The following is a 57,039-nucleotide window of genomic DNA, read 5'->3' as shown; positions in this document are numbered from 1 at the left end:
AGCCCGGACCAGTGGGGCGAGGACTGCCCCGGCACGGACGCGAAGCGGAACCACGACCAGTTCCGGTCGGCGTTCACCGGCAGCCCCGACCCGTGCACCCAGCAGGGGCCGGGCACCGGCCAGGGCGGCGCGGCCCCGCTCCGCTTCGACCCGGCGCACCTCGCCAGCGGCCAGGCGATGCTCACGCACGACGCGACGGCCGCCGCGATCAGCGCGGTCCGGCGGGCGGGGGAGGGGGTCCGCAACCCGGGCCAGCTGACGGGCATCCTGCACCAGTTCTACTGCGCACAGATGCTGCCGGGCGCGAGCGGCTGGCTCTCCTTCGGCGACGACGGCAACCCGATCGGCAAGCCGCTGCCGATCGTGCAGATCAACGCGGACGGAACGACGAAGACCGCCACCCTGACGTGGCCCAGCTCCGCGCCGAACCTGAGCCTGCCGCAGCGCGGCGGTACAGGCGCCCCCGGCTGCTGACGGACCGGCGGGCGGCCCCGGGCCCGACCCGGCCCCGCCCGCCCCGGCCGGATCCCGCGCGTCCGCGCCCCCGCCCCGCCCCGGCCCGCCCTCCACCAGGTGGCGGGCCGGGGCGCCCACTTCCGGGTGACACCCGCCGTAGGGCGCCCCGACCGGCGCGCGCCCGTCACGGACGATCGGCGGCGGCCGGTTCCCCACCGGCCGCCCGCAGCCGGTCCGGACGCTTGGGAGATCCCGTGCACATCCTCCTCGCCGCCAGCGCGTTCAACAGCCTCACCCAGCGCGTCCACGCCGAACTGCGCGAACGCGGGCACAGCGTCGCGGTCGAACTCGTCCTGCCCGGCACCCGCCTCGCCGACGCCGTCGAGCGGCACCGTCCGGACCTGGTGCTGGCGCCCATGCTGAAGACGGCCATCCCGCCGGAGGTCTTCACCGCGCACACCTGCCTCGTGGTCCACCCCGGCCCGGTGGGCGACCGCGGGCCCTCCTCGCTCGACTGGGCCGTCGGCGACGGCGCGACGAGGTGGGCCGTCACCGTGCTGCAGGCCGAGGCCGAGATGGACGCCGGCGACGTCTGGGCGTCCGTGGAGTGCCCGCTCCCGCCCGTCGCCAAGAGCGACGCCTACCGCGGCGAGATCGCCGACGCCGCCCTGGCCGCGGTCTTCCTCGCCGTCGACCGCTTCGCCTCCGGCACGTACACGCCGCAGCCGCAGTACACCGGCCGCACCCGGCCGCCCATGCGCCAGGAGCACCGCCGCATCGACTGGCACCGCGACCCCACCGACAGCGTCGTGCGGACGCTCCGCGCCGCCGACTCCCGGCCCGGCGTCCTCGACGACCTGCTCGGCGGCCGGTGGTACCTGCACGGCGGCCACCCCGAGGACGGCCTGCGCGGCCGGCCGGGCGAACTCCTCGCCACCCGCGCCGGCGCGATCTGCCGGGCGACCGCCGACGGAGCCGTGTGGATCCCCGAGCTGCGGGCCGTACGCGCCCCCGGGCAGCCCGCCCCCGTCAAGCTCCCCGCCGCCCTCGCCCTCGGCGGCCTGCTGCCCGCCCTGCCCGAACTCCCCGCGCCCACCTGGGCGGACGCCGGTGCGGAGGCCGCCGGCCGGCGCACCTGGTCCGACATCTCCTACCGGGAGGAGGGCGCGGCGGGCTTCCTGTCGTTCTCCTTCCCCGGCGGCGCGATGGGCACCGACCACTGCCGCCGCCTGCTCGCCGCGTACCGCGAGGCCTGTACGCGCCCCACCTCCGTCCTGGTCCTCGGCGGGGGCCGCGACTTCTTCTCCAACGGGATCCACCTCGGCGTCATCGAGGCCGCCGCCGACCCGGCCGCCGAGTCCTGGGCCAACATCCACGCCATGAACGACCTGGTGGAGGCCGTCCTCACCACCACCGACCGGCTCGTCGTGGCCGCCCTCGGCGGGAACGCGGCCGCCGGAGGCGCCATGCTCGCGCTCGCCGCGGACGAGGTCTGGTGCCGCTCCGGGGCGGTCCTCAACCCGCACTACCGGCTGATGGGCCTCCACGGCTCCGAGTACCGGACGTACACCCTGCCCCGCCGCACCGGCAGCGCCGCCGCCAAGCGCCTGACGGCCGAGGCCCTGCCCGTCGGGGCGGAGGCCGCCCGCCGCCTCGGCCTGGTCGACCGCACCATCGAGTGCACCCCGCAGGCCTTCGCGGACGAAACGGCCCGTCTCGCCGTACGGCTGGCCGACTGGCCCGCCACCCACTCCCGCATCGCGGGCAAGAAGGCCCGCCGCGAGGTGGACGAGCAGCTCCGGCCCCTCGCCGCCTACCGGGAGGCGGAGCTGGCCCGGATGCGGGAGGCCTTCGACGACCCCGCCGCCCCCTACCACGCCCTGCGCCGCGCCTTCGTCCGCAAGGAGCCCCCGCAGGCCACCCCCGAGCACCTGGCGCGCCGCGTGCCCGGCCGGCGCGTCCCGGCCGCCGCCCGCCGGGCGGGCGTCACCGCACCGGCCGAACAGAACAGGGCGGCCGGGCCCGCCGGCTGTTAGCAAGAAGGGTGGGGCGGCCGCAGACCTTCCCCGGCGGCCGCCCCGCCCCGGCGCGCCCCGTCCCGGGCGGGCCCCTTCCGCCCCGGCGCGGCCCCCACGTCCCCGCATCCTAGGAGCGATCCGCATGGACGCTGCAACGCCGACCACGCCAGAGACCACGCCAGAGACGACGCCCGAGGACCCCACGATCCACATCCTCTGGATCAACGCCGGACTGAGCTGCGACGGCGACTCGGTGTCCCTGACGGCCGCGATGCAGCCCAGCATCGAGGAGATCGTCACCGGCACCCTCCCCGGCCTGCCCAAGATCGCCGTGCACTGGCCGCTGATCGACTTCGAGTGCGGGCCGGTCGACGGCGCCGACACCTTCATCGAGTGGTTCTTCAAGGGCGAGCGCGGCGAGATCGACCCCTTCGTCCTCGTCATCGAGGGCTCGATCCCCAACGAGAAGATCAAGCCCGAGGGCTACTGGTGCGGCTTCGGCGACGACCCGGAGACGGGGCAGCCGATCACCACCAGCGAGTGGATCGACCGGCTGGCGCCCAAGGCCCTCGCCGTCGTCGCCATCGGCACCTGCGCCACGTACGGCGGCATCCACGCCATGGAGGGCAACCCGACCGGCGCGATGGGCCTGCCCGACTACCTCGGGTGGGACTGGAAGTCGAAGGCCGGCATCCCGATCGTCTGCGTGCCCGGCTGCCCCATCCAGCCGGACAACTTCTCGGAGACGCTCACCTACCTGCTCTACCAGGCGGCCGGCTCCGCGCCCATGATCCCCCTGGACGAGAAGCTCCGGCCCACCTGGCTGTTCGGCCAGACCGTGCACGAGGGCTGCGACCGCGCCGGCTACTACGAGCAGGGCCAGTTCGCCGAGACCTACGACTCCCCGCAGTGCCTGGTCCGCCTCGGCTGCTGGGGTCCGGTCGTCAAGTGCAACGTCCCCAAGCGCGGCTGGATGAACGGCATCGGCGGCTGCCCCAACGTCGGAGGCATCTGCATCGCCTGCACCATGCCCGGCTTCCCCGACAAGTTCATGCCCTTCATGGACGAGCCGCCCGGCGCCCACGTCTCCGTCCGGGCCAGCGGCGTCTACGGAGCGGTCGTCCGCAGGCTCCGCTCGATGACCCTGCACACCGTCGACCAGGAGCCCAAGTGGCGCCACACCGGACGCGAGCTGACCACCGGCTACCGCAGGCCCTGGTGATTTCCCGCCCCGGCCGGCGGCCCCGCCCGCCGGCCGGGCACCCGCACACCCCCACCCCCCGCACCCGGCTTCCAGAAGGGCCACGGCCAAGACGATGACACCGAAGACGAACACCGCCGGCGACGGCAGCGGCCTCGTGGAGATGGCCTGGGATCCGATCACCCGGATCGTCGGCAGCCTCGGCATCCACACGAAGATCGACTTCAAGCAGAAGCGGGTCGCCGAGTGCTACAGCACCTCGTCCGTCTTCCGCGGCTACAGCGTCTTCATGCGCGGCAAGGACCCCCGCGACGCACACTTCATCACCAGCCGCATCTGCGGGATCTGCGGCGACAACCACGCCACCTGCTCCGTCTACACCCAGAACATGGCCTACGGGGTGAAGCCGCCCCACCTCGCCGAATGGATCATCAACCTCGGCGAGTCCGCGGAGTACATGTTCGACCACAACATCTTCCAGGAGAACCTGGTCGGGGTCGACTACTGCGAGAAGATGGTCCGCGAGACCAACCCCGGGGTCCTCGACCGCGCCGAGCGCACCGAGGCCCCGCACGCCGCCGAGCACGGCTACCGCACCATCGCGGACATCATGCGCTCCCTCAACCCCATCGAGGGCGAGTTCTACCGCGAGGCCCTCCAGGTCAGCCGGTACACCCGCGAGATGTTCTGCCTGATGGAGGGCCGCCACGTGCACCCCTCCACGCTCTACCCGGGCGGTGTCGGCACCATCGCCTCCGTGCAGCTCTTCACGGACTACATGTCGCGCCTCATGCGCTACGTCGAGTTCATGAAGCGCGTCGTCCCCCTCCACGACGACCTCTTCGACTTCTTCTACGAGGCCATGCCCGGCTACGAGGAGGTAGGCCGCCGCCGCGTCCTCCTCGGCTGCTGGGGCGCCCTCAACGACCCCGAGTACTGCGACTTCACCTACGCCAACATGACCGACTGGGGACGGCGGATGTTCGTCACCCCGGGCATCGTCGTCGACGGCAGACTGGTCACCAACGACCTCACGCAGATCAACCTCGGCATCCGCATCCTGCTGGGCAGCTCGTACTACGACGACTGGGAGGGCCAGGAGCCGTTCGTCCGCCAGGACCCCCTCGGCAACCCGGTCGACCCCCGCCACCCCTGGAACCAGCACACCATCCCCGCCCCGCAGAAGCGCGACTTCGGCGACAAGTACAGCTGGGTGATGTCCCCGCGCTGGTTCGACGGCAAGGACCACCTCGCCCTCGACACCGGCGGCGGCCCCATCGCCCGCCTGTGGTCCACCGCCCTGTCCGGGCTCGTCGACATCGGCTACGTCAAGGCCACCGGCCACAGCGTCGTCATCAACCTCCCCCGCACCATGACCAAGCCCGAGACCACCTTCGAGTGGAAGATCCCGCAGTGGAGCAACGCTCTGGAGCGCAACCGCGCCCGCACGTACTTCCAGGCGTACGCGGCCGCCGTCGCCCTGCACTGCGCCGAGAAGGGCCTGGAGGAGGTCCGCGCCGGACGCACCCAGACGTGGGAGAAGTTCGAGGTGCCGGACGAGTCGATCGGCGTCGGCTTCACCGAGGCCGTGCGCGGCGTCCTCTCCCACCACATGGTCATCCGCGACGGGAAGATCGCCAACTACCACCCGTACCCGCCGACCCCCTGGAACGCCAGCGTCCGCGACTCCTACGGCACGCCCGGCCCGTACGAGGACGCCGTCCAGAACACCCCGATCTTCGAGGAGAACACCCCGGAGAACTTCAAGGGCATCGACATCATGCGCGCCGTGCGCAGCTTCGACCCCTGCCTGCCCTGCGGCGTCCACATGTACGTCGGCGGCGGCCGGACCGTGAAGTCGATGCACGTCCCCACCGGCCTGAGCGGACTGGGCGGATGAGCGCCGCCATGGACGCCCGCGAGGCGGGCCGCCGTGTCGACGCCGTCCTCGACCGCCTCGCCGCCACCGGGGACCGGCAGGCCTGCGAGGCCGCCGAGGAACTCGTCCGCGTCCTCATGGACTTCTACGGCGCCGGCCTCGCCCGGATCACCGAGCGGCTCGGCGCGGGCCCCGTCTCCCGCATGCTCGGCGACGACCTGGTGGCGAGCCTGCTCGCCCTGCACGACCTGCACCCCGAGGACGTCGACGCCCGTATCGCCCGCGCCCTCGCGACCCTGCCCGAACCGGTCGAGCCCCTCGGATTCGACACCGCCACCGGCGTCCTCCGGCTCCGTGCGGCCGCCACCGGCGGCTGCGGCTGCGGCGGCACCGACGCCGTACGGCGCGCCGCCGAGGACGCCCTCGCCGGCATCGCCCCCGAGGTGACCGCCGTCGAACTGGAGCCGGCGCCCCCGCAGCCCGCACTCCTCCAGATCGGCCGCCGCCCGCACGCCCCGGCGCGCGTCCCGTGACCGCCGCCCGCACCCCCGCCCGGCCGGCCCCCGTCCCCGGGGCCGGCCGCCCGGCCGCCCGCGGCCTGCGCCGCTTCACCCGCTCCCGCGCACCGCGCCCCGAGGTCTGCGAACTGTGCGGCACCCCCGTCGCCGAGGACCGCCACCGCCACCTGGTCGAGACCGAGAAGCGGACCCTGGTGTGCGCCTGCACCCCCTGCGCCCTCCTCTTCGACCGGCCGGGCTCCGGCGCGGGCCGGTACCGCACCGTCCCCGACCGCTACCTCACCGACCCCGGCCACCGGCTGGACGACACCGCCTGGGAAGCCCTGCGGATCCCCGTCGGCGTCGCGTTCCTCTTCCGCAACGCCGCCCTCGACCGGCTCGTCGCCCTCTACCCGAGCCCCGCCGGCGCCACCGAGAGCGAACTCGACCCGGACACCTGGCAGGCCGTGCTCGGCGCGGGCCGCCTCGCCGCGCTGCTCGAACCCGACGTGGAGGCGCTCCTGCTGCGCCGCACCCCCGACCGCACCGACTGCCACCTCGTCCCCATCGACATCTGCTACGAACTCGTCGGCCGCATGCGCCTGCTCTGGCAGGGATTCGACGGCGGCCCCGACGCCCGAGCCGCCCTCGACGCCTTCTTCCGGCGCGTCGAACGGCGCGCCGTGCCGCTGCCCGACCCCGCCCACGGACGGGAGCGGCCGTGACCGAACTCGCCTTCACCTGCACCGGCGTCCGCAGCGACCCGTACGCCGCCGGCCCCACGCTCGTCTTCCGGCTGCGCATCACCGCCTCCGGCGGCGCCCCCGTGCACGCCCTCGCCCTCCGCTGCCAGCTGCGCATCGAGCCGGCCCGCCGCGCCTACGGCAGCGGCGAGGCCGAAGCGCTGCACGACCTGTTCGGCGACCGCTCCCGCTGGGGCAGCACCCTGCAACCCATCCAGTTCGCCCAGGTCGCCGTCATGGTGCCCGGCTTCACCGGCGAGACCGAGACCGACGTGCCCGTCCCCTGCACCTACGACACCGACGTCGCGGCCTCCCGCTACCTGGCCGCCCTCGACGACGGCGACGTGCCGCTGCTGATGCTGTTCTCCGGCACCGCGTTCACCGGCGCCGGCGGCTTCCGCGTCGAACCCGTGCCCTGGGACCGCGAGGCCCGCTGCCCGATGCCCGTCACCGTCTGGCGGGAGATGATCGAGCAGCACTTCCCCGGCTGCGGCTGGCTCCGCCTGCGCCGCGACACCCTCGCCGAACTCCGCGCCTTCCGCTCCCGCCGGGCCCTGCCCTCCTGGGAGGAGACCGTACGGGTCCTCCTCGACGCCGCCCGCGCCGCCGACCCGGAGCCGCCCGGGCCCGCCTGGGCGGGCGCCGTCCTGCCCCGCACCGGAGAGAGGACGGCCCCGTGACCGCGCCCGCCCCGACCGACTCCCGCTTCGGCCACGCCCGGCAGGTCGCCGACGCCGTCCTGTTCGAGGGCTACGTCCTCTACCCCTACCGGGCCTCCGCCGCGAAGAACCGCATGCGCTGGCAGTTCGGCGTCCTCGTCCCGCCCGCCTGGTGCCCCGCCGGCGGCGAACCCTCCCGGCAGCGCACCGAACTCGTCATGGAGCCCCGCGGCGACGCCGAACTCGCCGTCGAGCTGCGCTTCCTGCACGCCCGGCGCCGCACCGTCGAGGAGGCCCGCGCCAACGGCTCGTTCGCCCCCGTACCGGAACTGCGCCTGCCCGACCGGGTCCTGGTCCCCTGGGACGAGGGAACCGAGGAGACGGTCCGTATGACCGTCCCCGTCGCCGACCTGGAGGCCGGCGAGGTCGAGCTGCCGTTCGCCCGGCCCGCCGCCGAGGAGGCCGAACCCGTCACGGACGCCGACGGCCGGCAGGCCGGGCGGCTCGTCCGGCGCGCCGAGCGCCTCGACGGCGTCGTGCGGCTGCGCGCCGAACAGCTCGACCTGCCCTACCGGGCGCTGAGACTGACCGCCACCGTCGACAACACCAGCGGCTGGGAGCCGTCCCCGGGCGCCGACCGCGAGGCCGCCCTGGCCCGCTCCCTCGTCGCCGCCCACCTGCTGCTCGGCCTGAGCGCCGGATCGTTCCTGTCCATGACCGACCCGCCCGAGTGGGCCCGGGCGGTCGTCGCCGCCTGCACGAACCGGCACACCTGGCCGGTCCTCGCCGGGGACGGCGGCCGCGCCGACACCGTCCTGTCCTCCCCGATCATCCTGGAGGACCACCCGCGCATCGCCCCCGAGAGCGCCGGGGCCATGTACGACGCCACCGAGATCGACGAGATCCTCGCCCTGCGCACCGCGGCCCTGACCGACGAGGAGAAGCGCGAGGCGCGCGGCACCGACCCGCGGGCGGCCGCCGTGATCGACCTCGCCGACACCATGCCCCCCGAGGTGCTCGACCGGCTCCACGGCGCCGTCCGCGCCTTCCGCGAGGCCACCGCGCCCGCCGGCGCCCCGCCCCCCGGCGGGCCGGAGCCGCGGCCGCCCGGCGCGGCCGCCCCTCCCGCCACCCCCTGGTGGGACCCCGCCGGGGACACCGCCGAGGCGGTGCCCGAGCGGGTCCTGGTCGGCGGCGTCCCCGTCGGCCCCGGCAGCCGCGTCGTCCTCCGGCCGGGCCTGCGCCGCACCGACGCCCAGGACCTCTTCCTCCTGGGCAGCACCGCCCGGGTGGAGGCCGTCCTGCACGACGTCGACGGCGCCGTCCACCTCGCCGTCACCGTCGACGGCGACCCCGGGGCGGACATCCGCCGCGCCCAGGGCCGCTTCCTGTACTTCCAGCCCGACGAAGTCTCCCCCCTGGAGGACGCGTGAGCGGCCGCACCCTGGTCGCCGGCATCGGCAACGTCTTCCTCGGCGACGACGGCTTCGGCGTCGAGGCCGTCCGGCGGCTCGCCGAGCACGCCGCGGACCTCCCCGAGGGCGTCGAGACCGCCGACGTCGGCGTCCGCGGCGTCCACCTCGCCTACCGGCTCCTCGACGGGTACGACACGCTCGTCCTGGTCGACGCCACCGCCCGCGGCGGCGAACCCGGCACCGTCTACCTGATCGACGCCGGCGCCGCCGGGGACGCGGCCCCGCCCGGAGCCGTCCTGGACGCGCACCGGATGACCCCCGACACCGTCCTCGCCCTGCTGGGCACCCTCTGCGCCGGCACCGGCGCCGCCCCGCCCCGCCGCACCTGGGTCGTCGGCTGCGAACCCGCCTGCCTGGACGAGGGCATCGGCCTGAGCCCGCAGGCGGCCGCCGCCGTCCCGGAGGCCGTGCGGACCGTGCTCGACCTCGTCCACCGCACCCACGAGCAGACCCCCGACGGCGACCTGGTGCCGTGACCGGCACCGGGCTTCGCCGCGAACCGAGGAGGACCCCGTGAAGAAGGCCATCATCTGCGGTGCGGCCGCAGTCGGCACCACCATCGCCGCCGCCCTGCTGAAGTCGTTCCTGCCCGACGTCCGGCGCTACCTCCACATCCGCAGGATGTGACCGGCGGGCCGCACGGGCCTCAGGTGCGCCGTCCCGGCGGCCGAACGGAGTACGCCGGGCACGGCGCACCGGCGCGCCCGGCCCCCGCGCCGGTGCGCCCGCCGTCTAATGGGGCCCGGCAGGACGGAGTCCCATGCACGAGATGTCGATCGCCATGGCCGTGGTGGCGCAAGTGGAGGAGGCCGCCGCCTCCGCGGGGGCGACCGCCGTCACCGAAGTCCGCCTGCGCGTCGGGGAGCTGGCCGGCGTGGTGCCCGACGCCCTCGCCTTCTGCTTCGAACTCGCCTGCGCCGACACCGTGCTGGCGGGCGCCGCCCTGGCCGCCGAGCCCGTCCCCGGACGCGCCCGCTGCGGCGCCTGCACCGCCGAGTGGCCGACGGGCATGCCGCCGCTGCTCGTCTGCCCCGACTGCGACCGGGCCGGCGACGTCGCCCTGCTCGCCGGGCGGGAGCTGGAGATCGCCGGCGCCCGCTGGGAGGACCGGCCCGCGCAGGACCCCGCCCCCACCCGCGAACCGATCGTCGAGGAGCACTGAAGCATGTGCCGTGTGGTCGACCTCCAGCAGGCGGTCCTCGCCAAGAACGCCTCCGCGGCGCAGACCCTGCGCACCGCGCTCGCCGGCCGCGGGACCGCCGTCGTCAACCTGCTCTCCAGCCCCGGGAGCGGCAAGACCGCCCTCCTGGAACGGGAACTCGGCCTGGCCCGCGAGCGCGGCGTGCCCGTCGCAGCCCTCACCGCCGACCTGGCCACCGAGAACGACGCGACACGGCTGGCCCGTTCGGGCGTCCCCGTCAAGCAGGTCCTCACCGACGGGCTGTGCCACCTGGAGGCGCACATGCTCGGCCGCCACCTCGACGGCTGGCTCCCCGACGGCACCCGCCTGCTGTTCGTCGAGAACGTCGGCAACCTCGTCTGCCCCGCCTCCTACGACCTCGGCGAGTCGCTGCGCATCGTCCTCGCCTCGGTCACCGAGGGCGAGGACAAGCCGCTGAAGTACCCGACCGCGTTCGGCCTCGCCCACCTGGTCGTCGTGACCAAGACGGACATCGCCGGGGCCGCCGCATTCGACGAGGCCGCCTTCCGGGCGAACGTCCGGCAGGTCAACCCCGGCGTGGAGGTGCTGCTGACCTCCGCCCGCACCGGCGAGGGCGCCGGGGCGCTGCTGGACCGCGCCCTGGCGGTGGCGGACGGGGAGCCCGTCCACGCCCCGGTCATGGCTGGCCGCCGGCCCGCCCACGCGCACGGCCACGACGGGCACGGCCACGACGCCCATGCCCACGACGCCCATGCCCACGACGCCCATGCCCGCGACGGCCATGCCCACGACGGCCACGACCACGGCCGCCCCGGCGGTGCCCCCGCCGCGGACGCCGCCCGCCCGCGGCCCGCCGCCGCGCCGACCCGCTGATGGAGGCCGTGCAGCGCCGCCGGGTCGTCGTGCGCGGCGTCGTCCAGGGCGTGGGCTTCCGGCCGTACGTGTACACCCGCGCGACCGGGCTCGGCCTCGCCGGGCACGTCACCAACACCCCCGACGGCGTCGTCGCCGAGGTCGAGGGCGCACCCGGTGCCGTGTCGGCGTTCTGCGAGCGGCTCGCCGCCGACGCCCCGCCGCTCGCAGTGGTCGACGCCGTCGACCACTGGGAGGTCCCCGTCGCGGGAGGCGCCGGCTTCACCATCACCCCCTCCCGCACCGGCGGCCCCGCCCGCACCCTCGTCTCCCCGGACACGGCCACCTGCGCCGCCTGCCTGGGCGAGCTCGCGGACCCCGCCGACCGCCGCCACCGGCACCCCTTCATCACCTGCACGCACTGCGGCCCCCGCTTCACCATCGTGACCGGGCTGCCGTACGACCGGGCGCACACCACCATGGCCCGCTTCCCGATGTGCCCCGACTGCGCCCGCGAGTACGCCGACCCCGCCGACCGCCGCTTCCACGCCCAACCCGTGGCCTGCCCGGCGTGCGGCCCCCGGCTGCGCCTCCTCGGCGGCACCCCGCCGCGGGAGGCCGCCGAAGCCGGGGATCCGGTGGCGCAGGCCCGCCGCCTCCTCGCCGAGGGCGCCGTGCTCGCCGTCAAGGGCCTCGGCGGCTACCACCTCGCCTGCGACGCATCCAACGCCGCGGCCGTCACCGAACTGCGCCGCCGCAAGGGGCGCGGGGACAAGCCGTTCGCCCTGATGGCCCGCGACACCGCCGACCTGGACGGCCTCGTGCGGATCGGCCCCGCCGAACACGCGCTGCTGACCGGCCCGGTCCGGCCCGTCGTCCTGCTGCGCCGCCTCCCCGGCACCGCGGCCGACGCCGCGGGCCGGGTCGCCGACGCCGTCGCCCCCCGCTGCCCCGACCTCGGCGTGATGCTCCCGTACACGCCCGTGCACCACCTGCTGCTCGGCCTGCCCGGCGACCCGCCCGGACCCCGCCTGCTCGTCATGACCAGCGGCAACCTGTCCGGCGAGCCCATCGTCACCGACGACGCCGAGGCCCTGGAGCGCCTCGCGGGCCTCGCCGACGCCTGGCTCACCCACGACCGGCCCATCCACGTGCCGTGCGACGACTCCGTGGTCCGCGTCTGCGACGGCGAGCCCCTCGTCCTGCGCCGCGCCCGGGGCCATGCCCCGCTGCCGCTGGACCTCCCGCTGCCCGTGCCGCCCGTCCTCGCCGCCGGCGGCGACCTGAAGAACGCCTTCTGCCTCGGCGAGGGCCGCAAGGCCTGGCTGTCCGCGCACATCGGCGACATGGACGACCTCGCCACGCAGACCGCCTTCGAACGGGCCGAACGGCAGCTGGAGTCCATCACCGGCGTTCGTCCCGCCCTCCTCGCCGCGGACCGCCACCCCCGCTACCGCTCCACCGCCTGGGCCCGGCGCGCCGCCGGGGACCGCCCCCTCGCGGGCGTGCAACACCACCACGCGCACATCGCCTCCGCCATGGCCGAACACGGCCTCGACGGCCGGCACCGCGTCATCGGCTTCGCCTTCGACGGCACCGGCCACGGAGACGACGGCGCCGTGTGGGGCGGTGAGGTGCTCCTGGCCGACTACGCGGGCCACCACCGCTTCGCGCACCTCGCCTACGTCCCGCTGCCGGGCGGCGACGCCGCGGTCCGGCGCCCCTACCGGATGGCCCTGTCCCACCTGCGGGCCGCCGGCCTGCCCTGGGATCCGGACCTCCCCTGCACCGCGGCCTGTCCCGTCGAGGAACTACGCGTCTTGGACCGCCAGTTGGAGCGCCGCCTGCACTGCGTCCCCACCTCCAGCATGGGCCGGCTCTTCGACGCCGTCTCCTCGCTCGCCGGTGTCTGCCACCACGCCGGCTACGAAGCCCAGGCGGCGGTCGAGCTGGAGGCCGCCGCCCTCGCGGCCCCCGGGCCCCCGGCCTCCGCCTCCGGATACGCGTTCGCGCTGCGTGCCCCGGCTGCCGCTGACGCGCCCGTCACCGCCGACCCGGCGCCCCTCCTGGCCGCCGCGGTCGCGGACCTGCGCGCCGGAACCCCGCCGCCGCTGATCGCGGCCCGCTTCCACACCGCGGTCGCCGAACTCGTTGCCGCCCTCGCGGTCCTGGCCCGCGAACGGCACGGCCTCGACACCGCCGCCCTGACCGGCGGGGTGTTCGCCAACACCGTGCTCTCCTCCGCCTGCGCCCGCCTGCTGCGCGGCCACGGCTTCACCGTCCTGCGCCACCACCGCGTCCCGCCGAACGACGGCGGGCTGGCCCTGGGCCAGCTCATGGTCGCGGCGGCCGCGAACCGGCACCACCCACAGCAAGGAGGAGGCCATGTGCCTGGCGGTACCCGGCAGAGTGCTTGAGATCGGGGAGCGGGACGGCACCCGCATGGCGAGCGTCGACTTCGGCGGCGTGGTCAAGGAGGTGTGCCTGGAGTACCTGCCCGACCTCCAGGTGGGCGAGTACGCCGTCGTCCACGTCGGGTTCGCGCTCCAGCGGCTCGACGAGGACTCCGCCCGGCGCACCCTGGAACTCTTCGAGGAGCTCGGCATGCTCCAGGAGGAGTTCGGCGATCCGTGGGAGCGGGCGGCGGCCGAGGCGGGCGTACAGGACGGGCCCTCCGGCGCACGGCCGGAGGGCGAGGGGACGGCGCGGGAGGCGCGGCAGTGGTGAAGTACATCGACGAGTTCCAGGACCCCGGGCTGGCCCGCCGGCTCCTGGACGACATCCGCGCCTCCGTGACGCGGCCCTGGGCGCTGATGGAGGTCTGCGGCGGCCAGACCCACACGATCATCCGACACGGCATCGACCAGCTCCTGCCCGAGGGCGTCGAGCTGATCCACGGCCCCGGCTGCCCGGTGTGCGTGACGCCGCTGGAGGTCATCGACAAGGCGCTCGCGATCGCCGCCCGGCCCGAGGTGGTCTTCTGCTCCTTCGGGGACATGCTCCGCGTCCCCGGAACCGGAAAGGACCTCTTCCGGGTCCGCAGCGAGGGCGGCGACGTCCGCGTCGTCTACTCCCCGCTCGACGCCCTGCGCATCGCCCGGGAGAACCCCGACCGGCAGGTCGTGTTCTTCGGCATCGGCTTCGAGACCACCGCCCCGCCCAACGCCATGACGGTGTACCAGGCGCGGAAGCTCGGCATCCGCAACTTCAGCCTGCTCGTCTCCCACGTCCGGGTCCCCCCGGCGATCGAGGCGATCATGCAGTCGCCGAGCTGCCGCGTGCAGGGCTTCCTGGCCGCCGGGCACGTGTGCAGCGTCATGGGCACCGCCGAGTACCCGGAGCTGGCCGACCGCCACCGTGTGCCCGTCGTGGTCACCGGCTTCGAACCCCTCGACATCCTCGAAGGCGTACGCCGGGCCGTGCGCCAGCTGGAGCGCGGCGAGCACAGCGTCGAGAACGCCTACCCGCGGGCCGTGCGCCCCGAGGGCAACCCGGCAGCCCTCGCGATGATCGAGGACGTCTTCGAGGTCACCGACCGGGCATGGCGCGGCATCGGCACCATTCCCGACAGCGGTTGGCGGCTCTCGGAGCGCTACCGGGAGTACGACGCCGAGTACCGCTTCCCGGTGTCCGGCATCACCACCCGCGAGCCCGCGGCCTGCCGCAGCGGCGAGGTCCTCCAGGGGCTGCTCAAGCCGCACCAGTGCGAGGCGTTCGGCACCGCCTGCACCCCGCGCACCCCGCTCGGCGCCACGATGGTCTCCAGCGAGGGTGCCTGCGCCGCGTACTACCTGTACCGGCGCCTGGAGACGGCCCCGGCCGCCCGCACCCCGCAGCCCGCACCGCAGCCCCCGCTGGAGGCGAGCCCCGTTGTCTGACACCGTTCTCGACGTCACCGGGTGGACCTGCCCGGCACCCCTGCGCGACCACCCCCGCGTGGTCATGGGCCACGGCGGCGGCGGTGCGCTCTCAGCCGAGCTGGTCCGGCACGTCTTCGCCCCCGCGTACGGCGGCGAGGTGCTGGCCGGGATGGGCGACAGCGCCGCCGTCACGCTGGGCGGGGCGCGGCTCGCGTTCTCCACCGACTCCTACGTGGTGCGGCCGCTGTTCTTCCCCGGGGGCAGCATCGGCGACCTGGCCGTCAACGGCACGGTCAACGACCTGGCCATGAGCGGCGCCCGCGCCGCCTACCTGTCCTGCGCCTTCATCCTGGAGGAGGGCGTCGAGACCGCCACGGTGGCCCGGGTCGCCGAGGCTCTCGGCGCGGCGGCGCGGGCCGCGGGCGTCGAGGTCGCCACCGGCGACACCAAGGTGGTGGAGGCCGGCCACGGCGACGGCGTCTACATCAACACGGCCGGCATCGGGCTGATCCCGGAAGGGGTGGACCTGCGCCCGCAGCGCGTGCGGCCCGGCGACGCGGTCATCGTCAGCGGCGAGATCGGCGCGCACGGGGTGGCCGTCATGAGCTGCCGCGAGGGCCTCGGCTTCGACGTGGAGACGGTCAGCGACTGCGCCCCGCTGGGCGGGCTCGTCGAGGCGATGCTCGCCGTGACGCCCGACCTGCACGTGCTGCGGGACCCCACGCGCGGCGGGCTGGCGGCCGCGCTCGGGGAGATCGCCGCCGCCTCGGGCACGGGCGTGGTCCTGGACGAGGGGCGGGTGCCGGTCCCGGATCCCGTCCGCAACGCCTGCGCGGTCCTCGGCCTGGACCCCTTCTACGTCGCCAACGAGGGCAAGCTGGTGGCGTTCGTGCCGCCCGAGCACGCGGAGGCCGTCCTGGAGGCGATGCGCGCCCACCCGCTGGGCCGCCGCGCGGCGGTCGTGGGCCGGGCCGTGGAGCAGCACCCGGGCATGGTCGTGGCGCGCACCGGTCTGGGCGGTACGCGGGTGCTGGACCTGCCGCTGGGGGAGCAGCTTCCCCGGATCTGCTGACGGCCGCGCCGGCCCGCCGCGTCCGCCCGCGCGGCGGCGGGCCGGCGGCCGGGTGTCAGGGGAGCTCGGGGATGAACGGCAGGCAGTCCTCGTGGCCTTCCGCCGGCACCACCACGTAGCTGGCCTCGGGCAGCTCGTTCCACAGCCCCGGCAGGTCTCCCAGCGGCTCCGAGACCACCAGCCGTGTGTCGTCGGAGACCTCGCGCAGGTAGGGCAGCTCCGGGTACAGCTCCCGCACGGTGTCGGCCCGGCTGCTGAAGAACAGCGAGCGGGACCTGCCGGAGCTGGAGTAGCGGAACGCCCACACCCGGTCACCGTCGCTGACGGCGACCGTCATCTGGAGCGGGTCGGCGACGCCGTGCTCCTTGCCCACCCGCTCGACCAGGCCGGCCATCCGGGCGACCGCCCCGGGCACGTCCTGGTCCAGGCCGAACGTGACGGCCAGGTAGAACATCACCTCGGAGTCCGTCGACCCCTCGATGCAGGGGAAGAGGGCCGGGTCGACGGCCATGCACAGGTCCCGCTGAAGGCGCTGGAAGTCGGTGATGGCCCCGTTGTGCATCCACAGCCAGCGGCCGTGCCGGAACGGGTGGCAGTTCGTCTGCTGGATGGCGGAGCCCGTCGAGGCCCGTACGTGGGCGAAGAACAGGGGGGAGCGGATGTGTGCGGCGAGTTCCCGCAGGTTGCGGTTGCTCCAGGCCGGTCCGATGTCGCGGAACACCGCGGGGGTGCCGTTCGCGGCCGCGTCGGTGCTGTACCAGCCGATCCCGAAGCCGTCGCCGTTGGTCGTCTCCACTCCCATCCGTGCATGCAGGCTCTGGTTGATCAGTGAGTGTTCCGGCTGGTACAAAACCGCGTCCAGCAGCAGCGGCGAGCCGGAATAGGCCAGCCATCGACACATGCGCATCATCCCTCTCCTGCACCCCGTCCGAGCCTAACGCGGCACGGCGCCGCGTGCGCCGCCCGGGCGGGCGGGCGGAGTACGGCCGGGCCGGGCGGGCGCGTCCGCGGGGTTCCGGTCAGAGTGCGCGGACGCCGCCCGCGGCCCTGCCCGCGGCGCCTGGCGGAGCGGGGCTGATGGGCGGGGTGCGGGGCGGTGGAGGCGGGCGCGGAATTCGGCCAGCGGGCGTGGCCGGAGGCGGTTGGCCGTATCGGCACCTTTCCGGGCCGTTAAACCCGTGGTGGCATGTCCATGCCGAAATTGGAAAACCGGCTCCGGACGAATGGGGAAAACCCGATGGTGATCCGCAGATTGACCGTCGCCGCGGCACTGGCGGCGCTGACCGCCCTGGCCGCACCGGCCCACGCCGCCACCGAGACACCGCCGCCCGGGAGAATCACCGCCGAGGTGGTCGGCGTCAACGGATCCGGATGCCCCCAGGGCACCGCCAGCGTCGCCGCCGCATCCGACAACACCTCCTTCACGGTCACGTACAGCGACTACCTCGCCCAGACCGGAGCCGGCTCCGGCGGCACCGACTTCCGCAGGAACTGCCAACTCGCCCTCCGCATCCACGTCCCGCACGGCTTCACCTACGCCATCGCCCGCGCCGACTACCGCGGCTTCGCCCACCTCCAGCGCGGCGCCTACGGGCAGCAGCGCGCCAACTACTACTTCCAGGGCATGGCGCAGACCGCCCGCACCCTCCACCAGTTCAACGGCCCGCACTCCGACAACTGGCAGGCCACCGACCGGACCGACTACGCCGACCTGGTCTGGGCCCCGTGCGGCGAGGAGCGCAACCTCAACGTCAACAGCGAGCTCCGCGTCTACCCCGGCACCTCGAACCCGCAGTCGCTGAGCTTCATGAGCATGGACTCCACCGACGGCAGCGTCAGCACGGTCTACCACTTCGCCTGGAAGACGTGCCCCGGGTCCTGACCCGGCGTGAGCACCGGCACCCCCGAACCACGGTCAGGAGCGACGACGATGTCCCCTTCCCCGTCCCGCACGCTGCTCACCGCCGCCGCGGCAGCCGTCCTCGCCGCCGCGGCGACCACCCCGGCAGGCGCCGCCGGCCACACCCCGCAGATCCCAGCGCCACCCGACAGGATCGTGATCGAGCTCGCCACGGTCAACGGATCCGGATGCCGCGAGGGCACCGCCGAGGTGGCCGTGGCCCCCGACAACACCGCCTTCACCGTCACCTACAGTGACTACCTCGCGCAGGTCGGCCCGGGCGCGCCGCCGACCGCGTTCCGCAAGAACTGCCAGCTGAACCTGAGGGTCCACGTGCCGTCCGGATTCACCTACGCGATCGTCCAGGCCGACTACCGCGGATTCGCATTCCTCCAGCCCGGCGCATGGGGCCAGGAACGCGCGAACTACTACTTCCAGGGAATGCCGCAGACGACGCAGCGCACCCACCAGTTCAACGGCCCCTTCAACGACAACTGGCAGGCGACCGACCGGACCGAATACGCGGACCTCGTCTGGGCGCCCTGCGGCGAGAAACGCAATTTCAACATCAACACCGAACTGCGGGTGAATGCCGGCACCTCCAACCCGCAGTCGGCGACCAGCTTCATGACGATGGACTCCACCGACGCCAGCGTCAGCACCCTGTACCACCTCGCCTGGCAGGCCTGCCCCGCCCCCCGGTAGAAGGCCCGCCCGGCGCGGTACCGGGCGCTGCACCCGCGGGAGGCCGCGGGTGCAGCGCCCACCTTTGCCGCGTCAGACCATCGGCAGCAGGCGGGCCGGTGTCCGCGGCGCCGCCCCGGACACCGCCGCCGTGGGGGCGGCCTCCGCGGCCCCGGGTGCGAGCGCGCTGCCCGCCAGCCAGGCCGGCCAGTCCAGGTTCCAGTCGCCGAACCCGTTCGCGAACGGCTCCATCGGCTCACCCCCGCTGTTGACCACCTCCACGATGTCCCCGATCCGCACCGTGTCGAAGAACCACGCCGCGTCCGCCGTGCTCATCCCGGTGCAGCCGTGGCTGACGTTCTCCCGCCCCTGCGCGTCCACCGACCACGGCGCCGCGTGGACGTACTCCCCGCTCCAGGTCACCCGGGTCGCGTACCGCACCGACAGGTCGTAGAACTCGCTGGTGCCGCGCTGGATGCCGACCGTGTCCCCCCGCATGCGGACGTTCGCCTCCTGCCCCAGCACCACCTTGATGCCGCTGCGCGTGCGGAAGCCCTCCTTGCCGGTGGTCACCGGGATCGTCCGCAGCACCCGGCCGTTGCGCCGCACCGTCATCCGGTGCGCCGCGGAGTCCGTCAGCGCCTCGATCCGGTCCCCGATGGTGAACTCCACCGGCTCGGACGGCCCGCCGTGGCCGTGCTCGCCGAGGTCCACCCCGTCCAGCCCGCTGCGCACCCGCACCACCGCATGCGCGGGCCAGTACGTACGCGGCCGGTAGTGCAGCGTCGAGGCGTCCACCCAGTGCCAGGCTCCCTCCACCGCCGGCTCCGACACCACTTCCAGGGACCGCTCGACCCGCGCCCGCTTCTCCCGGTCGGCCGCCGGGATCGGCCGGCTCAGCGACGCCGTCACGATCTGCCCCGCCCCGTACGTCCCCGGCCGCGGCCCGAACCCGGCCGTCACCCGGCCGCCCTGCGCGGCGGGCGCCGTACGGAACGCCATGGTCGCCCCGACCGGCGTACCGGCCGCGTCCTGCGCCCCGACGCGCACCGTGTACAGCTCGCCGGCGCGCAGCGGCTCGGAGTTGTTCCAGTGCCGGCCCTTCGGTGAGAGGACGCCGCCGACGTGGCGGCCGTGCGCGTCCTGCACAGTGACGTCGGTCAGCAGCCCGGACCCGGCCAGCGCGATCTCCAGCGGGCCGCCCGGGTCCGTCGGCAGCATGACCGTGCGCGCCGTGCGCACGGCGCCGCGCCCGCGCGGCTCGCGCAGCACCGCGCCCGCGCCGTCCGCGGTGGCCCGCACCCGCTGCTGCCGCCAGCCCGTGCACGGCCCCTCCCGGAATCCTTCCGCGGCGCAGCCCCCCGCGGACCCGCCGCCCTCCGCCAGCGCCCTGCCCACCAGCAGCACCACGCCGGCCGACGCGGGCGCGGAGCCGTCCGCGCCCTGCGGTGCGCTGCCGGGGGCCGCGGCGACCAGGAGCGCGGCGCCGGCCGCGGCGGCCGCGACGCTCCACGCCCGGCTCCGCCGGGACCGGGAAGGGCGGGGCGACCGCCGTTCGGGTACGGCCTGCTGCGGTTGCGCAGCCAGTGGTGCCCGTGGTGCGTGCGGTGCGCGGTGTGTCGGAGACATCGGGATGCGGCCCTCCCAGATCGCCCATGGCCGGATGGCAGCATCAAAGACGCCCGCGGGCCGAAAGGATGATCATGCGCTCGGGGGGTGCGGCCGAACGGGAGCCGAAGAACACCCGTACGGAGCAGGCACCCGGCACCGGTCCGGCCGCCGCGCCGCGGGCAGCGGCACCCGCACCGTCACGCCGCCGCCGCCGTCACGTCCGCGTACGGGCCCAGGTACGCGAAGGCGCCCGACCGGACCCGGTACAGGTGCGCGACGCGCAGCCCGGCCAGCATCCGCGTCGTCGCGTCGAACGCCAGCGGCTTGGCCAGCCCCTCGTAGGACGTGCGGAAGATCCGCCGCGACAGCCCCGGCCGGTCGCGGCCCTCCGCGCCCAGCCCGGCCAGGGCGGCCGCGACCAGGCCGAGCGCGTCGTGGGCCTCGGCGGCCCACCGGGCCGGCGGCGCCCCGTACGCAGCCTGGTGCGCGGCGGTGAAGTCCGCCGCGGCGGGCACCGCCGACGGCTCCGTGAAGAACGCGCCGAACAGCCAGTCCTCCGCCGCCCCGCCGGCCGCCTCCAGGAAGGCGGGGACCATCACGCGGCCCGTCGCCATCCGCGGGCCCGCGAACCCGGCGCCGGCCAGCGCCCGCGCGAACCGGCCCGCGACCGCCGCGGACGTCCCCGCGAACACCGCGGCCTGCGCCCCCGCCCGCAGCATCCCGTCCACGACCCCCGCCAGGTCGGCGCCGCCCGCCGCGCCGGGGATCCGGTGGACGCTCACCGTGCCCTGCGACGGGGGCGTAAGCCGGAGCATGCGGGTCAGCTCCCACTCCGTCTCCGCCGCGCCCTCCTGCTCGACCACCGCTGTGTGCGAGACGGGACGCACCCGCGACAGGTAGTGCAGCACCGGCAGGGAGATGTCCTCCGGCTTCCCGCGCGTGTCGCACACCGTCCGCCAGTCGGACTGCGCCGCCGACCCGCTGTGGACGGACACCGGCAGCAGCAGCAGGTCCGCGGCCAGGCAGGCGGCGGCCAGGGCGGGCACGGCGGCCTGCGCGGTGGGGCCGACGACCGCGACCACCGACGGGTCCGCCACCAGCTGCCCGATCACCTGCGCGGCCCGCGCGGGGTCGCCGCCGTCGTCCGCGGCTCGGACGGCCAGCCGGAACGGGGCGCCGCCGCCCGCGTTGTGCCGGTCCGCGGCCAGCCGCAGTCCCCGCTCGTGCGCCTCCCCCTCGGCCTTCCCCGGCCCCGACAGATCCGCCTGGAGGGCGACGGTGAATGCCGGCCCGGTCGACGCCCCGCGCGCGGCGGCCGCCCCGCCCGGTCCTCGTCCGCGGGCGGCCAGCCAGGCCGGCGGAACCGCCGCCGCGGCCACCGCCCCGCCGACCGCCAGGAGGCGCCGCCGGGTCAGCGGGCCGCCGCCCGGCTCCGGCGCTCCGGGAGGCGCCTGCGGCCCGTCGAGGCGGGTGGGCTCGGGGGCGGGCAGCTCCAGGGCGCGGGTGGAGCGTTCGGCGATCAGCCGCGGCAGCGGCGGCGGCAGCCAGTCCGCGCCGCCCCCGCCCTCCCCGCCGCCGAGGACCTCCCGCAGCCGCTGCGGCAGCGGCCGCCCGTCCGGGTCCTTCGCCAGGCACGCCCCGACGGCCTCCCGCAGCTCCGCGGGGACCCCGTCGAGCACCGGCTCGTCGTGCACCGTGCGGAAGACGACGGCGGCGGCGTGCCCGCCGCCGAACGGCCCCCGCCCGGTCGCCGCGAACACCAGCACGCAGCCGAGGGAGAACACGTCGCCCGCCGGCCCGGGCGCCCCCGCACCCGCCCGCGCCTGCTCCGGCGGCAGATACCCCGGCGTCCCGACGACCGCGTCGGCCGCCGTCAGCGTCGTCGCGCCGGCCGTCCGCGCGATCCCGAAGTCGATCAGCCGCGGCCCGTCCGGCGCCAGCAGGATGTTCCCCGGCTTCACGTCGCGGTGCACCAGACCGGCGGCGTGCACCTGCTCAAGTGCCTCGGCCAGCCGGACCCCCAGCGTCCGCACGCTCCCCGCCGGAAGCGGCCCGTACGCGCCCACCGCCTCCGACAGCGACGGCCCGGGCACGAACGGCGTGGCCAGCCACGGCTCCCGTGCCTCCGGATCCGCGGCGACCACCGGCACCACCCAGCGCCCGGTCAGCCCCGCCGCGGCCGATGCCTCCCGCCGGAACCGGGCCCGGAACGCCGGATCCGCGGCATGGTCGGCCCGGATCACCTTCACCGCCAGCAGGGCGCCCGCCGGGGACCGGCCCAGGTACACGGTGCCCATCCCGCCCGACCCGAGCCGGCCGAGGAGCCGGTGCCCGCCGACCGACGCCGGATCGGCGGGCAGGAGCGGACGCACCCGCTACCCGGCCGAACCGCGGACGGCGGGCCCCACGAACCGGATCCGGCCGCCCTCCACCCGGTGCAGGAAGTAGACGTTCCCCTTCACCTGCCGCTGCGCGTCGTACGCGTACTCCTTCGCGAGGCCCTGGTAGGTGCCGCCGGGCAGGGCGGCCAGCAGCTCCGCCCGGGTCGGGCGGGCGCCGCCCCGCGCGGCCGCGGCCGCGGCCAGCCGGTCGATGACCTGGGCGGCCGTGTCGTAGGCCTCGACCGTCCAGACGCCCGGCGGCTCCCCGTACGCGTCCCGGTGGGCCTTCGCGAGCTGCGCGGCCCCCGGCGCGTCGGGGCCCGTGTACGGGGTGAGGAACTGCCAGCCCTCGGCGGCCGCGCCCGCCCGCGCCACGAAGTCCGGGCCGGCGATCGCGTAGTCGGCGGCGCGCGGCCCGCGGAACCCGGCGGCGGCCAGCAGCCCGGCCGTCTCCGCAGCCCCGGCCGGCGTGCCCGTGTAGAAGAACCCGTCGACGCCGTGGGCGAGCATGTCGGCGACCACCTGCGGCAGGGCCTTCGCCCCGCGCGGCACGACCCGCGCGTACACGGTGGCGCCCGGGTCGACGGAGCCCAGGGTGCGGCTGAGCAGCAGGACCGCCTGCCACCCCTCGGAGTCGCCGTCGCGGTCGCACAGCAGGCCCAGCCGCCGCGCCCCCTGGCCCCGTACGAGCTGCAGGCCGACGGCGGAGCCCTGCCCCAGGGACAGCGCGGAGTTCTGGAAGAAGCTCCGCCGGTCCGCCACCCCGAACGAGGTGCCGAGCGCCGATACGGTCAGCAGGGGCAGCGCCGCCTCCCCGTAGGGCTCCAGGCAGGGCATCACCGACGCGTTGGCGGTCGGGCCGACCACCGCGAGGACGTCCCGGTTGGCGACCAGCCCCGCAGCGGCGGCGGCGCTCCGGTCGGCCGCCCCGCCGTCGTCCGCGGTGACCACCCCCAGCGTGAACGGCCGCCGGGCGCGGGAGTTGAAGTCGGCGACGGCCAGCCGCACCCCGCGCTCCTGGGCCAGCCCGGCCGCCTTGAACGGCCCGGACAGGTCCGCGTGCACCCCGAGCAGCCACCGCCGCCCGCCCGCCGCGCCGGAGGAGCCGCCGTCACCGCCGCGCAGGGACAGCCAGGCGGCGGCCCCGCCCCCGGCCGCGGCCAGGGCGCCCGCCGCGCCGAAGGCCAGCAGCCGCCGCCGCGTCGGACCGCGCCCGCCGGCCCCCGCGGTTCCGGCCTGCGCGCCGCCGGGGGCCGCGTCGGCGACGGTCTCCTCGATCCCCGGCAGGGCGAGCAGCGCGGCAGCCCGCTCGGCGATCACCGAGACGACCGGGTCCGGCAGCCACCCGGTGCCCGCCCCCGGGTCGTCCTCGGTCAGCGCCTCGTCCAGCTCCCGGGCCGTCGGCCGCTCGCCGGGGTCCTTGGCCAGGGCCCGGCGCAGCAGCGCGGCCAGCTCCGGGTCGGCGAGGACCTCCGGCCCGAACTCCGGCTCGTCGTGGACGGTGCGGTACAGCACCGCCTCCGCCGCTCCCGTCCCGAACGGCAGCCGCCCGGTCGCCGCGTACGCGAGCAGGCAGCCCAGCGAGAACACGTCCCCGGCGGGCTCGGCGGGCAGCCCCCTGGCCTGCTCGGGGGAGAGGAAACCCGGAGTGCCGATGACCACGTCGGTCGAGGTGAGGGCGGTGTGCTCGCCGCCGCGCGCGATCCCGAAGTCGATCAGCCGCGGGCCGTCCATGCCGAGCAGCACGTTCGCCGGTTTCACGTCCCGGTGGACCAGGCCCTGCCCGTGCATCACCCCGAGCGCCCCGGCCAGCGCCTTCCCGAGGAGCCGTACGGCCCGCAGCGGGAGCGGCCCGTGTCCGGCGACTGCCTCCGCCAGCGACGGGCCGGGAACGAACGAGGTGGCCAGCCACGGCTCGGCCGCGTCCGGGTCGGCGCCGGTGACCCGCACCGCCCAGGGGCTGTCCACGCGGGCCGCGATGGCCGCCTCACGGCGGAACCGGGCGCGGAAGTCGTCCTCGTCGGCGTGCTCGGCGCGGATCACCTTGACCGCGGCGAGCGCCCCGTCACCGGTGCGGCCGAGGTAGACGACACCCATCCCGCCCGCACCGAGCCGCCCCAGCAGGCGGTGCCCGCCGATCCGGGAGGGGTCGCCGGGGTGGAGCCGCTCCATCAGCCCTCCTTCGCGAGCGCGCCGCGCGCCTGGAGCATCATCCGGCTGGTCCCCTGGACCACCAGTGCCTTGACCGCCTCGGGCGCGACCCCGGCCGCGCCCCGGCCGGCGACCGCCATCGTGACGGGGCCGAACTGCCCCTGCGACCACACGTACGGGTGCGGTCCGCCGTCCTTCTCGCCCACGTACTCGCCGGACTCGCTGAACGCGTCCTCCGTCCAGCCGTTCAGCTGCTCGCCCAGGTAGAGCGAGGCGCCCCACAGGTTCTGCAGCCGCTCACCGGCACCCAGGACCTGCTGGGGGCACCGCAGCACCTCCTCCATGGCCTGCGCGGTCTCCCAGCCGGATCCGGACGGGTCGCGGTGGACGGTGACCGTCGCGCTGATCCGGACCCGGCCGCGGCCGTCGGCGGCCGGGACGTGGAAGTAGCGGGTACGGCTGGCCAGCACACCGGGCGGAAGGCCGGCGGTCTGCCACACGCAGTCCGCGTCGAGGACGGGCAGGCTGCCGGGACGGCTCTCGAAGGGCGAGCTGCGCTGCACCTCCGGGCCGAACGCCTCGCGGTCGACCAGGACCCGGTCGAGCAGCGCACGGGCCGCAGCGGCGTCGGCGGGCTGCTTCGCCGGATCGAACACGGGGACGGCCGAGGGGGCGGGGGCGGAGCCGCCCGGCCCGCCGGACGGCGCCGGCGCGCCGGCGGGGGCCCCACCCGAAGCCGCCGACGGGAGCGGGGACCTGCCGCGATCCGGACCGCCCTCCGCGTCCGGTGTCCCGTCCGCGGCGCACCCGGCCAGGGCAAGCAGCGCCGCGGCCGCCGTCGCGCAGCCGCGGGCGCGCAGCCCGCCCGGACGTCCGAACACCCCCGACCCCGTCACGGCGGAGATCGTACCCCGCACATCCGTGTGTCAAGTGCCGTACGGGCAAGGATCGTTGGCGTGAAGGGCAGGCGTACGGCGCGCCGCGGCAAGGGAGTCCGGGCGGCGCCACCGCCCCCGCAGGGGCGTCACGGGGGACGGGCGGTCACTCCATGGCCCGGGCGCGGACCACCCGGGCCGGGCTCTGCCCGCCGCCGGACGCCAGGACGCGCACCTCCCCGCGGTCGCTGATCTCGGCGCGCACGATGCCGGTCGGGTCCTCGTACACCGGGTGCCCGCCCGGGCCCGACACGCCCGTCGCGGTGACGACCACGATGTCCTCGCCACCCTCCGGGCCCTCGGAAAACACCAGCTCGAAGCGCTGGGAACTCATCCGCGCCCTCCTTCGCCGAGCGAACCGAGCGTCTCCCTCCCATGATGCGCGCCCGCCGCCGGGGCCGCATCGCGCCCCGGCCACCGCACCCCGACAGCCCCGCAGGCCGGCACCGGCACCGGCCCGGAGCCGCCGTACGGCCTCACTCGAACCGGGACGGGTCCCCGGCGCCGCGGCGGACGACCTCGGGGGCGCCGCCGGAGAAGTCGACGACGGTCGTCGGCTCCGTCCCGCAGTCGCCCGAGTCCACGACGATGTCCACGGAATGCTCCAGCCGCTCCTTGATCTCCCAGCCGATCGTGAGCGGTTCGGACTCGTCGGGCAGCAGCAGGGTGCTCGACAGCAGCGGCTCGCCCAGTTCGGCGAGGAGCGCCTGGGTGACGGTGTGGTCGGGGATGCGCACGCCGACCGTCTTCTTCTTCGGGTGCAGGAGCTGCCGCGGCACCTCCCGCGTCGCCGGGAGGATGAAGGTGTAACTGCCGGGTGTCGCCGCCTTGATGGCGCGGAAGACGTCGTTGCCGATGTTGACGAGCTGCCCCAGCTGGGCGAAGTCCCTGCATACCAGGGTGAAGTGGTGCCGGTCGTCGAGGCGGCGGATGGACCGGATCCGGGCCAGGCCCTCCCGGTTGCCGAGCTGGCAGCCCAGCGCGTAGCAGGAGTCGGTGGGGTACGCCACCAGCGCCCCGGAGCGGATGCTGTCCGCGACGCCGCTGATCGTGCGCTGCTGCGGGTTGTCGGGGTGGACGTCGAAGTACTTCGCCATCCGCCGAGCCTACGCGATCGTCCGCGGCCCCGCCGCCGCTGCCCGGCCCCGCGCCCGGCAGCCGCCGCGCGCCGCCGGGCGCATGCTGGAGAGGTGCCCGGCGGGGCCGCCCTGGGGCCCGGCCGGCCCGGCATCCGCACGCGACACCCCCGGGAGGCGGCGATGAGCACGCATCCGGACCCGCACCTCGCCATGGTCCGCCCCGTCACGCCCCGCACCCCCGAAGGGTGCGAGGACTGCCTGCGCCTCGGCTCCCCCTGGGTTCACCTGCGGCTGTGCCTGGTCTGCGGCCGCGTGGGCTGCTGCGACTCCTCGCCGATGCGGCACGCCCGCGCGCACGCGACGGACACGGGACACGCCGTGGTCCGCTCCTTCGAACGCGGCGAGGACTGGCGCTGGTGCTTCGTCCACGAAGCCCTCGTATGACCCTGCCCCTGCCCCTGCCCCTGCCCCTGCCCCTGCCCCTGCCCCTGCCCCTGCCCCGGCCCCCTGCCCCTGGGCTAGCGCCGCGGCTGCGCCCTGATCGCCCGGACCAGGTCCGCGACCAGCTCCGCGCGCTCCGCCATCGCGTCGACCAGCACGTACTCGTGGTCGGCGTGGGCGCCGCCGCCGACCGCGCCGAGACCGTCCAGGGTGGGCACGCCGAGTGCGGCCGTGAAGTTGCCGTCGCTGCCGCCGCCGACCGCCGTGCCCTCCAGCGAGGGCAGCAGCTTCTTCGCCAGGGCGAACAGCTCCGCGGACGCCGACTCGGGCATCGGGGGCCGGCCGACGCCGCCGCTCACCGTGATCTCCGCCTCCGCCAGGTGCGGGGCGAGGGACGCGAACGCGGACTCGATGCGCTCCTTCTCGTCCGCCGTCTCCACCCGGACGTCCACGGTGATGCTGGCTTCCGCCGGGACGACGTTGTCCAGCGTGCCGGCGGACGCGACGGTCGGCGTGACGGTGGTGCCGACGTCCGGCCGGCCGAGCGCGGCGATCTCCAGCACCTGGTGCGCCGCCTCCACGAGGGCGTTGACCCCGGCGGCCGGTTCGAGCCCCGCGTGCGAGGCGCGGCCCGCGATGGAGACGTGGAAGGACCCGCAGCCCTTCCGGCCGGTCTTCAGCACCCCTCCCTCGGCGGCGCCCTCCACGACGAGGACGGCCCCGCAGGCCAGCGCCCGCTCCTCGATGAGCGCCCGCGACGCGTGCGAACCGACCTCCTCGTCCGCGGTCACCAGGATCTCCACGCCCGACGGGTCGCCGAGGCCCGCGATGCCGTGCACGGCCTGGACGAGCCCGCCGAGCATGTCGAACACGCCCGGGCCGGTCGCCCGTCCGCCCTCGACGGCGAACGGCCGGCGCTCCAGGGTGCCCAGCGGGAACACCGTGTCGTGGTGGCCGAGGACCAGGACGCGCGGCTCCCCGCCGCCCGACCAGTGGACGTGCGGACCGGCCTCGCTGTCGACCAGGACGGCCTGCCCGCCGAGCCGGTCCTCCAGGATCCCGGCGACCGCCTTCGCCGACGCGGCCAGCGCCTCCGCGTCCCGTGACGGGGACTCGACTTCGACGAGGGTCCTGAGGTCCTCGAGCATCGCCTCGACGCTCACACGGCCGGTCTTCTGCATCGTCATGCTGCAAGGGTACGCAGCGCCCCGCCCCCGGCCGGACCCCGCCCGGGGCCGCGCGGGGCGCGCCAAAGCGTCATCGAGCGCGCCGAATGCGCCAACCTGCCGCCGCCCGGCCCCCGGAGGGACTGCCCGCCGTGTCCCTGGGTAGTTGAATGCGTTGTACACCTTGATCTTTGTTGATGTGTTGATGTGGGGAGGGTTTCCCGTGGCCGAACCGAAGGCTGTCCAGGACAGCGGCTGGGCCCCGGACGCGAGAGCCTCGGCGGGCACCGCCGTCGTGCTGACCTCGCTCCTGTTAGGCGTCGATGCCGCAGCCGGCTTCACCGACTGGCCGAGGACGGCGGTCTGGACGGGGCTGGGCGCCGTCCTGTTCGTCGTCCTGTGGCCCACCCGGGTCAGCGCCGCCCCGGGCCGGCTGACCACCCGCGGGCTCGTCCGCCGGCGCCGCGTCCGCACCGACCGGCTGGCCTCGGTGGCCTGGCACGACGGGCTGGCGCAGCGGCTCGTCCTGACCGACACCGACGGCAACCGCGTCGAGCTCGACCCGAGGGTCCTCACGGCGAACCCCCCGCTGTGGCACCGGGTCGGCCAGGACATCGACACGAGTGTCGCCCGCGGCACCCTGGCCGATGGCCTGGCGCCGATGCGCCGGCTCTCCCGCCTGATCGACAGCGAGACGGCGCACGCGGTCTTCAGGGTGTCCGCCATCTCCTGACCGCCCGGCAGGCACGCACCCCGGTCCGCCCGCGCCCGTACGCCCGGCCCGGTCGGCGTTCCGGCCCGCGCCCGCCCCGCACGGGTGAGGCTTTCCACCCGTCCGGCCCGCAGCGGGCGCCGGTCTGCGCCCGACGGCCGATGCGCCGTGGTTGCATCGCCTGGCTACGGACCGGACGGAGGCGTTGACCATGACCCGAGACCGACGGCCCGGCGGGGGAGCCCCCGCCGGCACATCCAGGCGCGGGCTGCTGACGGCCGCGGCTCTCGCGCCCGTACTCGCCGGCGCGGGGGCGGCCCACGCCGCCGCAGCCGCCGAGCCCGGCACCGCGGCGGCGGCCGCGGCCCGGACCCCCATCGAGCCGGTGCCCACCACCGAGGCCGACTGGCTGGGCGTCGCCGCCGCCCTGGGCCGCCCCGGACGCCTCATGTCCGGCCTCGTCTACCGGGTCGCCTTCCCGCGCCGCGACCTGACCGTCGTCTCCCAGGGCGTCACCATCCACCCCGGGCTGGCGCTCAGCTCCTACGCCGCCTTCACCCCGTACGCGGACGGGATGACCGTGGTGCGCGGCGACCTCGTCGTCGTCGAGGCGGAACTCCAGCGGGCCACCGACGCCCTGCACGCGAACGGATTCGGCCAGACCGCGATCCACAAGCACCTGCTCGCCCACGAACCCGACGTGTGGTGGACGCACTTCCACGCGATGGGGCACGACGCCGTGGAGGCGGCCCGAGGTCTGCGGGCGGTCCTCGCCGTCACCGGCACTCCGCCCGCGGCGCCGCCGGCCGCCGCACCGCCCCTCGACCTGGACACCTCCGCCATGGACGCCGCCCTCGGCGCCCCGGGCACCAACGACGGCGGCATCTACAAGTACAACTTCGGCCGCCGCGAGACCGTCACCGACGAGCACCGCGTCGTGCCCGCCGCGACCGGCATGGCCACCGTCCTCGCCTTCCAGCCCCTCGGCGGCGGGCGGGCCGCCGTGAACGGCGACTTCGTGATGACCGCCGAGGAGGTCCACCACGTCCTGCCCGCCCTGCGCCGCGGCGGCCTGTCCGTCATCGAGCTGCACAACCACGGCCTGATGGACGAACCCCGCCTCTTCTACACGCACTTCTGGGGCGTGGACGACGCGACCGTCCTCGCGCGGGCCCTGCGCACCGCCGTCGACGCCACCAACACCGCACCGCCCGCCCGCCGCTGACGGCGGGCCAGGGTGAGGCGGATGCCCGCCGCGCCGAGGAAACCGGGCAGCGGTTGAGGCGGCTCCGGGGCGGGCCGCCCGCCGGTCACCCGGTGCTCCCGCAGCACTGACGCGATCAGCGCGGCGGCGAGCACCCCGAGGCGCGCGCCCGGGCAGCCGCCGCCGCCGTGGCCGGACGGCGCCGTCCGGGTGTCCCGCGCGTTCACTCCCGCGGCGGGGTGCACGGCGGGCCGGCGGGCGCGCGCACCGCCCGCCGTGCGGGTCCGGGCGCGCCCCCAGGGGCGCCTCCCGCGGCGCGGCTACGGCCGGTAGCGCAGGGGATGGTCCTCGGGCACCTCGACCACCGCGATCCGCACCCCGTCCGGGTCGGCGATCCACATCTCGACCAGTCCCCACGGCTCCTGCACGGGCGGCCGCAGCACCTCGGCCCCCCGCGCCCGCAGCTCCTCGTACGCGGCCCGCACGTCGGAGACCTGGAGCCACAGCCGCAGGCCGGGCGCCGGCGGCGCGGCGGACCGGCCGGAGACCTCCAGGAAGCCCCCGCCGAGGAAGTACACGGTGCCCCGGTCGGGTCCCGTGCCGAACTCGCGGTAGACGGCCAGCCCCAGCACGCCGCCGTAGAAGGCGCGCGAGCGCTCCGGATCGGTGGGGGTCAACAGGACCCTGCTGCCCAGTACGTGCACCATGCCGCCGAATCTACGCCGCCCGGCGGCGCGGCGCGCCGGCGTCTTGTCACACCGTCACGCCGTCACACCGCCACACCTTGTGCGGCGGCGGCGTCGAGGGCGGCGGTCAGGCGGTTGAGGCGGGCCTGCAGGTCGCGGATCTCGGCGAGGTCGCATCCGGTGGCGGCGGCGATCCGCCGCGGGACCTCCGCCGCCCGGGCGCGCAGCGCGGTGCCCGCGTCGGTGAGGACGGCGTGCACGGAGCGCTCGTCCTCGGTGCTGCGCTCGCGGCGGACCAGTCCGGCGGCCTCCAGGCGCTTCAGGAGCGGGGAGAGGGTGCCCGAGTCGAGCCGGAGGCGGTTGCCGAGCTGCTTGACGGGGGTGGTGCCGTCCTCCCACAGGACGAGCATCACCAGGTACTGCGGGTAGGTCAGGCCGAGGTCCTTCAGGGCGACCCGGTAGACGCCGCCGAAGGCGCGGCTCGCGGCGTTCAGCGCGAAGCAGATCTGGCTGTCCAGGCGGAGGAAGTCCTCGTCGCGGGGGGTGTCGGTGGGCCGCTCGCTCATGCCGGCCAGTGTAGCGCGAAGCCGGCGGCAAGCGATTGAGTTGTGCACAACTCAATTGTGTGCTCTAGTTGTGGTCGAAGGCGGCGACCGGCCGCCGGACCACCCCCGCGAGAGGAACCCCGATGGACGCGCTGTACACCGCCGTCGCCACCGCCAACGGCCGCGAGGGCCGCACCGTCAGCTCGGACGGCCGGATCGACCTCGCGCTCGCCATACCCCCGGCACTCGGCGGCAACGGCGAGGGCACCAACCCCGAGCAGCTCTTCGCCGCCGGCTATGCGGCCTGCTTCGCCAGCGCGCTCGGCCTCGTGGGCCGCCAGGCCAAGGTCGACACCGGCGAGGTGTCCGTCACCGCGGAGACCTCCATCGGCAAGGACGCCACCGGCTTCGGGCTGGCCGTCACCCTGCGCATCGAGCTGCCCGAGTCGCTGGCCGGCGAGACCGGCGCCCTCCTGGTCAAGCAGGCCCACGAGGTCTGCCCCTACTCCAAGGCCACCCGCGGCAACATCCCCGTCGACCTCGTCATCGAGTAACCGCCCCCGCCGCCGCCCGGCCCGCCCGTACGGCCCGCCCCGCCGTGCGGGCCGCCCGGGACGGGACGACCCTGGAGGCGGCCCCCGGCCCCGGCTGCGGGCCGCCCGGCAATTCCCGGTACCTGCGAGGACGGCGGAGGCGGACGACGTGGACTACGGCAAACTCGACGCGGCACTCGCCCGGGCGGTCGACGAGGAGGACCGCGACGCGCACGCCCGCGACCTCGACGTCCTCGTCCGCCTCGGCGCGCCGCCGACGGCGGACCAGCGCGAACAGCTCCTCGACTTCGCCATCGAAGGCGCCGGCGACCGCACCGACCTCACCGCGACCCTCTCCCGGCACGGCATCGAGGCACTCGCCGACCTGCCCTGGGTCCGCTCGATCGCCCTCGCGGCCGAACGCGGCCCGATGTAGGCCGGCCCGCCCCGCATCAAGGCCGGGGGGCGCCTGTGCGGGCGCACCCCGCCGACGCGACAATGGCCCGTGTTGTTCCCGTTGGACCAGTACGGAGGAGCCGGCGCATGCCGAACGAACGAGCAGGGCAGCTGGCGGGCCCGGACGACCTCATCGACGTCGCCCGGCTCGTCACCGCGTACTACACCCTGCACCCCGACCCGGCGGACCCCGCCCAGCGCGTCGCCTTCGGCACGTCCGGGCACCGCGGGTCCTCCCTGGCGACCGCCTTCAACGAGGACCACATCGCCGCCACCAGCCAGGCGATCTGCGAACACCGGGCCGAGCAGGGCACCGACGGCCCGCTCTTCCTCGGAGCCGACACCCACGCCCTCTCCGAGCCCGCCCGCGTGACGGCCCTGGAGGTCTTCGCCGCGAACGGCGTCACCGTCCTCGTCGACCCCGCCGACGGCTACACCCCGACGCCCGCCGTCTCGCACGCCATCCTCACCCACAACCGCGGCCGGACCTCCGGCCTCGCCGACGGCGTCGTCGTCACCCCGTCCCACAACCCGCCCGGCGACGGCGGCTTCAAGTACAACCCGCCGCACGGCGGACCGGCCGGCTCCGACGCCACCGGCCGGATCCAGGAACGCGCGAACGAACTCATCGCCGGCGGCATGAAGGACGTCCTGCGGATCCCCTACACCCGCGCCCGCGCCGCCTCCACCACCGCGGTGTACGACTACCTCGGCACGTACGTCCGCGACCTGCCCACCGTCCTCGACCTCGACGCGGTCCGCGCCGCGGGCGTGCGCATCGGCGCCGACCCGCTCGGCGGCGCCTCGGTGGCGTACTGGCAGCGCATCGCCGAGGAGCACCGCCTCGACCTCACCGTCGTCAACCCGCACACCGACCCCGCCTGGCGGTTCATGACGCTCGACTGGGACGGCAAGATCCGCATGGACTGCTCGTCCCCGTACGCGATGGCCTCGCTGATCGAGGGCCGCGACCGGTTCGCCATCGCCACCGGCAACGACGCCGACGCCGACCGGCACGGCATCGTCACGCCCGACGGCGGCCTGATGAACCCCAACCACTACCTGGCCACCGCCATCGACTACCTGTACCGCCACCGCGCCGACTGGCCCGGCACGGCGGCCGTCGGCAAGACCCTCGTCTCCTCCGGCATGATCGACCGGGTCGCCGCCGACCTCGGCCGCGAACTCGTCGAGGTACCCGTCGGCTTCAAGTGGTTCGTGGACGGGCTGTCCGCCGGCACCCTCGGCTTCGGCGGCGAGGAGTCCGCCGGCGCCTCCTTCCTGCGGCGCGACGGGTCGGTGTGGACCACCGACAAGGACGGCATCATCCTCGCCCTGCTCGCCTCCGAGATCCTCGCCGTGACCGGCAGCACCCCCAGCGAGCGCTACACCGCCCTGGCGGAACGGTTCGGCGAGCCCGCGTACGCGCGGATCGACGCGCCGGCCGGCCGCGAGGAGAAGGCGGTGCTCGCCCGGCTCTCGCCCGAGCAGGTCACCGCCGACACCCTGGCGGGCGAACCCGTCACCGCGGTCCTGACGCACGCCCCCGGCAACGGCGCCGCGATCGGCGGCATCAAGGTCGCCACCGAGAACGCCTGGTTCGCGGCGCGCCCGTCGGGCACCGAGGACGTCTACAAGATCTACGCCGAGTCCTTCCGCGGCCCCGACCACCTGGCCCGCGTCCAGGAGGAGGCCCGCGGGGTCGTCGCCGCCGCCCTCGCGTCCTGACCCGGCGCCCGCCGCCCGCAGCCCGCCCCGCCCGCCGCCCGCGCGGGTCCGGCGGGCCGGGCCGGGCGCCCGGTGTCGGGACCCGGCCCGGCGGCCTACGCTGGAAGCGGCGGCCGCCTGCGGTGAGCGGCCCGGGCGGTCGCCCCGGCGGCTGCGGGCACGTACCCCTCCTTGTTCCCCGCGCCCGCGGCGCCGGCCGCGGGATGGCACAGTGGATGCCATGTGCGGACGGTACGCCTCGTCACGGGCGCCCGAGGACCTCGCCGGCCTGTTCCAGGCCCGCCTGGAACCCCGGGAGGAGCTCGCCCCCAGCTGGAACGTCGCCCCCACCGACCCCGTCTGGGCGGTGCTGGAACGACCCGACCGCGGCACCGGCGAGCCGGCCCGCCGCCTGCGCACCCTGCGCTGGGGCCTCGTCCCCTCCTGGTCCAAGGATTCCGGCGGCGCCGCCCGCATGATCAACGCCCGCATGGAGACCGTCCACGAGAAGCCGGCCTTCCGCCGCGCCTTCACCCGCCGCCGCTGCCTGCTGCCCGCCGACGGCTTCTACGAATGGCAGGCCGTGCCCGCGACCGCCACCGCGAAGGCCTACAAGCAGCCCTACTTCATCGCCCCCGAGGACTCCTCCGTCATGGCCATGGCCGGCCTGTACGAGTTCTGGCGCGACCCGTCCGTCCCCGACGAGGACGACCCCGCGGCCTGGCTCGCCACCGCCACCATCATCACCACCGAAGCCGCCGACGCGGCCGGCCGCATCCACCCCCGCATGCCCCTCGCCCTCGACCCCGGCGACTACGACGCCTGGCTCGACCCCGCCCACCAGGACGCCGACGCCCTGCGCGCCCTCCTCCACACCCCCGCCGGGGGCCGCCTGGAGGTGCGGGCCGTGTCCACCGCCGTCAACAGCGTCCGCAACAACGGCCCCCACCTCCTGGAACCCGCCGCCGCACCCTGAACGGCCGGCCCTACCCGCACACGGCCAGGGCGCACGGCTCCCGCTCCAGCCCCTCCGGCAGCCGCAGCGGGCGCCGTCCCGGCGTCAGCGAACCCAGCACCCGCGGGCCGCCCGACCCCGTGCAGTCCGGCGCGTTCCCCGGCAGCCCGTGCAGCGTCAGCCAGCCGAGCACCGCGAACGCGTACGCCTCCTTCGCCGCGGCCGGCAGCCCCAGCTCCTCCGACCCGCGCACCGCGGCCCCCGACGGCCCCAGCTCGGCGCGGAGCATCCCCATCAGCGTCGGATTGCGCACCCCGCCGCCCGACACGAACACCTCGGTCGCCGCCAGCGGACGCAGCGCGTCCGCGACCGTCCGCGCCGTCAGCAGCGTCAGCGTCGCGACCAGGTCCTCCGCGGCCGGAGCGACCCGGCCCCCGCCCGCGGCGAGGTGCTCCCGCAGGTAGCCCGCATGGAACAGCTCCTTCCCCGTCGTCCGCGGCGGCGGCAGCCGGTAGTACGGATCCGCCTCGAGCCGCCTCAGCAGCCCCTCGTCGACCCGCCCCGCCGCGGCCAGCAGCCCGTCCCGGTCGTAGCCGAACCGCCCCCCGGTCAGCTCCCGCACCGCCGCGTCGATCAGCGCGTTGCCCGGCCCCGTGTCGAACGCCACCGCCGCGCCGCCCGGCCGCAGCACGGTCACGTTCGCGATGCCCCCGATGTTCAGCGCCGCCGGCACCCCCGGCCGCCCCCGCAGCAGCATCAGGTCCACCAGGCTGACCAGCGGCGCGCCCTGCCCGCCCGCCGCGACGTCCCGCGGACGGAACCCCGACACCACCGGGCAGCCCGTGCGCTCCGCGATCCACGCCGGCTCGCCCAGCTGCAGCGTCCCGTGCACCCGCCCGTCCTGCGCCCAGTGGAACACCGTCTGCCCGTGCGAGGCGACCAGCTCGGCCCGGCCCCCGCACAGCTCCCGGTCCGCGCGGACCGCCGCGGCCGCGAAGGCCTGGCCGATGCGGGTGTCCAGCCGGCAGACGTCCGCGAGCGTGGTGGCCGCGGGCGGCAGCGCCGCCGCCAGCCCGCCCCGCACCTCCTCCGGGTAGGGGGCGCTGACCATGCCCAGCGGCCTCAGCCGCAGCGTGCCGCCGTCCGCGGACAGGTCGAGGTCGGCGGCCGCCGCGTCCACCGCGTCGTACGAGGTCCCCGACATCAGCCCGACCACCCTCACCGCAGCGGCTCCCGGTGCGAGCCCCCGCGCAGCGTCAGCAGCGCCGGCACGCTCAGGGCGCAGGCCCCCGCCGCGTAGTACGCGGGCACGGCCGTGCTCCCCGTCCCCGCGGCGACGGCCGTGATGACGAGCCCGGCGCAGCCGGAGAACACCGCGTTGGCCAGGGCGTACGCAACCCCAAGCCCCGTGCAGCGGACCCGGCGCGGGAACATCTCGGCGAGCATGGCCGGCCCCGGCCCGGCCAGCAGCCCCACCAGCGCGCCCGCGAGGAGCACCGCCCCCGCCTTCGCCGCCGCGGGAGCGCCGGGCGACTGGACGAGCCGCAGCAGCGGCAGGGCCAGCACCACCACCGAGACGGCCCCGCACAGCATCACCGGCCGGCGCCCGACCCGGTCGCTGAGCACGCCGGCGGGCAGGATCGACGCGGCGAAGCCGAGGTTGGCGAGCGCCGTGGCGAGGAGCGCGTCGCGGGCCGAGGCGCCCAGCACCGCCTGCAGGTGCGACGGCAGGACGACGAGGAACGCGTACCCCGCGGCCGACCAGCCCATGACCCGCCCGATCCCCAGGACGACCGCGCGCACCACCTCGCCCCGGCGCACCCGCGCCGCGGCCTCCGGCACCCCGTACGCCCCGGGCCGGCCGGCCGGAGGCGGCTCCTCCAGCCCGGCGCGCAGCCACAGCGCCACCGCCCCCAGCGGCAGCGCCAGCAGGAACGGGATCCGCCACCCCCACGCCCGCAGGTCGTCCGCGGGCAGCGCCCAGGCCAGCGCCGCGGCGGTGCACGCACCCGCCAGCAGGCCGAGCGCGACGGTGAACGACTGCCAGGCGCCGCCCAGGCCGCGGCGCCCCGGCGGGGCGTGCTCCGTCATCAGCGACACCGCCCCGCCGAACTCGCCCCCCGCGGACAGGCCCTGGAGGACCCGCAGGAACGTCAGCAGCAGCGGGGCCGCGGCGCCGATCGCGGCGCGCGTGGGCAGCAGCCCGATCGCCGTGGTCGCAGCCGTCATCAGGGCGACGGCCGCGAGGAGCGCCTGCCGCCGCCCGACCCGGTCGCCGATCCGCCCGAACAGCAGGGCGCCGACCGGACGGAAGAAGAAGGCGAGGGCGAACGAGGCGTACGTCGTGACGAGGGCCGCGGCGCCGCCCGCACCGGCCCCGGCCGGCGCGAAGAAGTTCTCCGCGATGACCGTGACCAGGCAGCCGTAGACGCCGAACTCGTACCACTCGACGAGGTTGCCGACGCAGCCGGCGAGCAGCGCCCGCCGGGACCCAGAGGGCCGGCCGGGGGCCGCGCGCAGGCGCAGTTCGAGAGGGCTCACCCGTGCTGCGTCCCCGCTCGGCGGCCCGGCGACGCCTGCGGACGGCAGGGTTCAGCACATCGGCAGAGCACCGCGAGCGGCGCCGGGGCGAAGCCGGAACCGGGGCGGGGCGTCAGCCGGCCGCCTGCCACACCGTGGTGACGTTGCAGAACTCGCGGATGCCGTGCCCGGACAGCTCCCGCCCGTAGCCGGAGCGCTTCACGCCGCCGAACGGAAGGGCCGGGTGCGAGGCGGTCATGCCGTTGACGTAGATCCCGCCCGCCTCCAGGTCGCGGACGAAGCGGTCGACGTCCTCCTCGCTGCGCGTCCACACGTTCGAGCTGAGCCCGAACGGCGTGTGGTTGGCCCGCTCCACCGCCTCGTCGAGGTCCGCGACCCGGTACAGGGTGGCCACCGGCCCGAACGTCTCCTCCTGGTCGATGCGCATGCCCGCGGTGATCCCGGCGAGGACCGTCGGCTCGTAGTACCAGCCCCGCTCCAGGCCGGGCGGGCGCCGCCCGCCGCACAGGACCTCCGCCCCGGCGGCCACCGCGTCGTCGACGAGCTCCTCCAGGTCGGCCCGGCCCTTCTCGGTGGCGAGCGGGCCGACATCGGTGCCCTCCCGCATCGGGTCGCCGACGCTGAGGGCGCCCATGGCGGCGCGGAACCGCTCCGCGAACTCGTCGTACACGTCCGCGTGCACGATGAACCTCTTCGCGGCGATGCACGACTGGCCGTTGTTCTGCACCCGGGCCGTCACCGCCGTCCTGACGGCCCGTTCGAGGTCGGCGGACGGCATGACGACGAACGGATCGCTGCCGCCCAGCTCCAGGACCGTCTTCTTCACCTCGTCGCCCGCCGCCGCGGCGACCGCCCGCCCGGCCGGCTCGCTGCCCGTCAGCGTCGCCGCTGCGACCCGCGGGTCGCGCAGCACCGCCTCCACGTCGCCCGAGCCGATCAGCAGGGTCTGGAAGCAGCCCCGCGGGTACCCGGCCCGTTCGAACAGCCCGCCCAGGTAGAGGGCCGTCTGGGGGACGTTCGAGGCGTGCTTGAGCAGGCCCGTGTTGCCGGCCATCAGCGCGGGCGCCGCGAACCGCACCACCTGCCACAGCGGGAAGTTCCACGGCATCACCGCGAGGACCACCCCCAGCGGCCGGTAGCGGGTTCGCACCGAAGCGGCCCCGCTGTCGCGTACGTCGGCGGCGTCCGGCACCTCGTCCGCCAGGAGGGCCTCGGCGTTCGCCGCGTACCAGCGCATCGCCTTGACGCACTTGGCGGCCTCGGCGCGGGCGGCCGCCAGCGGCTTGCCCATCTCCTCCGTCATCGTCCGGGCGATGTCCTCGTTGTCCGCTTCCAGCAGGTCCGCGGCCCGCAGCAGCAGCTCCGCCCGCTCGGCGAAGCCGGTCGTGCGGTAGGCGGCGAAGGCGCGCGCGGCGTCGTCCAGACACCGCTCGACGGCCTCCGCGCCCATCGGCTCGAAGGTGCGCACCGTCTCACCCGTCGCGGGGTTCACCGTGGCGATCGGCAATGTCGGCTCCTCGGGTCGTCGGCCTGGGCAGGCAGGCCTCGGCAGGCAGGCCTCGACCCTGCCCGGCGGGGCACACCGGCGCAACGCGGCGCGCGGTGCCGCCGCCTACGCGGCCGCGGCGGCGTATGGTCGCCCGCAGGGGCCGACGCCCGCGCAAACGGACCCGGAGGGGTTCCGCTCGGTCCCGGAGGGAGGTCCGAGGGCCGCATGGCAGCAGACGCGCACGGGACGGGCGGGGCCGGCAGGCGCGGGTTCACCGCGGAGCTGAGCCGGCGGGGCCGGACGGCGGTCGTGACCCTGTCCGGGGAACTGGACCACGACGGCCCGCAGCCGCTGCGGGACGCGATCGGGCAGGCGCTCGCCGGTGGCGCCGACCGCGTCCTGGTGGACTGCACCGGCCTGGAGTTCTGCGACTCCACCGGGCTCAACACCCTGCTCCAGGGGCGGCTGGACGCGCTCGCCGCCGGCAGCACGCTGGAGCTCGCCGGGTTCCGGCCCGCCGTGGCCCGGCTGTTCCAGATCACCGGGGCGGGAACGCTGTTCACCGTCCACGACACCCTGCCGGAGGAGGCGGGTTGACCATCGGAGGCCGTCCGACCGCGCGTTCCTCCGCCGTCCGGTGAACCACCCGCCCCCGCCGGGCGTGTACCAGCTGAGACCGGGGAGGCAGACGATGCCCCGGCCTGCTCACGGGACGAGAAGGAGAACGGTCATGGGCGACACGACACGCCGGCGCACGGTCCTCGCGGCGGGCGCCGCCACCCTCGCCGGGGCCGCACTGACGGCCTGCGGCGGCGACGGCGGCTCCCAGGCCCCGGACGCCTCCGGCGCCCAGGGCGCGCCGCCCGCCGGCGACCCCGCGGCCGGCGGCGCCGACGCCGCAGGCGGCAGTACGCTCGCCCGGACCTCCGACATACCGGTCGGCGGCGGCAAGGTGTTCAAGGACCGCAAGGTCGTCGTCACCCAGCCCACGGCCGGCCAGTTCAAGGCGTTCTCCGCCACCTGCACCCACCAGGGCTGCTCCGTCGCCTCCGTCGCCGACGGCAACATCGTCTGCCCCTGCCACCAGAGCCTGTTCAAGGTGTCCGACGGCACGGTGACGAGCGGCCCCGCCACCCGCCCGCTCGCCCCGGCCAAGATCATCGTCGACGGGGACACCATCTCCCTGGCTTAGGGGGTGTGTTGCGAAGGTCCTGTGCGGTGCCCGCGGTGCCCGGTCGTGCGCTCGGCGTGCCGGGCGAAGGCCCTCGCACTGGGCGTACTCGGGGCTTCGGCCGGTGCGGCGGGAGTGCGTGCCGGGCGCCGTGGGCGCCGTGCGGGACCTTCGCAACACCCGCCAGGGGCAACACCCCCTTAGCGGGATCCGAGCGCGCTGACGGCGGCGACGACCCGGTCCCAGAACCGGTCGGCGTCCAGGGTCGTCGCCACCCGCGCGTTCACCGGCCGGCCGGTCTGCCCGAGCAGGTCCACCACCGTGGCGCCCCGCGTGTAGCGGCCGGACAGCTCCACCACGATGTTCGCGTCCACGCAGCCGACGATGCCCGGGTCGATCACCCGGGCCACCGCGACCGGATCGTGCAGCGGCGGGTGCGGAAACCGGTACAGCTCGCGGTAGGTGCCGGCGAAGAACGTCAGCAGCCCCGCGCAGACGTCGCCCAGCGGCGTCCCCATCCCCGCGAAGCGGGACACCACCTCGGGCGTCGCGAGCGCCTGGTGCGTCACGTCCAGCCCGCACATGGTCAGCGGCACCCCGCTGCGGAAGACGATGTCCGCGGCCTCCGGATCCGTCAGCACGTTGAACTCGGCGGACGGCGTGCGGTTGCCGCGCCCCGCCGAACCGCCCATGAGGACGATCTCCCGGATCCGCTGCGCGTCCCCGGGGTGGCGGGTCAGCAGCAGCGCGATGTTGGTGAGCGGCCCCGTCGGGACGAGCGTCACCGGCTCGGGGTGCTCGGCGAGGATCCGGTGGACGAGGTCCACGGCGTGCTCGGGCACGGTGTCCACCGACGGCTCGGGGAAGCCCGGCCCGTCGAGGCCCGACACGCCGTGCACGTCGGCCGCGACCGCCAGCGGCTGCACCAGCGGCCGGTCGCAGCCCGCCGCGACCGGCACGCCGGTGATCCCGGCGACCGTGCACACGCGCAGTGCGTTCAGCGTGGTCTTGGCGAGGGTCTGGTTGCCCGCGACCGTCGTGACGGCGAGCAGGTCGACGCCCGGATCACCCGCCGCCAGCATGATCGCGAGGGCGTCGTCGTGCCCCGGATCGCAGTCGATGATGATCGGTACGGGACGCACGGGCACGGCCGCTCCTCGGATTCGCTTCCGGTCGCGCCCAGTCTGCCCGCCCGCCACTCCCGGCGACAGGAGGCCCGCCCGCCCCGGGGGCCGACCGGCCCAGGACCGCAGGCCCTCCAAATCGTGCCGACCCGGCACCACTTGGCGCGTTCACGCCGGTACGAAAGTCCAGGACGCCGGGTCCCGGCCGCCGCCCGCGTCTCCGCCCCTGCCCAGGCCGCTGTCTCCGTCCGCCGTACGCAGCCCCCTGCCGGTGCGCTCCAGCAGCTCCCGCAGCCAGGCGGCGTCCTCGGCGGGAGCGCGGCGCAGCCGCAGGGCGAGCGGCCGGAACACGGTGATGCGCAGGCTGTCCAGCCGCCCCGTCTCAGGATCCAGTGCGGCCAGGTACAGCGGGCGCAGGTCGCCGCGGTAGCCCTCGTAGCCGCCGATCCCCTCGTAGTCGTCGACGAAGTCCCCGCAGCCGTGCAGGATCAGCTTCCCCCGGTACAGCTCCGGCGGCCGCGCGTGGTGCGAGGAGTGGCCGTGCACGACGTCCGCGCCGGCGTCGACGAGGGCGCGGGCGAACGCGGCCCGGCCGGCGGGGATCCCGTACCCCCAGTTCGACCCCCAGTGCACCGACACCACGGCGATGTCCCCCGGCCGCTTCTCCTCCCGGACCCGCTCGGCGACGGCGCGCGCGGCCGCACCGTCCGGCGTGTCGACGTACGCCACCCCCGCCCGGCGGCGGGTCGCCGCCCACTCGGGCGGGATGCCACTGGAGGGCATCCCGAACGCGAGGACCGTCAGGCGCCTGCCGCCGCCGAGGGGGACCGCAGCAGCCCGCCCCGCGGCGTCCGCGTCCCGCCCCGCACCCGCCGCCCGCAGCCCGGCCCGGGCCAGGACGCGCAGCGTCTCGGCCAGCCCGCGCCGGCCGAAGTCCAGGACGTGGTTGTTCGCGAGGACGCACACGTCCGGGCGGGCCGCCGCCAGGCAGGGCAGGTTCCGCGGCTCCATCCGGTAGTGGACGGCCTTGCCCGGGGCGAAGTCCCCGCTGCGGGTCACCCCGGTCTCCAGGTTGACGATGCGCGCGGCCGGGGCTGCCGCGTCCAGGACGGCGAGCGCCTCGCCCCACGGCCAGTCGAACCCGACCGGCAGGGCGGGCAGCGGACCGTGCGCCGCCTCCGCCAGGGCGACGTACCCGCGGGCGTCCGCCATCCCGCCCTCGCGCAGCACGGGATCACCCGGGTACGGCAGGATCTGGTCGATGCCGCGCCCCAACATGACGTCACCGCACAACGCCACGGTGACGGGACCGCCACCCATGCCTCCAGGCTAGGTCGTCTCTTTCGGATCTTGCCGGTTGAGCCCGAGTCCTCCGGTGCCGTGCACCGCAAGGCGGAGGGCCGCCGCGTACGGGTACGCGGGCGGCACGGCAACGCGGCGAGGTGCGGTGCCGGGCCGCGGGGGCGAGGCAAGATCCGGAAGAGGCGGTCCTGGTGCTGGGCCCGCCCGCCGGCCGTGGCGCCCGGAGCAGCGAGGGCGGCGCATGTCCCGCAGGATCGGCGTGACCCCCGCCGGCCTGCCGGCAGGCCCCCGCGCGGCGCCCCCGCCCCGGCGGGCGGCGTCCCGCCCCGCGGGGGCACCCTGGAGGTATGAGCCGGGCCAACGACAGGGTGGAGGCGCTGCTGCGGGAGTACGCCGAGCTGATCGCGATCAGCGGCCAGGACGCCTTCAAGGCCCGCGCCTACGAGAAGGCGGCCCGTGCCATCGGTGGCCACCCGGTCGACATCGCGGAGCTGGACGCCAAGGGCCTCATGGACATCCCGCACGTCGGCCGCTCCATCGCCGACAAGGTGCTCGAGTACCTGCGCACGGGCCGCATCCCCGAGGTGGAGGCCTCCCGGGAGGCCGTCCCGGCAGGCGTACGGGAACTGACCCGCATCCCCGGCCTCGGCCCCCGCAAGGCCCTCGTCCTCCACCGCGAACTGGGCATCTCGTCGGTGGCGGAACTGGAGGAGGCCCTGCGCGGCGAGAAGCTGCGCGACCTCAAGGGCTTCGGCGAGCGCACCGAGGAGAGCATCCGGCACGGCATCGCCCTGCTCAGGCAGGCCGGCGACCGGATCCTCCTCGACGCCGCCACGGAACTCGCCGAGGAGATCGTCGCCGAACTCTCCCGCATCCCCGGCTGCGTACGCTGCACGTACGCGGGGAGCCTGCGCCGGATGCGCGAGACCATCGGCGACCTCGACATCCTCGTCGCCGCCGACACCTCCGAACCGTTCATGGCGGCGCTCGCCTCCCTGCCCGCCACGGCCGAGGTGATCGCGCGGGGAGCGAAGAAGACCTCCGTCCGCACCGCCTCCGGCGTGCAGGTCGACCTGCGCGTCCTGCCGCCCGCCTCCTGGGGCGCCGGCCTGCAGTACTTCACCGGCTCCAAGGCCCACAACATCCGAACCCGCGAACTCGCCGTCCGCCACGGCCTCAAACTCTCCGAGTACGGCCTCTTCGACGCCGAGACCGGCGAGAACCTCGCCTCCGAGACCGAGGAGGACGTCTACGCCCGGCTCGGCCTGCCCTGGATCCCGCCGGCGCTGCGCGAGGACCGCGGGGAGATCGCGGCCGCACTCCGCGGAGAACTGCCCGAACTGCTCACCGAGCGCGACATCCAGGGAGACCTGCACACCCACACCGACCTCACCGACGGCCTCGCCTCCCTGGAGGACATGGCCGTCGCGGCAGCCGCCCGCGGTTACGCCTACTACGCCGTCACCGACCACGCCCCGGACCTCGCCATGCAGCGCATGACGAAGGAGAAGGCCCTCGCGCAGCGGGAGCGGCTGCGCGAGCTCGACAGCACGATCCGCGGCATGCGGCTGCTGCACGGCACGGAACTCAACATCGGCCCGGACGGCGGCCTGGACTGGCCGGACGACTTCCTCGCCGGGTTCGACCTGTGCGTCGCCTCCGTCCACTCCCACTTCGGGCAGAGCCGGCAGGCCATGACCAGCCGCATCATCCGCGCCTGCGAGAACCCGTACGTCGCCGTCCTCGGGCACCCCACCACCCGCCGGATCGGCGTCCGACCCGGCATCGACGCCGACTTCGACGCCGTCTTCGCGGCCTGCGCCCGCACCGGAACCGCCCTGGAGGTCAACTCCCACCCCGAGCGCCTCGACCTGTCCGACGAGGACATCCTGCGGGCGAAGCGCCACGGCGTGAAGTTCGCCGTCGACACGGACGCCCACGCCACCGTGCACCTGCCCTACCTGCGCTACGGGGTGGGCACCGCGCAGCGCGGCTGGCTGACGAAGGACGACGTCGTCAACGCCTGGCCGTGGGGTCGGCTGCACCGGTTCCTGAGGGAGAAGCGCCGGTGAGTCCGGCGGGGGAGCCGGCCGGGGCCGCCGCGGCGCCCGACGCCGGCCAGCGGGCCGATCCGTCGGCCGCCGGGAGCACGGCCACCGCCAGTACGGCGGCCAGGGCCGCCAGCGCGAACGCCGGAGCGAAGCCGAAGCCGGTGATCAGCGCGCCCGCGAGCGGCGGCACGAGGACGATCGCCACGTGCTGGCCCGTCCCGTGCACGCCCAGGGCCCGGCCCGCCCAGTCCGGGCCCGCGTACTCCGCGACCGCGGTGTTGTGCAGGCCGTTCGTGCTGACCGTGAGCGCCGACGCCGCCAGCAGGGCCGCCGTACCCGCCGGTGACGGCCACACGGCGCCGGCCGCCAGCAGCGCCAGGTCCGCGGCCGTCGCCACGGCCAGCCACCGCATCGGCCGGACCCGGCTGCCCACCGCGTCCGACCACCACCCCGCCAGCAGCCGCACCGCGGCACCCGCCAGGTTCACGGCAGCCAGGACCGACCCGGCCGCGGCGGCGGACCAGCCCCGCTCCTGCGTCAGGAACAGCAGCGCGAAACCGGTCACCACGAACTGCGGCACACACAGCGCCGCCGCGACCGCATGCAGCCGCCACAGGTGCCCGCCGCCGGCACTGCGGCGGTACGGGGACGACGGCCGAGACGCCGACGCGCGTGCCTCCTCCGCCCGGCCCGGGGGTAGGGGGGCGCCGGGCTGCTCTGGGTGTGGCGGGTGTGGCGGGTGTGATGGATGGGGCGGGTGTGATGGATGTGGCGAGTGCGGTGGGTGTGCAGGGCGTTCGGGGCGTGGCGGGTCCACGGCGAACAGGGCGATCGCCGCGCCCGTCACCCCGCACAGCACCGCGCACAGTCCGAATGCCGCACCCACGCCCGCGCCGTCGGCCAGCGGCGGCAGCGCCGCCGCGGCCATCGCCGTACCCACCGGCTGAGACGCCTGCCGCACCCCCATCGCCATCCCGCGCCGACCGGCCGGGAACCAGCCGATCACCAGCCGCCCCGACGCCGAGTTGACGGACGACCCGCCGGCCCCCGCCGCCACCAGCAGCAGGCCCAGCCCGGTGGTCCCGCCGGCCCCGACCACGGCGGCCGCCCCCATCGCCGCCGCCGCGGCGAACAGCCCGGCGGCCAGGGCGAGCCGCTCCCCGTACCGGTCGGCGACCGCCCCCCAGCCGACCAGGCCGAGGAGGATCCCGGCGATCGGGCACGAGACCAGCACCCCGGCCCCGGTGAGCGAGACGCCCAGGTCCCGCTGGAACGCGGGGATCAGGTACGCGAGCCCGTACAGGGCCGTCGTGCTGGCGGTCTGGCCGCAGGTCCCGAGGGCGAGCATGACCCAACTGCGCGTCATCCTTGGCGTGTCCACACCCGGCACTGTAGGCGGATGGCCGTTATTCGAGACAGATCGTTCTGGATGCTGAGACAGTGGCAGGGCGGGGGTATGGGGAAGGGGCCCGGTCGGAGACCGGGCCCCGAGGAGGCGGGGAGGGCGCCCTGGATTCCCTGGATCCCCTGGATCCCCCGGATCCCCTGGATCCCCTGGATTCCCTGGATCCCCCGGATCAGGAACCGGTCCGGCCGCGCCCGGACACGAAGTCCCGCGCCCGGTCCACGAGGCCCAGCCCCGGCGCCAGCAGCTTGTTCGCCGGCGGCTCCGACGGCTTCCCCGGGTGGGGCCGCGTCGGCGCCAGCTTCTTCGCGAGCCGGATCCGGTCCCCGAGCTCGTCGAGGACCTCCTTGCCGCAGGCGCGCCGCAGCGCCGGGAACAGGTTCGTCTCCTCGTCGCGGATGTGCTCCAGCACCTCGTTCCGCAGTTCGGTGACCATCCGCTCGAACTCCGGACCCGCCGCGTCGACCGCCTCCAGGTCCTTCAGCACCACCTCGACCCGGGCGTGGTCCTCGATCTCCCGGTCGGCGATCGCGTCACCGCCCGGCACGTGCTTGCGTACCGCGGGGTACAGGTACTCCTCCTCCGCCACGGAGTGCCGCACCAGCTCGATCGTCAGCAGGTCCAACAGGGTGCGGCGCTCCTTGGCGGGGGTGGCGTTCGCGAGGTCCGCGAAGAAGCCCCGCACCTCGTCGTGGTCGGCGGTCAGCTCGTGGACGACGTCTCCGCCGTGTCCCATGGCCGTGCTCCTCTCTCGTGTCCTTGCTCTCCTGCACGGCCGGCCCGCCATGCGCTGCACTGCGCTGCACTGCACTGCACTGCACTGGACTGCGCGGCGGCGGCCGTACACGGCGCCGGCCCCCGGGCCTGCGCCGGAGACCTCCGCTTGCCCCGCCGCCCCCGGTCCATGCACGGCCCTGCGCCGACCGGCGTACCCGGTTTGACCCGGCCGCCGGCGGGCATGCGCTCACGACCACCGGCCGACCCGGGAGCCGATCCATGAGCCATCACGTTCCTGCGCCGCCCGCCGAGAGCGGTGAGCTGCCGCAAGACCACACCGGCGCGATCCTGGAAGTGACCAAGCGCGTCGCGTCGCTGCTCAAGGCCACGGGCAAGCCCTTCGCGCTCGCCGGCAGCGTCGCCGCGTTCGCCCACGGAGCACCCGCCCGCTTCCAGCACGACACGGACTTCTGCGTGCGCCCCGAGGACGCCGAGGAAGTCATCGCCGCACTCCGCAAGGGCGGCATCGAGATGCGCGAGTCCTCGGAGGACTGGCTGGTCAAGGGCTCCGCCGACGGCGAGCACATCGACCTCATCTTCGAACTCGCCCGGCGGCCGGTGGGTGCCGACCTGCTGGCCCGTGCCGAGGTCCGCTCCGTCGCGTCCGTGTACATGCCCGTCCTCGCCCCGACGGACCTGATGGACGGCAGGCTCGCCGCCCTCACCGAGCACTACTGCGACTTCGGCGACCTCCTGCCCATCGCCCGCGTCCTGCGCGAGCGGATCGACTGGGTCCGCCTCGACCGCGAGTACCGCGACACCCCGCTCGCCGATGCCTTCCTGTACCTGCTCGAACGGCTCGACGTCATCCAGCCCCGCCCCCGCGACGGGGCCGCGGACCGGGGCGGCGAAGGGGTCGGGGAGGGGGCGGAGGGGGTCGGGGAAGGGGACCGCGCGCGGGCCGGTGAGCGGGTCGAGGCATCCCGGTCCGGGAAGGAGCCGCGCCCATGACCGAACCCGCGCGCCGGCACGGCGAACCCGTCGCCTACCGGGCCGAGCACCTGCGCGAGCGCCTGGCCCGCGACGACCTCGCCGAACTCGGCGTCAAGATCGACCTGCACGGCCCCGTCGCGGTCCTGACCGGGACGGTCACCACCGCCGCATGCCGTGAGCAGGTCCTGAGCATCGCCGCCGAGGAACTGGACGGCCTCCAGTGGCGGCACGACATCCGCCTTGCAGGAGTGCTCCCACCCCCCGAGGGCGACCTGGAGGACCTTCCATGACGCGCATCGCCGCGGTCGGCGACATCCACCTCGCGCCCGGCTCCGAAGGGCTGCTGCGGCCCGCCTTCGACACCCTCGGCGAACGGGCCGACCTGCTGCTCCTGGCCGGCGACCTGACCCGGCACGGCACCCCGGAGGAGGCCGCCGTGGTCGCCGGCGAGGTGACGGGACTGCCCGTGCCCGTGGTCGCGGTGCTCGGCAACCACGACTACCAGAGCGACCGGCAGGACGAGGTCGCCGGCGTACTCCGCGAGGCGGGCGTGACCGTCCTGGAGGGTGACTCCACACGGATCGACGTCGGCGGTGTCCGCATCGGCGTGGCCGGTGCCAAGGGGTTCTGCGGCGGCTTCGCGGGCCGCTGCGCGGGCGAGTTCGGCGAGCCGGAGATGAAGGCGTTCGTCCGCACGGCACACCAGGCTGCCGCATCCCTGCGCGGCGCCCTGACGGAACTCTCCGCCGACGGCTGCGACGTCCGCGTCGCCCTCACCCACTTCGCCCCCGTACCGGACACCCTCGCGGGGGAGCCGCTGGAGATCTACCCCTTCCTCGGCAGCCACCTCCTGGCGGAGGCGATCGACGAGGTGGGCGCCGACCTGGCGGTCCACGGCCACGCCCACCACGGCACGGAACACGGCATGACGGAGGGCGGGGTCCGGGTCAGGAACGTGGCGATGCCGGTGATCGGGCGGGCGTTTGCGGTGTATCGGTTGGAGGGGGGCGGGTGAGGGGGGCGGGTGAGTAAGGCGGGTGAGGGGGCGGTGCGGGGGGCGGGAGCCGACGACTCGGGTCCGAGAAGTGACGGCGGGGGCGGGGGTTGGGCGGGAGCCGGGGGGTCGGGGTCGGGTGGTGCTGGGGGTGTCCCGGCAGCCGATTGTCCTTCCGGGGCGGGCCGTCCTGTAAAGGGCGCGCCCGTTGGCGCGTCGCTGCGCGATGGCCCTTGCGGGCCACCCTTGACAGGACGACCCGCCCCGGAATGCCAACAAGCTGCCGGGAAGCCCCCAGGGGAATGGCCTGGGGGGAGCGGGGCCTATGGGGCGTGTCGGAGTCCTTGCTCTCCCGCCCCGGCCGCCCCTTTCGCCCCACCGGCATCAGCCGTGCCCGCTCGGCGTCGGGGCCGGGCCCCATGCCACCCCAAGCCCCGATTTCGAGGCCCTCACGGCGGCCAGGCGGCCGTGACTGCACGAAACGACGCCCAGAGCATCGTTCCGGGACAGGACCGCCCCAGATCGCCACGTGCATCCGGGGTCTTCGGCGTCCGGCGGCCGTTAGGGCCTGTCCTGCCGATATCGCCGCAGAACAGCACGAGTCCGTCATCGACTCCGACTGCCCGGCTGACAGTCTCCTGGTACACGGTGCACATCACCTGGGGCAACTGTGCAGCCCCTCTGCCCTCGACAACAGCATGACCGTCTGCAGGTACATCCCCGCGTCAAACCCACTGTCCGGGCCCCATCGTCCGGTCGAGGTAGCAGAACGGGACGGCCGGCGCTCCGAACGCCTCCGAGTTCAAGGTGGCGATCTTTCTGGGCCGGTCTGGGTCGTCGCGCTCGATCCCCAGCGATTCGTACCGCTGGGCGGCGGCAGCAGCAAAGCGGTCCAGGTACGGCGAGGCTAGCCCGGCCGGGTACATCGGGTACTCACGCTGTCGCCGGGGTCCCCCGCCAGCGCCCTGGCTGTCGCGGCCCGCTTGAGATCCGCGAACGGTCCACCGGCCACGACGTACGGATGCCACGGCTGGAGGTTCCCGCTGGACGGAGCCCGAGCTCCACATCCACGTCTTCGCGTCCTCTTCTTCAACCGGGCCCCTCCACCGCATTGAGCCGTCAGTACCGAGAGTCGCCGGGAGTTGGGGAGGCGCGTCGGATCGCTGCGTGGGCGCCGTCTGGCGGTTGACCGGCTGACCACAGGGGCGGGGGAGGGGGAAAACAAATCGCGTGCCCCGGCACCCGTTCTTTCCTAGACTCGCACCGCGCGCCGCAGACGCATAACGCGGCGCGGGAGCCGCCGGGTTGGCGGTTCCGCACGTCGCCGAGTTGAGAAGGGGAACAGACCATGGGCCGTCAGCGCACCGTCGTCTTCGTTCTCCCGTCCCGGTACGACGTGATCCCGGTGTCCCGGGCCGCGCGGTGTCCGCTGCGCGGCCGACACCGCACGTCCTGACGCACTTCCGGTCCGGCGGGGCCGCCAGGCCCGCCGGACCGGGGCACGGCTCCGGCCCGGTTCCTGCCCGTCCCCGTCGGGTGCGGTCCGAACGGGCCCTGGCCCGGCCGCCCCCTTCCCCGACTCGTTTCGTCCCGCCCGGCACGTTGTCGGAGCGCCGGGCGCCGCTGTTCGCGGCTCGGAGGGGGAGGCGGGGTGGATCCCGAACGGTATTCGGAGCCGAACCTCCCGCACGCGTCAGGGAATCGCGCAGCCCATGCAGCCACACCATCCGAAAGGCCGGGCCATGCGCACCAGCCGGCGTTCCCTCGCCACCACCGCGACCGCCACCATCCGTCCCGCCCTCGACGCCGTCCGCAACATCGGCATCCTCGCCCACGTCGACGCGGGCAAGACCACCGCCACCGAGCGGATCCTGTTCGCGACCGGCGCCGTCCACAAGCGCGGCGAGGTCCACGAGGGCACCACGGTCACCGACTGCGACGCGCAGGAGCGCGACCGCGGCATCACCATCTTCGCCGCAGCCGTCAGCTGTTCCTGGGCCGGCCACCGCATCAACCTGATCGACACGCCGGGCCACGTCGACTTCGCCGACGAGGTCGAGCGCTCCCTGCGCGTCCTCGACGGGGCGGTCGCCGTCTTCGACGCCGTCGCCGGCGTCGAGCCGCAGAGCGAGTCGGTGTGGCGCCAGGCGGACCGGCACGGCGTCCCGCGGATCGCGTTCGTCAACAAGATGGACCGGGCGGGCGCCGACCTCGACACGGCCGTCGCGTCGCTGCGCGACCGGCTCGGCGCCGTCCCGCTCGTGGTGCAGCTGCCGATCGGGCGGGAGGACGCCTTCACCGGCGTCGTCGACCTCGTCCGCATGCGCGCCCTGCTGTGGCCCCCCGGCGCCGACACGTGCCGGACGCTCGGGGAAGCCGACTGGGACACCGAAGGCGGGCCGGGCCTGCGCGCCGAGGCACTCCGTCGCCGGCGCCTGCTGGAGGAGGCCGTGGCGGAACTCGACCCGGAAGCCCTGGAGGAGTTCTGCGCCACCGGCACCCTGACCGACGAGGCCCTCGCCCGCGCCCTCCGCACGGCGACCCTCGACGGCTCCGGCACGGTCGTCCTGTGCGGGTCCGCCTACCGCAACCGCGGAGTGGAGCCGCTCCTCGACGCCGTCACCGCCTACCTGCCGTCGCCCGCCGACATGCCGCCCGTCCGCGGAACCGCCGCTGACGGCACCGGGCTGGAGCGCCGCCCCGACACCGACGGGCCGGTCGCCGCGCTCGCGTTCAAGGTGTCGATGACCGCCACCGGCCGCCTGACCTTCGTACGCGTCTACTCCGGAACCCTGCGGAAGGGGGACACCGTGCTCGACCCGAACGGCGGCCGCACCGAGCGCGTCGCGCGCATCCTGCGCGTCCAGGCCGACCGGCACACCGAGTTGGACGAGGCGCGGGCCGGCGACATCGTCGCCGTCGTCGGGCTGAAGGCCGCCCGCGCCGGCACGACCCTGTGCGCGCCGCAGGCGCCGCTGCTCCTCGAACCGCCCACCGTCGCCGACCCGGTGGTGTCCGTCGCGGTCGAGGCGCGCCGCAGCACCGACACCGGCCGCCTGGCGGCCGCACTGGCCCGGCTGGTGGAGGAGGATCCGTCGCTGCGCGTGCGCAGCGACCCCGAGACCGGCCAGACCGTGCTGTCCGGGATGGGCGAACTCCACCTGGAGGTCGCGGTGGAGAAGATCCGCCGCGACCAGGGGCTCGACCCCGCCGTGGGCCGGCCGCAGGTGTCGTACCGGGAGACCGTGCTGCGCGGTGTCGCGGGCCTGGTGCACCGGCACGTCAAACAGGACGGCGGGGCAGGCCAGTTCGCGCACCTCGTCATCGACGTCGAGCCGCTGGACGGTGCGGCCTCCGGGCCCGCGACGGCCTTCGAGTTCCGCTCGGCGGTCGTCGGCGGGCGGGTGCCGCAGGAGTACGTGCGCGCCGTCGAGGCCGGCTGCCGGGACGCGCTCGCCGACGGGCCGCTGGGCGGCCACCCGGTGACGGGCCTGCGGGTCACCCTCACCGACGGGGCGACGCACTCCAAGGACTCCTCGGAGATGGCGTTCCGCACCGCCGGGCGGGCCGCCCTGCGGGCGGCGCTGCGGCAGTGCGCGATGGGGCTGCTGGAGCCGGTGGCCGAGGTCGTGGCCACGGTCCCCGACGACGCCGTCGGCACGGTCCTCGGCGACCTCGCGGCGCGCCGGGGCCGGGTGTCCGGCTCCGAGAGCCGGTCCGGGACCACGGCGGTCACGGCCGTGGTGCCGCTGGCCGAGCTGTTCGGGTACGCGTCCCGGCTGCGCGGGCGGACCCAGGGCCGGGGCACCTTCACGACCCGGCCGGCAGGGCTCGCCCCCGTACCGGAACCGGTGGCGGCGCAGGTCCTGGCCGTCTGACCGCCCGGCCCCCGGCCCCGCCGCCGCGTACGGGCGCGGCGGCCGGGGGCCCGGTTCCGCGTGCCGGCCCGGCCGCCGCGGCGGCGTCCCCCAGCGGCGGGGGGCGCCCCCGCGCCGCGGGTGCCGTTCCGGTGGGCGTAAGTGATCCTGGGGGCATGGGCTCCGCCGGTGTCCCCCGCACGCGGATCGCCGCACGCTACGCCGCGGCCGCCCGCCGGTCCGGCCGGGTCACCCTCGCCGCCGGTGCCGCCTTCTACCTGTTCCTGTACGCGTTCGGGCTGACGGTCGGGGCGACGTACGCCCTGTTCGCGTCGGTGTCCATGGCCGGGCTCTCCCACATCCCGGGCACGGGGCGGCAGCGGGCCGCCGTGCTGGTGCGGCTCGTGCCGGTCTGCTGGCTGCTCGTGGCCATCGGCACCTACCTCGCGGTGCGTACCTGGACCGCCGTGGCCGGCATGCTCGTCATCGGCTTCGCGCTGGCGTTCGTCGCGGCCGGCGGCCCCCGCGCCGCGGGCGCGGCGCCGGGCCTCCAGCTGCTGTACATCATGCCGTCGTTCCCGCCCTACGATCCGGGCTCGCTCGACGAACGGCTCATCGGCACCACCGCCGGCCTGCTGCTCCTGATCCTCGCCGAGGCGTACCTCTTCCCCGATCCGCCGACCGTCCCCTACCGCGAACTCGCCGCCCGCGCCGCCGACACGGCGCAGGCGTGCGTCCGCGAGCTCACCGCCCCGCCGTGGCGGCTCTCCGAGCGGAGCGAGCGGGACGCGACGGCGGCCATCGGTTCGCTGCGGCCCATGAACGTCGCGGAAGCGGACCGGCCCGCCGGCCCGGGCGTCCACGAGCGGGCCCTGTCGCACACCGGGCTGTCGGCGCGGACCCTGCTCGCCCGGCTCATCCGGCTGACCGAACCGCCGGGCGGGGCCGGGCCGGCCGAGCCGGGCCGGGAGATCCTGGAGGCCGTACGGCGGACCGCGGCCGAGACCGCGGCGTGCCTGCGGGGCACCGCGCAGGCGACCGGCGCCCGGGAGGGGCTGGCGCGGGCCCGTGCTGCGCTGGCGGCCGCGCCCCCCGACCCGGCCGCGGCCGGGGAACCGGCCGCCCCGCCCGGGCGGGGCGCGGTGCTGCGCCGGTACGCGGGCCTCATCGAGGCGGCCGACGCCGCGCTCGCCATGTCCACGGCCGCCGTGATCGCCGTACGCGGCCGGGCCGCCGCGCCCGACCCGCCGCCGATGCGCTTCTGGTACGCCCGCATGCGCGCCCCGCGGCTGTGGTGGATGCGGCTGGAGGGGCATGCGGGGCGCCGCTCGGTGTTCTTCCAGAACGCGGTCCGGATCAGCCTCGCCCTGGCGGCCGCCCGCACGGTCGCCGGCCTGGACACCCTCCCGCACGGCTTCTGGGCCACCCTCGCGGCCCTGACGCTGACCCGGACGACGGTCCGCGAGACCCGTACGACGGTCCGGCTCGCCCTCACCGGCACGCTGGCGGGAGCCCTCCTGGCCGCCGTGCTGCTGGCCGCCGTCGGGACCGACACCACCGTGTACGCGATCGCCCTGGCGCCGGTCATGCTGCTCACCTTCACGCTCGGGCCGGTCAAGGGGGTCGGGTGGGCGCAGGCGATGTTCACCGTGACCATCGCCCTGGTGTTCGCGCAGCTCGCCCCGGCGAACTGGCAGCTCGCGGAGCTGCGGCTGCTTGATGTGCTGATCGGCAGCGCGATCGGGGCGGTCTTCGGGCTGCTCGCGTGGCCGCGGGGGGCGCACGAGGAACTCCAGCGCTCGGCCGCGGTGCTGATGCGAGGGGCGGCGGAGATCGTCGTCGCGACGGCCGCCGCGGTCGCCGCGGGCGGCGTACGGCAGGTGCAGCCGGCAGTGCCGGGGCACCGGTCGCTGCGGCACTCGCTGATTCTCGCCGAATCGGCGTTCGCCCAGTACCAGAGCGAGCCGGAGGGGTCCTACGGGCGCCGCGGGCACCCGGGCGGGGCGGGCCGCGCCGCCGGCCCCGTACCGGAGCCGGACTGGCAGGCCACGATGATGGCCGGGCACCACACGCTGTGGGGCTCGGACCGGCTGATGGAGCCGCCGCAGCCGGGGCCGGGACCCGTCACCGTGCCCCCGCTCGGCCCCGCCGCGGCCGAGGCCGTGACCCGGCTGGGCGACCGGGTCGCCGGCCGCATGCTGCTGGTGTCGGCGGCGCTCGACCCGGGCGGCGACACCCCGGCCGCCCCGGCCGCGCTGCGCGACCCGGAGTTCGACGGATTCGCCGCCCCACCCGACGGCGCGCCGCGCCTCTACTACATGACGGTGTTCTGGCTGGACTCCCTGATCACCGACCTCGAGCACATCGCGGGAACCGCCCGGAACTGACCCGCCCGGGGCCGGGGCGGCAGGGCCCGGGCGATACTTCGCTCCTGACTCCCGACCTCCCCATCCCGAAAGGCGACGCCCGCATGCCCGACCCGACGGACCCGACCGCGCCGACCGGCGACCCGACCGCCGCCCCCCGGGGCGCGGCCGCGGACCGGCCGCTGCCGCCGGAGGCGCTGCGCGGCGCGTTCCGGCCGATCACCGAGGCGGGCGCCGCCGTCCTGCACCGGCGATGCGCCGACGTCACCGAGTTCGGGTCCCCGGCGCTGTCCCGGCTCGTCGACGACATGTTCTTCACCATGCACGCCGCCCGCGGCGTCGGCCTCGCCGCCAACCAGATCGGCGTGGACCTCCGCCTGTTCGTGTACGACTGCCCCGACGACGACGGTGTCCGCCACATCGGCCACGTGTGCAACCCGGTCCTCGACCCGCTCCCGGACACGGCCGGCGCCCCGGCCCCCGGCGCCCCGGCCGCCGGCGCCCCGGCCGTCGTCCGGGCGGAAGGCTGCCTGTCGGTACCCGGCGCCCGCCACGAGCTGGCCCGCGCCGCCCGCGCCGTCGTCCGCGGCAGCGACAAGGACGGCAACCCGGTCGTCGTGGAGGGCACCGGGTTCTTCGCCCGCTGCCTCCAGCACGAGACCGACCACCTCGACGGCACCCTCTACACCGACCGCCTGACCCCCGGCCAACGCGCCCGCTGCCTCGCGGACATGGCCGAGAACGCCGAAACCGTCCGCGCCGCCCGCCTGGCCCGCGCCCGGCACCTGAGCCGCTGACGGCCCCGGCGGGGCCGGGCAGCCAGGCCCCGGGCAGCCGGGGTCGGCGGGGTCGGCGGGGAGGCGGGGCGGGGGTGGGCGGGAGCCGGTGAGTCCGGGTCGGCGGGGAGGCGGCGGGGTGGTTTCGGCGGGAGCCGGGCGGGCGGGGCAGGGGAGAGACGGGGGACCGGGGCGTTGGCGGGAGCCGATGGGTCGGGGTCGGGGGTGTGGCTGGGGGTGTCCCCGGCAGTTGATGGTGTCCGGGGCGGGCCGGTCCCTCAAGGGCGCGCCCGTTGGGCGCGTCGCGGTGCGATGGCCCTTGCGGGCCACCCTTGACCGACCGACCCGCCCCGGAGGCATTTTTTCTGCCGGGACGCCCCCAGGGAAACGGCCAGGGGGGAGGAGAGGCATACGGGCGCATCAGAGCTCTTACTCCCCCGCCCCCGCAGGCACATCCCGGCCCCACCGGCATCATGAGCCCCGTCGGTGGGGCCCCGACTGGCTCTCACGTCGGGAAAGGACGCCCAAAGCATCATCCGGAGACAGAAGCGCCCCAGATCGCTACGCGGCGCGGCTTTGTTCGGCGTCTGTCGGTCGTCAGGGGCAGGAGACGCTACACATCGCCCCATGCTCCTGCCTCTTCGGCGGCGGACGGCCGTCCTGGGCCGCGAAGCGCCCACGCACGCTGCACGCTTCCGTCCTTTCGGCGCCTGGCGGCCGTCAGGGCCAGGAGACGCGACACATCGCCCCATGCTCCTGCCACTTCGGCGGCGGACGGCCAGCCTGGGTCGCGAAGCGCCCACGCTTACTTCCTCCTCCTCGCTTCCGCCGCCGACGAAGGGCGCCCAGGTAGCGATCTGCCGCGTCTGCCACCCCTCACGGCCGTCCGCCGCTGAAGAGGCAGGTCCCTGTAGGGATGTGTCGCGTCTCCTGGCCCCTGACGGCCGACAGACGCCGAACAAAGCCGCGCCGCGTAGCGATCTGGGGCGCTTCTGTCTCCGGATGATGCTCTGGACGTCGTTTTCTGCGGTCAGAGCCCGCCCCGCCCCCGCCGCCGGGGCTGCTGATGCCGGTGGGGCCGGATGTGCCTGCGGGGGCGGGAGGGGAAGGGCTCTGATGCGCCCGTATGCCTCACTCTCCCCCTGGCCGTTTCCCTGGGGGCGTCCCGGCAGAAAAAATGCCTCCGGGGCGGGTCGGTCGGTCAAGGGTGGCCCGCAAGGGCCATCGCACCGC

51 protein-coding genes and 1 pseudogene (1 of these 52 only partly in view) are annotated in these 57,039 nt (G+C 75.7%); 34 read left to right on the top strand and 18 right to left on the bottom strand.

Annotation, left to right across the window (positions count from 1 at the left end; all coding sequences use genetic code 11):
- From ACZ462_RS18075 to hypE, 16 genes are all read left to right on the top strand, one after another.
- Positions 1-474, top strand: the 3' portion of a protein-coding gene (locus ACZ462_RS18075; RefSeq protein WP_467806505.1) for an ABC transporter substrate-binding protein. The gene continues 1,173 nt to the left of window position 1, outside the view; the window shows 474 of its 1,647 coding nt (coding positions 1,174-1,647); its start codon lies off the left edge, out of view; its stop codon occupies positions 472-474.
- Positions 475-710: 236 nt separating this feature from the next.
- Positions 711-2,492, top strand: a complete 1,782-nt coding sequence (locus tag ACZ462_RS18070; RefSeq protein WP_467806504.1) for an enoyl-CoA hydratase-related protein — start codon at positions 711-713, stop codon at positions 2,490-2,492.
- 124 nt (positions 2,493-2,616) lie between these two features.
- Complete coding sequence (locus ACZ462_RS18065) at positions 2,617-3,696, top strand: NADH-quinone oxidoreductase subunit B family protein (RefSeq protein ID WP_467806503.1); 1,080 nt, start codon at positions 2,617-2,619, stop codon at positions 3,694-3,696.
- A gap of 94 nt (positions 3,697-3,790) precedes the next feature.
- Entirely contained in the window at positions 3,791-5,575 is a 1,785-nt protein-coding gene (locus tag ACZ462_RS18060) for a nickel-dependent hydrogenase large subunit (RefSeq protein ID WP_467806501.1), read from the top strand.
- Complete coding sequence (locus ACZ462_RS18055) at positions 5,572-6,087, top strand: hypothetical protein (protein WP_467806499.1); 516 nt, start codon at positions 5,572-5,574, stop codon at positions 6,085-6,087. The genes ACZ462_RS18060 and ACZ462_RS18055 overlap by 4 nt, the downstream gene beginning before the upstream one ends.
- Entirely contained in the window at positions 6,084-6,776 is a 693-nt protein-coding gene (locus ACZ462_RS18050; protein WP_467806498.1) for a DUF5947 family protein, read from the top strand. The genes ACZ462_RS18055 and ACZ462_RS18050 overlap by 4 nt, the downstream gene beginning before the upstream one ends.
- Complete coding sequence (locus tag ACZ462_RS18045) at positions 6,773-7,474, top strand: DUF6084 family protein (RefSeq protein WP_467806496.1); 702 nt, start codon at positions 6,773-6,775, stop codon at positions 7,472-7,474. Before ACZ462_RS18050 ends, ACZ462_RS18045 begins: the two co-directional genes overlap by 4 nt.
- Positions 7,471-8,886, top strand: a complete 1,416-nt coding sequence (locus tag ACZ462_RS18040; protein ID WP_467806495.1) for a hypothetical protein — start codon at positions 7,471-7,473, stop codon at positions 8,884-8,886. The genes ACZ462_RS18045 and ACZ462_RS18040 overlap by 4 nt, the downstream gene beginning before the upstream one ends.
- A complete protein-coding gene (locus ACZ462_RS18035; RefSeq protein WP_467806494.1) occupies positions 8,883-9,404 on the top strand; it encodes a hydrogenase maturation protease in 522 nt (173 codons plus the stop codon). The genes ACZ462_RS18040 and ACZ462_RS18035 overlap by 4 nt, the downstream gene beginning before the upstream one ends.
- A gap of 37 nt (positions 9,405-9,441) precedes the next feature.
- Entirely contained in the window at positions 9,442-9,555 is a 114-nt protein-coding gene (locus ACZ462_RS18030; protein WP_467806493.1) for a DUF6893 family small protein, read from the top strand.
- A 133-nt stretch (positions 9,556-9,688) separates the two neighbouring features.
- Positions 9,689-10,090 carry a hydrogenase maturation nickel metallochaperone HypA/HybF gene (locus ACZ462_RS18025; protein ID WP_467806492.1) on the top strand — a complete coding sequence of 134 codons (402 nt, stop codon included), beginning with the start codon at positions 9,689-9,691 and terminating at the stop codon, positions 10,088-10,090.
- 3 nt (positions 10,091-10,093) lie between these two features.
- The gene (gene hypB / locus ACZ462_RS18020) at positions 10,094-10,963 is read left to right on the top strand and encodes a hydrogenase nickel incorporation protein HypB (protein ID WP_467806491.1); all 870 of its coding nucleotides are present in this window, start codon (positions 10,094-10,096) and stop codon (positions 10,961-10,963) included.
- Complete coding sequence (gene hypF, locus ACZ462_RS18015; RefSeq protein WP_467806489.1) at positions 10,963-13,359, top strand: carbamoyltransferase HypF; 2,397 nt, start codon at positions 10,963-10,965, stop codon at positions 13,357-13,359. The genes hypB and hypF overlap by 1 nt, the downstream gene beginning before the upstream one ends.
- Complete coding sequence (locus tag ACZ462_RS18010; protein WP_467806488.1) at positions 13,328-13,669, top strand: HypC/HybG/HupF family hydrogenase formation chaperone; 342 nt, start codon at positions 13,328-13,330, stop codon at positions 13,667-13,669. Before hypF ends, ACZ462_RS18010 begins: the two co-directional genes overlap by 32 nt.
- Positions 13,666-14,820: a hydrogenase formation protein HypD gene (gene hypD, locus ACZ462_RS18005; protein WP_467806568.1), complete on the top strand. Its 1,155-nt coding sequence runs from the start codon at positions 13,666-13,668 to the stop codon at positions 14,818-14,820. Before ACZ462_RS18010 ends, hypD begins: the two co-directional genes overlap by 4 nt.
- The gene (gene hypE, locus ACZ462_RS18000; protein ID WP_467806487.1) at positions 14,813-15,874 is read left to right on the top strand and encodes a hydrogenase expression/formation protein HypE; all 1,062 of its coding nucleotides are present in this window, start codon (positions 14,813-14,815) and stop codon (positions 15,872-15,874) included. Before hypD ends, hypE begins: the two co-directional genes overlap by 8 nt.
- A gap of 55 nt (positions 15,875-15,929) precedes the next feature.
- Here the strand turns inward: hypE and ACZ462_RS17995 are convergent, their stop codons facing one another.
- Positions 15,930-16,775 (bottom strand): class II glutamine amidotransferase, encoded by an 846-nt coding sequence (locus ACZ462_RS17995; protein ID WP_189809979.1) that lies wholly within the window; start codon positions 16,773-16,775, stop codon positions 15,930-15,932.
- A 336-nt stretch (positions 16,776-17,111) separates the two neighbouring features.
- On the opposite strand from ACZ462_RS17995, the gene ACZ462_RS17990 reads away from it, so the two are divergent.
- Entirely contained in the window at positions 17,112-17,756 is a 645-nt protein-coding gene (locus ACZ462_RS17990; protein WP_467806485.1) for a DUF4360 domain-containing protein, read from the top strand.
- 48 nt (positions 17,757-17,804) lie between these two features.
- Positions 17,805-18,479 carry a DUF4360 domain-containing protein gene (locus tag ACZ462_RS17985; protein WP_467806484.1) on the top strand — a complete coding sequence of 225 codons (675 nt, stop codon included), beginning with the start codon at positions 17,805-17,807 and terminating at the stop codon, positions 18,477-18,479.
- A 72-nt stretch (positions 18,480-18,551) separates the two neighbouring features.
- Here ACZ462_RS17985 and ACZ462_RS17980 read toward each other — a convergent pair whose 3' ends face one another.
- The 6 genes from ACZ462_RS17980 to ACZ462_RS17955 all read right to left on the bottom strand — a co-directional run bounded on the left by ACZ462_RS17980 (position 18,552) and on the right by ACZ462_RS17955 (position 26,633).
- A complete protein-coding gene (locus tag ACZ462_RS17980; RefSeq protein WP_467806483.1) occupies positions 18,552-20,087 on the bottom strand; it encodes a L,D-transpeptidase in 1,536 nt (511 codons plus the stop codon).
- A gap of 179 nt (positions 20,088-20,266) precedes the next feature.
- A complete protein-coding gene (locus tag ACZ462_RS17975; protein WP_467806482.1) occupies positions 20,267-22,441 on the bottom strand; it encodes a bifunctional serine/threonine-protein kinase/ABC transporter substrate-binding protein in 2,175 nt (724 codons plus the stop codon).
- 3 nt (positions 22,442-22,444) lie between these two features.
- Positions 22,445-24,622, bottom strand: a complete 2,178-nt coding sequence (locus ACZ462_RS17970; RefSeq protein WP_467806481.1) for a bifunctional serine/threonine-protein kinase/ABC transporter substrate-binding protein — start codon at positions 24,620-24,622, stop codon at positions 22,445-22,447.
- Positions 24,622-25,497 carry a hypothetical protein gene (locus ACZ462_RS17965; protein WP_467806480.1) on the bottom strand — a complete coding sequence of 292 codons (876 nt, stop codon included), beginning with the start codon at positions 25,495-25,497 and terminating at the stop codon, positions 24,622-24,624. The genes ACZ462_RS17970 and ACZ462_RS17965 overlap by 1 nt, the downstream gene beginning before the upstream one ends.
- Positions 25,498-25,642: 145 nt before the next feature.
- Positions 25,643-25,870 carry a DUF6296 family protein gene (locus ACZ462_RS17960; protein ID WP_467806478.1) on the bottom strand — a complete coding sequence of 76 codons (228 nt, stop codon included), beginning with the start codon at positions 25,868-25,870 and terminating at the stop codon, positions 25,643-25,645.
- Between the two features lie 142 nt (positions 25,871-26,012).
- On the bottom strand, positions 26,013-26,633 hold the full coding sequence (locus ACZ462_RS17955; RefSeq protein WP_467806477.1) for an L-threonylcarbamoyladenylate synthase: 621 nt from the start codon (positions 26,631-26,633) through the stop codon (positions 26,013-26,015).
- 162 nt (positions 26,634-26,795) lie between these two features.
- On the opposite strand from ACZ462_RS17955, the gene ACZ462_RS17950 reads away from it, so the two are divergent.
- Positions 26,796-27,059 carry a UBP-type zinc finger domain-containing protein gene (locus ACZ462_RS17950; protein WP_467806475.1) on the top strand — a complete coding sequence of 88 codons (264 nt, stop codon included), beginning with the start codon at positions 26,796-26,798 and terminating at the stop codon, positions 27,057-27,059.
- A 74-nt stretch (positions 27,060-27,133) separates the two neighbouring features.
- Here the strand turns inward: ACZ462_RS17950 and ACZ462_RS17945 are convergent, their stop codons facing one another.
- A complete protein-coding gene (locus tag ACZ462_RS17945) occupies positions 27,134-28,243 on the bottom strand; it encodes a M20 family metallopeptidase (RefSeq protein WP_467806474.1) in 1,110 nt (369 codons plus the stop codon).
- Positions 28,244-28,445: 202 nt separating this feature from the next.
- On the opposite strand from ACZ462_RS17945, the gene ACZ462_RS17940 reads away from it, so the two are divergent.
- Both ACZ462_RS17940 and ACZ462_RS17935 read left to right on the top strand, forming a co-directional pair.
- Complete coding sequence (locus tag ACZ462_RS17940; RefSeq protein ID WP_467806473.1) at positions 28,446-28,955, top strand: hypothetical protein; 510 nt, start codon at positions 28,446-28,448, stop codon at positions 28,953-28,955.
- Between the two features lie 190 nt (positions 28,956-29,145).
- A complete protein-coding gene (locus ACZ462_RS17935) occupies positions 29,146-30,159 on the top strand; it encodes a DUF1259 domain-containing protein (protein ID WP_467806472.1) in 1,014 nt (337 codons plus the stop codon).
- A 299-nt stretch (positions 30,160-30,458) separates the two neighbouring features.
- Here ACZ462_RS17935 and ACZ462_RS17930 read toward each other — a convergent pair whose 3' ends face one another.
- Positions 30,459-30,845 carry a VOC family protein gene (locus ACZ462_RS17930; RefSeq protein WP_467806471.1) on the bottom strand — a complete coding sequence of 129 codons (387 nt, stop codon included), beginning with the start codon at positions 30,843-30,845 and terminating at the stop codon, positions 30,459-30,461.
- Between the two features lie 62 nt (positions 30,846-30,907).
- Positions 30,908-31,390: a MarR family winged helix-turn-helix transcriptional regulator gene (locus tag ACZ462_RS17925; RefSeq protein WP_467806470.1), complete on the bottom strand. Its 483-nt coding sequence runs from the start codon at positions 31,388-31,390 to the stop codon at positions 30,908-30,910.
- Between the two features lie 122 nt (positions 31,391-31,512).
- Between ACZ462_RS17925 and ACZ462_RS17920 the strand changes: the two genes are divergently transcribed.
- The 4 genes from ACZ462_RS17920 to ACZ462_RS17905 all read left to right on the top strand — a co-directional run bounded on the left by ACZ462_RS17920 (position 31,513) and on the right by ACZ462_RS17905 (position 35,041).
- A complete protein-coding gene (locus tag ACZ462_RS17920; RefSeq protein WP_467806469.1) occupies positions 31,513-31,923 on the top strand; it encodes an organic hydroperoxide resistance protein in 411 nt (136 codons plus the stop codon).
- A 148-nt stretch (positions 31,924-32,071) separates the two neighbouring features.
- A complete protein-coding gene (locus tag ACZ462_RS17915) occupies positions 32,072-32,338 on the top strand; it encodes a hypothetical protein (RefSeq protein WP_467806468.1) in 267 nt (88 codons plus the stop codon).
- Between the two features lie 107 nt (positions 32,339-32,445).
- Entirely contained in the window at positions 32,446-34,086 is a 1,641-nt protein-coding gene (gene pgm / locus ACZ462_RS17910; RefSeq protein WP_467806467.1) for a phosphoglucomutase (alpha-D-glucose-1,6-bisphosphate-dependent), read from the top strand.
- A 220-nt stretch (positions 34,087-34,306) separates the two neighbouring features.
- Complete coding sequence (locus tag ACZ462_RS17905) at positions 34,307-35,041, top strand: SOS response-associated peptidase (RefSeq protein WP_467806466.1); 735 nt, start codon at positions 34,307-34,309, stop codon at positions 35,039-35,041.
- Positions 35,042-35,051: 10 nt separating this feature from the next.
- Here the strand turns inward: ACZ462_RS17905 and ACZ462_RS17900 are convergent, their stop codons facing one another.
- The 3 genes from ACZ462_RS17900 to ACZ462_RS17890 form a co-directional block, all read right to left on the bottom strand.
- Positions 35,052-36,242 carry an anhydro-N-acetylmuramic acid kinase gene (locus ACZ462_RS17900; RefSeq protein ID WP_467806465.1) on the bottom strand — a complete coding sequence of 397 codons (1,191 nt, stop codon included), beginning with the start codon at positions 36,240-36,242 and terminating at the stop codon, positions 35,052-35,054.
- On the bottom strand, positions 36,239-37,561 hold the full coding sequence (locus ACZ462_RS17895; protein WP_467806464.1) for an MFS transporter: 1,323 nt from the start codon (positions 37,559-37,561) through the stop codon (positions 36,239-36,241). Before ACZ462_RS17895 ends, ACZ462_RS17900 begins: the two co-directional genes overlap by 4 nt.
- A 112-nt stretch (positions 37,562-37,673) precedes the next feature.
- Positions 37,674-39,068, bottom strand: a complete 1,395-nt coding sequence (locus tag ACZ462_RS17890) for an NADP-dependent succinic semialdehyde dehydrogenase (RefSeq protein ID WP_467806463.1) — start codon at positions 39,066-39,068, stop codon at positions 37,674-37,676.
- A 207-nt stretch (positions 39,069-39,275) separates the two neighbouring features.
- Here ACZ462_RS17890 and ACZ462_RS17885 point away from each other — a divergent pair, with 207 nt between their 5' ends.
- Positions 39,276-39,647 (top strand): STAS domain-containing protein, encoded by a 372-nt coding sequence (locus ACZ462_RS17885; protein ID WP_467806461.1) that lies wholly within the window; start codon positions 39,276-39,278, stop codon positions 39,645-39,647.
- A gap of 133 nt (positions 39,648-39,780) precedes the next feature.
- Positions 39,781-40,242: a Rieske (2Fe-2S) protein gene (locus ACZ462_RS17880; RefSeq protein ID WP_467806459.1), complete on the top strand. Its 462-nt coding sequence runs from the start codon at positions 39,781-39,783 to the stop codon at positions 40,240-40,242.
- A 179-nt stretch (positions 40,243-40,421) separates the two neighbouring features.
- On the opposite strand, the gene ACZ462_RS17875 is transcribed toward ACZ462_RS17880, so the two are convergent.
- The gene (locus ACZ462_RS17875; RefSeq protein ID WP_467806458.1) at positions 40,422-41,363 is read right to left on the bottom strand and encodes a nucleoside hydrolase; all 942 of its coding nucleotides are present in this window, start codon (positions 41,361-41,363) and stop codon (positions 40,422-40,424) included.
- A 150-nt stretch (positions 41,364-41,513) separates the two neighbouring features.
- Positions 41,514-42,665 carry a CapA family protein gene (locus tag ACZ462_RS17870; protein WP_467806457.1) on the bottom strand — a complete coding sequence of 384 codons (1,152 nt, stop codon included), beginning with the start codon at positions 42,663-42,665 and terminating at the stop codon, positions 41,514-41,516.
- Between the two features lie 329 nt (positions 42,666-42,994).
- Here ACZ462_RS17870 and polX point away from each other — a divergent pair, with 329 nt between their 5' ends.
- Positions 42,995-44,719, top strand: a complete 1,725-nt coding sequence (gene polX / locus ACZ462_RS17865) for a DNA polymerase/3'-5' exonuclease PolX (RefSeq protein ID WP_467806455.1) — start codon at positions 42,995-42,997, stop codon at positions 44,717-44,719.
- Here the strand turns inward: polX and ACZ462_RS17860 are convergent.
- Entirely contained in the window at positions 44,664-46,079 is a 1,416-nt protein-coding gene (locus ACZ462_RS17860) for an MFS transporter (RefSeq protein ID WP_467806454.1), read from the bottom strand. The two genes, polX and ACZ462_RS17860, sit on opposite strands and share 56 nt — an antisense overlap.
- A 196-nt stretch (positions 46,080-46,275) precedes the next feature.
- Positions 46,276-46,839, bottom strand: a complete 564-nt coding sequence (locus ACZ462_RS17855) for a hemerythrin domain-containing protein (RefSeq protein ID WP_467806453.1) — start codon at positions 46,837-46,839, stop codon at positions 46,276-46,278.
- Positions 46,840-47,099: 260 nt separating this feature from the next.
- On the opposite strand from ACZ462_RS17855, the gene ACZ462_RS17850 reads away from it, so the two are divergent.
- Genes ACZ462_RS17850 through ACZ462_RS17840 form a run of 3 tightly spaced genes read left to right on the top strand, consistent with a single transcriptional unit; the run spans position 47,100 to position 48,828 of the window.
- Entirely contained in the window at positions 47,100-47,831 is a 732-nt protein-coding gene (locus ACZ462_RS17850) for a nucleotidyltransferase family protein (RefSeq protein ID WP_467806452.1), read from the top strand.
- On the top strand, positions 47,828-48,103 hold the full coding sequence (locus ACZ462_RS17845) for a BON domain-containing protein (RefSeq protein ID WP_467806450.1): 276 nt from the start codon (positions 47,828-47,830) through the stop codon (positions 48,101-48,103). Before ACZ462_RS17850 ends, ACZ462_RS17845 begins: the two co-directional genes overlap by 4 nt.
- Complete coding sequence (locus ACZ462_RS17840; RefSeq protein WP_467806449.1) at positions 48,100-48,828, top strand: metallophosphoesterase family protein; 729 nt, start codon at positions 48,100-48,102, stop codon at positions 48,826-48,828. Before ACZ462_RS17845 ends, ACZ462_RS17840 begins: the two co-directional genes overlap by 4 nt.
- A gap of 428 nt (positions 48,829-49,256) precedes the next feature.
- Here ACZ462_RS17840 and ACZ462_RS17835 read toward each other — a convergent pair.
- Positions 49,257-49,900, bottom strand: a pseudogene (locus ACZ462_RS17835) (nitroreductase family protein).
- A 649-nt stretch (positions 49,901-50,549) separates the two neighbouring features.
- Between ACZ462_RS17835 and fusA the strand changes: the two are divergent.
- From fusA to ACZ462_RS17820, 3 genes are all read left to right on the top strand, one after another.
- The gene (gene fusA / locus ACZ462_RS17830; protein ID WP_467806448.1) at positions 50,550-52,685 is read left to right on the top strand and encodes an elongation factor G; all 2,136 of its coding nucleotides are present in this window, start codon (positions 50,550-50,552) and stop codon (positions 52,683-52,685) included.
- Between the two features lie 155 nt (positions 52,686-52,840).
- On the top strand, positions 52,841-55,051 hold the full coding sequence (locus tag ACZ462_RS17825) for an FUSC family protein (protein ID WP_467806446.1): 2,211 nt from the start codon (positions 52,841-52,843) through the stop codon (positions 55,049-55,051).
- Between the two features lie 83 nt (positions 55,052-55,134).
- The gene (locus tag ACZ462_RS17820) at positions 55,135-55,827 is read left to right on the top strand and encodes a peptide deformylase (RefSeq protein WP_467806445.1); all 693 of its coding nucleotides are present in this window, start codon (positions 55,135-55,137) and stop codon (positions 55,825-55,827) included.
- Positions 55,828-57,039: the final 1,212 nt, after the last annotated feature.

The sequence above is a fragment of the Streptomyces sp. NPDC031121 genome, assembly GCF_055570615.1.
The sequence above is the reverse complement of the archived record's forward strand: the minus strand, read 5'-3'. Positions and strand labels throughout refer to the sequence as shown.

Coding starts and splice junctions, on each gene's coding strand:
- ACZ462_RS17955 (WP_467806477.1), bottom strand. CDS start 26,633: ATGGCGAAGTACTTCGACGTCCACCCCGACAACCCGCAGCAGCGCACG.
- ACZ462_RS17990 (WP_467806485.1), top strand. CDS start 17,112: ATGGTGATCCGCAGATTGACCGTCGCCGCGGCACTGGCGGCGCTGACC.
- ACZ462_RS18025 (WP_467806492.1), top strand. CDS start 9,689: ATGCACGAGATGTCGATCGCCATGGCCGTGGTGGCGCAAGTGGAGGAG.
- pgm (WP_467806467.1), top strand. CDS start 32,446: ATGCCGAACGAACGAGCAGGGCAGCTGGCGGGCCCGGACGACCTCATC.
- ACZ462_RS17825 (WP_467806446.1), top strand. CDS start 52,841: ATGGGCTCCGCCGGTGTCCCCCGCACGCGGATCGCCGCACGCTACGCC.
- ACZ462_RS17855 (WP_467806453.1), bottom strand. CDS start 46,839: ATGGGACACGGCGGAGACGTCGTCCACGAGCTGACCGCCGACCACGAC.
- hypB (WP_467806491.1), top strand. CDS start 10,094: ATGTGCCGTGTGGTCGACCTCCAGCAGGCGGTCCTCGCCAAGAACGCC.
- ACZ462_RS17935 (WP_467806472.1), top strand. CDS start 29,146: ATGACCCGAGACCGACGGCCCGGCGGGGGAGCCCCCGCCGGCACATCC.
- ACZ462_RS17945 (WP_467806474.1), bottom strand. CDS start 28,243: ATGACGATGCAGAAGACCGGCCGTGTGAGCGTCGAGGCGATGCTCGAG.
- ACZ462_RS17960 (WP_467806478.1), bottom strand. CDS start 25,870: ATGAGTTCCCAGCGCTTCGAGCTGGTGTTTTCCGAGGGCCCGGAGGGT.
- ACZ462_RS17820 (WP_467806445.1), top strand. CDS start 55,135: ATGCCCGACCCGACGGACCCGACCGCGCCGACCGGCGACCCGACCGCC.
- ACZ462_RS17980 (WP_467806483.1), bottom strand. CDS start 20,087: ATGTCTCCGACACACCGCGCACCGCACGCACCACGGGCACCACTGGCT.
- fusA (WP_467806448.1), top strand. CDS start 50,550: ATGCGCACCAGCCGGCGTTCCCTCGCCACCACCGCGACCGCCACCATC.
- ACZ462_RS17950 (WP_467806475.1), top strand. CDS start 26,796: ATGAGCACGCATCCGGACCCGCACCTCGCCATGGTCCGCCCCGTCACG.
- polX (WP_467806455.1), top strand. CDS start 42,995: ATGAGCCGGGCCAACGACAGGGTGGAGGCGCTGCTGCGGGAGTACGCC.
- ACZ462_RS17970 (WP_467806481.1), bottom strand. CDS start 24,622: ATGGAGCGGCTCCACCCCGGCGACCCCTCCCGGATCGGCGGGCACCGC.
- ACZ462_RS17850 (WP_467806452.1), top strand. CDS start 47,100: ATGAGCCATCACGTTCCTGCGCCGCCCGCCGAGAGCGGTGAGCTGCCG.
- ACZ462_RS17845 (WP_467806450.1), top strand. CDS start 47,828: ATGACCGAACCCGCGCGCCGGCACGGCGAACCCGTCGCCTACCGGGCC.
- ACZ462_RS17920 (WP_467806469.1), top strand. CDS start 31,513: ATGGACGCGCTGTACACCGCCGTCGCCACCGCCAACGGCCGCGAGGGC.
- ACZ462_RS17840 (WP_467806449.1), top strand. CDS start 48,100: ATGACGCGCATCGCCGCGGTCGGCGACATCCACCTCGCGCCCGGCTCC.
- ACZ462_RS18055 (WP_467806499.1), top strand. CDS start 5,572: ATGAGCGCCGCCATGGACGCCCGCGAGGCGGGCCGCCGTGTCGACGCC.
- ACZ462_RS17985 (WP_467806484.1), top strand. CDS start 17,805: ATGTCCCCTTCCCCGTCCCGCACGCTGCTCACCGCCGCCGCGGCAGCC.
- ACZ462_RS17905 (WP_467806466.1), top strand. CDS start 34,307: ATGTGCGGACGGTACGCCTCGTCACGGGCGCCCGAGGACCTCGCCGGC.
- ACZ462_RS17930 (WP_467806471.1), bottom strand. CDS start 30,845: ATGGTGCACGTACTGGGCAGCAGGGTCCTGTTGACCCCCACCGATCCG.
- ACZ462_RS17995 (WP_189809979.1), bottom strand. CDS start 16,775: ATGTGTCGATGGCTGGCCTATTCCGGCTCGCCGCTGCTGCTGGACGCG.
- ACZ462_RS17870 (WP_467806457.1), bottom strand. CDS start 42,665: ATGGGTGGCGGTCCCGTCACCGTGGCGTTGTGCGGTGACGTCATGTTG.
- hypF (WP_467806489.1), top strand. CDS start 10,963: ATGGAGGCCGTGCAGCGCCGCCGGGTCGTCGTGCGCGGCGTCGTCCAG.
- ACZ462_RS18010 (WP_467806488.1), top strand. CDS start 13,328: ATGTGCCTGGCGGTACCCGGCAGAGTGCTTGAGATCGGGGAGCGGGAC.
- ACZ462_RS17880 (WP_467806459.1), top strand. CDS start 39,781: ATGGGCGACACGACACGCCGGCGCACGGTCCTCGCGGCGGGCGCCGCC.
- ACZ462_RS18060 (WP_467806501.1), top strand. CDS start 3,791: ATGACACCGAAGACGAACACCGCCGGCGACGGCAGCGGCCTCGTGGAG.
- ACZ462_RS17925 (WP_467806470.1), bottom strand. CDS start 31,390: ATGAGCGAGCGGCCCACCGACACCCCCCGCGACGAGGACTTCCTCCGC.
- ACZ462_RS18065 (WP_467806503.1), top strand. CDS start 2,617: ATGGACGCTGCAACGCCGACCACGCCAGAGACCACGCCAGAGACGACG.
- ACZ462_RS17885 (WP_467806461.1), top strand. CDS start 39,276: ATGGCAGCAGACGCGCACGGGACGGGCGGGGCCGGCAGGCGCGGGTTC.